Origin of the sequence: Paenibacillus sp. FSL L8-0644, from assembly GCF_038008165.1 — a bacterium.
Lineage (GTDB): Bacteria > Bacillota > Bacilli > Paenibacillales > Paenibacillaceae > Paenibacillus > Paenibacillus polymyxa_D.
This window is the reverse complement of sequence record NZ_JBBOYN010000001.1, coordinates 816,200-873,870: the sequence shown is the minus strand read 5'-3', so window position 1 is coordinate 873,870 and position 57,671 is coordinate 816,200. Positions and strand designations below refer to the sequence as shown.

Sequence of the window (57,671 nt, the reverse complement as noted above, 5' to 3'; positions counted from 1 at the left end):
CCCACCGCAGCCGAAATAGCAGCGAAAATAGCAGCAATTAACCACAGGATGGGGAATAGCTTGAAGATTACCTTCAGCCACTGTCCAAAGCTGATCCGGGCAATGGCCAATCCTGCTAGCAGAACTCCACCTGTCGGTGAAATGAGATTGGTTAACCCGTTACCAAACTGGTACGCTGTGACTACGGCTTCACGATTGATGCCTACAAGATCGCCAAGCGGTGCAAGTACAGGCATAGTTAGTGCTGCTTCCCCCGAAGAAGATGGGACCAGGAAAGTAATAATATTATGTGCAACCAACATAATGGTTGTGAACAAGTAATTTGGCAATCCTTCCAGGATGCCTGCGAGTGCATTCAATACGGTATCAATGATCATACCCTGCTCGGCGATGATCAGAATTCCGCGAGCGAGACCTATAATCACTGCAGCGTAGATGAATTCTCCACACCCTTTTACAAAATTCTCAGCTATCTCCTTCTGGCTCATTTTGGTGACTACCCCGACAAAAAGACCGAGTGCGAAGAAAAGGGCGCCGATTTCAGTCATATACCAGCCTTTGACCAAAATTCCCCAGACAATGGCTCCCAGCGTTACAATAAATCCACCTATAATTAATTTGTCCCGAAACGTGAAGACGACGTCCTCACCTGTATTTTCTTTTATAAATTGCTCGCGATTTATAATATCACTCTGAAAAACAATGGATTTCTCCGGATTTCTCTTAACCCGGTGCGCATACCACATCGTAAAGGCAATAGAAATCATAGTAAATACAAGCCATTCAATAAATCTCAGCCAGAGCTGAGGATTCCCCTCCACTCCCGCGATTCCCTGGGCAATCAATACTGAAAATGGATTCACAGTCGAACCAACATAGCCAATTTGCGTTCCCAGAAATAGAATGAGAATAGCAGTCATAGAATCGAAGCCTAGAGCAAACATTAACGGAATAAAAATCGCATACAGCGGGATAATTTCTTCGCTCATCCCAAAGGTAGAGCCTCCGAGACTGAATATAACCATGGCAATTGGAATAAGCAAAATCCCCTTATTCTTCAGTCGCCTGGCAAGAGCCGTCAGAGCACGATCGATGGCTCCCGTCTGCAGAATAATCCCGAAGGAGCCGCCTACAATAAGGACAAAAGAGACCACATCGGCAGCATTGATAATCCCTTCAATCGGGGCGCTAAGGATTTGGGGGATTCCCTGTCTTAAATCACCATTCTCACCCGTTTTGGGTACAGTGTGATAGGTTCCCGAAACGATTGCCGTTTTGATCACACCGTTCACTGTCACTTCATGACGCTCAAACTGTCCGCTGGGTACAATCCATGTCAACGCAGCGACCGTAATAATAATCAAAAATATTAAAGTATAACTATGGGGCAAGGATAATTTCCATTTCTTATTCTTGATGTTCATGTTTATCCCTCATTCCAAGAATGGTTATACGTAACCTTCCCTCCCATAATGGTCAATATCACTTGGGCATCCCTGATGTCCCCAGCGGATGCGTTAAGGAGGTCGCGATCAAAAACGGCGATGTCAGCATATTTTCCAGCCTCCAGCGTACCTGTAACTTCTTCCATATAACAATGTTTGGCTCCATTAATGGTCCATGCCCTTAAAACTTCGGATGGCGGCATCCCTTGGTCAGGATACCAGCCTCCTGCAGGCGAGCCATCCGGGAATAATCGGTGAGAGGCTGCATACAGTGAATCAGGGACACTAGTGATAAATAAAGGCAGATCAGTCCCAATGGTTATTGGCACGTTAGCCTCCAGCATGGATTTATAATTATAAAAGCGGTTTTCATTGTCTTTACCTACCACAGCAGACATATAAGCATCCTCGTAAGAAGGATTCAGTAGCAGGATTTGGGCGTAGACTTCGGCAAAAATTTCGTTCTCGCCCATTCTAATCAGATCATCTGGGTGAGGATACTCTAGATCACTGATCGAATGTCTAATAAGGTGATTACCTTGTTGTTCGCGGCATTTTTCAATCATCGATACTGCCTGGCGAATTGCAGCATCCCCTTCTGCAGTTAGGCAGCATTTGATACCTTGGCTGTCTGCTTCCAGAACTGAGGCTTCAATTTTTTCATAATCAACCGTTCTTAAATTCGTGACTTCAGGCATATCTGCGTAAGGCTCCAACATATCCCCTGTATGATCGGCTACAACGCCGTCAAGCATCAGCTTGTATCCTTGGAAACGAATAAGGTCTCCATTATAAAGTGCTTTATACTTGATACCGGTGCCAACATCCAACGGTTCAACAACGGGTTCAAGCGAAAAATGAAATCGGAGTGGCAGTTCTCCTGCTTCTTTCAATTCTTCTAGAATCGGCAGTAGCTCGCTATGTCGGTCAAAGCCAATATCCTTTATGGAAGTAACTCCTCGTGCAGCCAGCAGGCGGCAAAACTCCACAAACTCTTGTTTGACAAGGCTGCGATCCTGCATCATGGCTTGGAGTAGCAAAGCGCGTGCCTCAGCACTGCATTGATCCGGCAAAAATTGATATTTCTCCTGAGCCAGTCGGTTCATCCAGCAGTAGCTTTTATTTAGGTTAATGGCAATTACCGCCCGATCAGGGAACATCTCGTCCAACAACCTTTGTTCCGGCAGCTTGCCCCATCTTTCCTCGCTCCAACCGTAAGCGGTTACATCTTTCCCTGGCGGGAGATTGTTTGCCGCTTGCAGCATGGATTCCACTGCTTCTCCAATCGAGGCTGCATGAGTCAAATCCACGCCCCGATGCATCGACATATATCCGGTAAAAAATACATGATTGTCATGAACTCCTGGCATGATAAAAGCATCACCCAAATCACAGACAACCGTTTCAGTTCCTATCCAAGCTTGTGCTTCCTCGGGACGCCCCACTGCTGCAATACATTCTCCCCGCAGTGCAATAAACCCAGGCGAAGCTTCATTTTCTAAGCCATTAAAAATAGCATTTGACAGTAGAACCTTGTCCGCTAATGTGTCCTTCTTCCCTTGCACAGTTTCACCTCCTCATTATTTATCCGCTTCATAACATAACGTAATATAACGTTATAATATTGCTTCTGCTTCTCTCATCGAGTGGAAGCAGAAGCTGCGCCGTACCTGAATAACATTACGTAACAGGCAACGGATTTATATTGAGAATTGATAACGGTCCCCAATGATGTACTGCTTACCTACATGAACGGGGCTTCCATGCTGATCATAAATAATCGTATGCATGTAGAACAACGCCTGTCCGATGGCCGTCTCTAGCAGCTTTGCCTGGTATTCATCCGCCAAGGCGATTTGTAATATCGTTTCTCCCGGTTGGTTAGGATCGATGCTATATTTATGACGCAATAGCTCATATACAGAGCCCTCTAACTGCTCTTCCATTAGAAAAGAAAATCGGTCATAAGGGTAAAAATTATTCTCCAGCATGAGCGGTCGATCACCGGCGTATCTTTGGCGCTGAATATATAACACTTTTTCTCCTTGTGGCAGCTGCAACTGATGTGCAATTTCCTCATCTGCTTCTATGATTTCACGTTCTGTGACCACACTGTGTGAAGAGAGGCCGTTGGATTTGCAGGCAGCCGTAAAGCTGATGACATGTTCAATCTTCCGCCCAATTTTGGGTACATTGACAAAGGTTCCTTTTCCTTGACGTTTGGTCAGATAACCTTCATGAACCAATTCGGCAATCGCTTTTCTTACGGTAATTCGACTTACATTGTAGGTCTCGCTTAGCTCAGTTTCGGTCGGTATACGACTTCCCTGCGTATATGTTCCATTATGAATAGCAGTTTTGACCGCTTTTTGTAATTGAATATATAATGGCTCTGCTTGATCTGAATTCAACATAATGTACCCTCACTTGTCATATAACGTTATATTACTCCCACTTAGAGTATCAAATGTTACATATTCTTACAAGTGAAGATGTTTGAAAAAAGTTTATTAGTAACGGACGCCGTATCCGAATGAACCTTCTACCAGACAGCTCTGGGCGGCAACCCTCGATCCTTCTGCCATAGCGTCCTGAATATTATCCTTTTTCAAAAAACTCAGTAAAAAGGCGGTGATATAGGAGTCTCCTGCCCCCATCGTATCCACAGCGTCCACGGAATCAGGCGTTTGAAAATAGAACTTGGTACCATCATAGGCAATAGATCTATCTCCGCCGCGTGTGGCTACCAGAATTTGCCCCTCTTTTTTTCGATTGGAGCGGATATAGTTCTGTGTCTCTTCATCCGTCATATGGCTGCAAGAGAAGAATGCAAAATCGGCGTACGCAATATATCTCTCGACCTGTTCATCTACGAAATCATCTGAAAAGTCAAAAGAAAGAGGGATTCCCAGCGTCTCCAATTCAGGCAGCAAGTGCCCTGTATGACTGTACAAGCCCGTGTGAATAAGGTCGAACCCGCCAACATAGGCCTTGTCATCTTCACTCAGCTTCAGCGGGTGGAGACGTGTAACTCCTCCCTCATTGCTGCCCAGAAATACTCTGTCCCCGTCTTCCAGGGTTACACGTGCGCAGCCGTTCTCACCGCTGTGATATCTGCACCGTGAAATGTCGATTTCCAGCTCACGGAGAATGTGTTCTACATGCTGTGCTTCGTTATCATCCCCGAATACTCCAATAAAGGCTGCATCTACTCCCGCTTTTTTGGCAAACACACTGAAATTAAGCGCATTGCCGCCAGGATACATCATGCGCAGATGAACATATTTATCTACCACATTATCGCCAATGCCTAGAACTTTCATGATGGTTTCCTCCTGTTGGTAAGTGCGCTTAGTAAGCTACTTTGCCCATATAACGGCGAGTTTCCAGTGGGTGATTGCGTACATTTGCGAGTGCTTCACGATAAACACATACAATGCTATAAAATAAAACCGGGTTAAAGAACTCGACAACCTCGTCAGCAATGGTTCCGATTCCAAGCTCTTTCGCATCGATCACTTCTACTTTCTCGGCATATTGATTCAGGAAAGTCTGTGCCCGCTCATCCAATGCCCGTGTGCGTCCTTCGTTGATCATCAGAATAAATGGAGTTTCTTTATCCGTTACTTCAAACGGACCGTGGAAAAATTCACCGGAATGGATTGAAGCCGCATGAAGCCATTGCATTTCCATTAGAGAACAGATAGCAAATCCGTAGGCATGTCCATAAGAAGCTCCGCTGGTCAGGATATAGAAGAGATCTTCATTGCGGTATTTGTCAGCGAATACACTGGCACGCGGTTCGACTTGTATTTTGGCCCTGTTAATAATTCCATTGATTGCTCCCAAGCCGTTCTGGAAAGCTTGATAATGCACATAGCCTTCAGCGACTTGAAGCAGCTCAACAGTAAGCTCCAAAATAATAGCCATCGGGTTATTTTTGACATCGCTCTCATCTCCCCACTCGTAGAGGAATGAATAATCAGAATATTTGAGCAGTGTCGCTTCACTATTGTGGGTTAAGCCGATGGTGTAAGCGCCTTTCTCTTTGGCTGATTTAGTAGCCGCAACCGATTCCGGCGTGTTTCCTCCATGGGAACACACGATGACAACTGAGTTTTTACCTAATCGTTTTGGCAGCGCGTGCACAAACTCATTTGCTGTATACATGCCTGCTACCAGCTTCTTTGCTTCACTATCCAAGAAATATTTTGAGGGATACATATCGACTAATGAGCCCCCGCAAGCTACTAAATAAACCTCAGAAATCTCTCCACTTGATTGTTCATAAATCGTCTGAACCGTCTGTTGTACATTCATCATTTTTACCTCTCCTTTTTATATAACGTTATATAACGTATTGTTTATGGGATAAATATAAGCGCTTTCACCAAAAGTGTCAAGCCCATTTATTCAATGAACTTTTAATACTCTGCATTCAAAAAGCTCTAATCCTTTTGTCGAAGAATTAGAGCTCCTATTGGGATTTGATTTATTGAGTGTTTGGTCATAACGAGATTACACCTACAAAATACGCAAAAAATTGGTCTTACCCATGGGTTTGTCCGAATAAACTAAAGTAGACAAGTACATAACAGCCCATAAAAAATCAAGGAGGAAAACACCATTAATACATTTATCAGTTATATTTTTCTCGGTCTGTCACTTTCGGCCCCCATTGGGCCGATTAATGCTGCACAGTTGGATCGAGGTATTAAGAATGGATTTTGGCATGCTTGGTTTATCGGGCTTGGGGCAATAACCGCAGATATAATCTATATGCTGCTTGTCTATTTGGGAATGATCCACCTTCTCAATGCCCCGTTTGTTAAAGCTTTTTTATGGTTATTTGGTTTTTTCGTACTTGTGTATACAGGTGTTGAAAGCATCAAAAATGCAGGTGTGATTTCAGAATCTGAATTAAGGGGAAATGGCAATACCTTAACCAATTCATTTTTGGCAGGCTTCCTGATGTCATTATTTAATCCTCTCTCCATCCTTTTCTGGCTTGGCATTTACGGGTCCATACTGGCCAACGTCGCTAATACATATCCAGTACAACAGCTAATGATCTTTAGCGGAGCGATTGTATTAGGTGTGTTACTCTGGGACGTAACCATGGCAGCCGCTTCAAGTATTTTCCGGAGGTTTCTAAAAACCGGATTACTTAAAACCATCTCTTGGATGTCTGGATTATCTCTTATCGGTTTTGGTTTTTATTTTGGTGTACAGGCATTTCAATTACTTTTTTTACACTGACGATTAACTCCCTGACAAAGTTAACGAGATTCCTTGGCGTGCTTTCGGCGAACCCATTGTACAATGAGGTCACATATTGCAATGAACAAGACCAGAAGTAAGCTGATGTAAACCCCAGGACGGCTAAGCTTATGAAAAAAGGATCCGACCACAGCCATAGCTATCAACAATAATCCAACCCAGCGTTTAATGTTGCTAGATGTGCTCGATTTCAGTAACTTACCTGAAGACAGCAAAATAAAGCACCAGTTATACAACAGCATTAACCCTGCAGCTGTTGTAATATATTCATACACTTTTCCCGGCAGCAGCAACGACATTACGATGGCTGAGATTAATCCAACGGAGATCAAACTAAGTGCATACAGAGGATATTTGCCCTTCCACTTCCGTGAAAACAATGTGGGCGCATCTCCCTCCTGTGCAAGTGTAATCATCATAGATGTCTCTGCATATAGGGAGGCTGTCATTGTTGAGAACCCTGCAATAATAAGCACTCCATTAAATAAATGAGGTACAAAAACCAGATGATCGCTGCTCAGCGCAAGCACAAATGGACTTTCTTTCGGGTTAAAGGCACTTAAGGGTACCATAGACACAGCCAGACCAATCGAAAGCACATATACTACAACGAGCGTCATCAACATTACTTTTCCTGCTTTAGGTGCATCCTCCGGTTTTTGAAGCCGATTAGACATTATTCCGAGCACTTCAATACCTCCGTATGCATAAAAGGCAAAAATAAAAGATGACCATAATCCCATACCGCCGGTAGGAAAAAAGTCTTTGTAACTGATGGGGAACTTTGGATTATATTTTCCTCCTCCGATCCAGCCTGCCAAAAGAGCAACGGCCAAGACCAGAAACATAACAATAGCTGCCATTTTAATAATAGCCAATACATTTTCAACTCGATCAAAACCCTTGTTACCAAAAAAAACAATCACAAGTCCTAAAATCCCGAAGCCTGCCGCAAAAATCCACATCGGTACCTGAGGAAACCAGAAGCGTGAGAATATAGATAGCGCCGTTAGTTGGCTCCCATTGATAAGCAATTCTGAGAACCAATACACCCAGCCACTACCGAAGCCTGCCCAATTACCAAATGCTTTTTGGGCATAGGAACGGAAAGAGCCCTGTTCTGGATGATCTGCCGTCATGCGCGAAAGGGCGTCAAACACCACATACGTTCCCACCGCTGCCAAAAAGTATGCAATGAGTACGGCTGGGCCACCGATGGAAATCGCTAAGCCGGACCCGAGGAAATATCCTGTACCGATGGTACCTGCAACTCCTAACAAGCTTAGTTGCCACCATTTTAGTTTTTTTTCTTTTTGCATACGATCCGAAGACTTACCCATAAAAGAGAATCACCCTATTCCTGAATTTGAGACCGAGTTCTCTATTTTAAGATTGCCTATTTCACCATATTTCATGTGAAGCATGACTTGGCTTTATTTATGAATAAAGAAGCACCAGAACCCCGTTAAGGTTTACTGGTGCTTTGTAAATGTATAAAATTGTCCGAGGGGTTAAGTGAAACTCAAACGATCAAACTTTAGATAAAGAAAGGGCCTTATCGGCATTTTGAATATCCATTTGTATTTGCTGCTCCGGATCATAAGCGTTATAGTAACCGTTGTTCTTCATGTAATTAAAGATTTGTTCATGAAGATTAACCGCTTTGCTCAATTGGTCACAAAGAACATTGCGAACTTCCGAACTGGTTGACTCTGTCAGCGCAAGAGCATAGTTCTTAATTCCGCTTTTAGCTGAAATTAATAAATCAGAAGCAATCACCTGATCGTTCATGGGACTCGTTCCAGTCATATTCTCAACAAAAGAGTTCACGTTAATCCTCCTTTAAAATTACACAAGTAGATTTCTAAGCTGTTGAATATCTTGTGTACCACCGTTGACATCCTGCTGCAAAATGTTTTTTAAGTTTGTGTCTGACACTAAAGGAATCATGGTTTGGGCTTTTGTGAGACAAGTTGTTTTAAATGTAAGCAGCTCATGTAATTCCAATTTTTCGTGAACTCCTAATTTTTGCATGGTCAAGACCTCCTTTCTGAAATTGTTATTCCCTGCTATCGCTGCTATTTATGCAAATCCTGCAGAGTTTCAGTTCTGGCAAAAGCTCTAACTGAGTTTTTCTCACACAAAAAAAAGCTCCTTCAAAGCCACAATAATCCATGGTCTTATAGGAACTTTTCCTTAAAATGTGCTGGACAGTGAAGACTCAAATTTCTAATCATGATTTTTAGGATAAAATTAGGTATGGATGCTTCCAGAAAATCCATCCACATCGTCCTCGGGTTGAGGATCAGAGCTGACATTGTGCTCCTCCGTCGTATTAGTGTACGTTTGAGAGGAGCCATTTTTATAAGCTTCGCTCCAGTCTTCGTTGATCGTATGTGCTGGGATAATCCAGTCTTCCGGGCTATAACCTGGATTATGTACACCTATATTTCCTTGCAAACCGGGATATTCATCCGGTTTAGAGAAAAGAGTCCCTACCTCAATCATGCTTCCTTCATAGGCTTGGCAAATTTCCAATGCAGACAGTACATCTTGGTTCTCAATATGTACATTGAGACCTGTGTCACCGTTCGTGCTGGCAGAGTATCCAATTTCCTTTAATGTTTCACAGGCTTGAGCAGCTTGCTGCGGATCACGAAATTGAAAACGGAAAGAACCCGTATCCATGTGTTTCATCTCCTCTAAATTAGCTTATTTTGTTAATTTGTTCATTAGGTTAGGTATGTTCTTTTTTAATATAACCAACCAGAACAGTATTTTTACATTCAAATCCTTTATTTTTCAAAAATTTACTTTAATGCTTTGAAATTAAATAGTTAAAAAAGCAGCTACTGTGACAAATCGCATGTTTTCGCTATGTAAATCCCTTTATGCTAGTAACAAGGGTATGGTTGCCCGGTCATCCGAGCCGAGCGGTCAAAGGATGCCCAAATCCATACATAAAGGCGGAATGAAGATGATAGATTACCGAACATTGGTGACACAGCAATCCATGCATTTGTATAGCGTGTTTGCCAAGTCATTCAAAAGTGTAAACGAACATGCGGTTGCTGGCATCAAAACGGTGGGCTTCAACCCAACGGCCTTTGCCGTGATGGAAGTTTTATATCACAAGGGCGCGCAGCCAATCCAACAAATTGGAGCAAAGCTGCTTCTGCAAAGCGGAAATGTCACTTATGTTATTGACAAGCTGGAAAGTCGCGGTTATTTGCACCGTCACCCGTGCGACCAAGATCGTCGGATTATATATGCAGAATTGACGGACGAGGGACAACGTGTCATGGACGAAATTTATCCTGATTATACACGTCAGATTGAACGTGCCTTTAGCGGAATCAGTGAAACAGAAAGAGATCAACTCATCGGCTTGCTTAAAAAATTGGGTCGTAGCGCTGATAACCTGTCACCTTATCACAAATAGAATGTATAGTAATTTTAGCAAACAAACATTTGTGAAGAAATGAACAATCTTTAGCTGTGCTAAACGTAGATTAGATTTATACTAGAAAAGTCCACCCTTATATTCATGGGTGGACTTTTTATATACCTGAATAGAGCGAAATATGCCCAAGCTTACGAGCAACATAAGTATCTGCTATCGACTAAAATGTTTGACCACTACATTGTTAAACATAGCCGGACCGCCATCGGAAAAAAGAGTAATTTTCTGATCCTCTAATCGTGGAAATATTAAGGAGGAATAAGCTACTTCTCCATCATCTACAAACACTTCAATGCTGGTTTTATCGACGAGAATGTTTAGGTGGACCTTTTTCTTATTAGCATCAAAAGGCGCCTTGCTCTCTACATATTTCCCACTCTGATCCGGATGTCCGGTATTGGCTCTATTTACGTAGGAGTATTGCCCATCCACCGAAACACCGACATCCACATGGCGCTTGCCATCTGCTGACTCTCGAAGCCTCAGTCCCGCATTTTTGATCGTTGACCAAGATACATCCGCCTCTAACTGATAGGTATCGCCTGCTACCGGAAGCGAGTAAACACCGTCTACTTTGATCTGTCCAAATGATTTCGTAGAAGTTTGGAATCGTTCCAAAGTTTTTACTGGCTGTGAAACCAAGCGATACCCAGCATCTGCTGTATGCTTCAACCGAATTTGACGAACAATCGAATCCATTCCATTAAAGCCTTCCTTTAGGGTAGGCGTGTTATTGGCATAATCCCAATTATTCATCCAGGCCAGAGCATAACGGTGACTGTATTTATCTTTGTCTTTTCCTTCCTCGAACGTAACTGCACCATACCAGTCAAACCCATAATCCAGCCACTCAGGTTCACTGTGATCAGGGAGAAATGCTTCTCCATTAAAATCTCCCGTCCAGTAGGCATACGTGTTGGGTCCGCCTGTTGGTTTGCTATTGGCGCTCGCGCCCAAAACCCATTGATAGGTTCCATCATCTGCACGCATCTGGTAAAGGTCAGGACATTCCACAAGCCCGATATTTTCCGTTTGAAAGCCACTCGTAAACTGCCAATCCTTTAAATTTTTAGACTTATAAAAGCCAATCTTCGTTCCCTCTGCCATGACCATCATCCATTGATTACGCCCAGTATCCCGGATGATTTTGGGATCTCTGAAGTCCTTTGTACCGGGATTGGACATCACAGGCTTGTTGCGGTAAGAAGTAAACGTCTTGCCGTTATCCTTACTGTACCACAAAAATTGTTCCTGCTTTCCGCCATCTGCGGAGGGCTGTGTCACAATGGCTACCAGCGTCCCTTTTCCAAAACCTGCGGTATTCTTATCATCGATCACGACCGAACCGGACCAAGGATCTCCATTCCGGTTCGTATATTTGGGAATCGCCACCCCTTCATCTTTCCAATGAACCAGGTCGGTTGATGTGGCATGTCGCCATTCTGTACCGTTCTTTTTGGGATAGTCACGATTGTATAAATAGTAATAATGATATTTTCCATCGAAATAAATGGGCCGTTGGGGGTCATTCTTCCACTTATCCGGAACGGTAAAATGATAGGCTGACCGATAGGTCGGTGTTGTATGCTTACTTTGTTTAGCTTGACTTTTTGGAGTTGCAGCAGATTTTGGGGGTTCGGCTGTATCCTGTTGGTACATACTCCAACCCATAGCTATGAATATAGTTAAGCCTGTGATGATTACAACGGATCGTATCCAAATGCTCTTGGGAGTTTTTTTTTTCATTATGACGATCCTCCTTACCTCTCATTGCATCGTTATGTACCGCCCGATGGACGACAGATCGGGTTGCTACCAATCTACCGCCTTCGGACATACTGCATTACATATACCTACTTATTTCTTTCCATACTCATTTGGAGATTCTTTTTTGTCATTCGTTGGATCAATCGTGATTTGCCCTTGCTCCAAAATACCGTTTTTCACAACAGAGGTTTTCGAGCCTTTAATATTCAGCAGGAAGCTTGGTGCGAAAGTAGATTTGTGATCCGGGAAAAGCCCGCGATTGGTCATATAACTCGAAACGACTACGTTATTGCCTTTGCCTTGCGGGATAGCAAAATGGGCATACGTCCAGGTAATATCATCACGATCCAGATCCTGATGAAGAACGAGACCGGTTCCATTCAAGGGTTTATAAGGCCCTGTCAAGGAAGTAGAAACATAACCCAGCATGTAAATATCATCGTCACCGATCGCATCTACAGTCACCTTGGAACCTCTCGTACTCGTAAATAAATACCACAAACCGTTCATTTTGAACACATTTGCCCGTTCAATTTCATCTGTTACCAAATTGGAAGCAATCAAAGGAGGCATTACATTTTTCAACGTATAATCATCATTCAATTCAACGATGCCCAGTGCGCCGTTAGCCAGCTCAGCTCCCCTTTTCTTGGGACTTTGCAACAAATTTTGTTGCTCTTCCGTGAAGAATTTCTTATTGCCGCCATAATAAGCTGGGTTTTGAAGCGAATCTTCGCCTTGGTAGCCGGTTTCTGTTCCTGTGTTGGCTTCAAATATAATATATTTGTGGCCTTGATCCTCGACATAGTGAGGGTCTCTAAACGTATGGTTGTCCATATCTATTCCGACGCTTTGCTGTACATTTTGATAGGTTTTCCCATCTCCACCGTCATAGATCGATTTCAAATCCTCGACTCCATCTACTTTCAGTGTCTTGTCATCAGGCTGAGAGACATTAATTTGAGCCGTGCTCAAGGTTTGTTTGCCGTATAGTTGGTTACTTGGCTCAAAGGGCTGTCTGCTGGTATAAAATAAACGTACTTGTCCATCAGAGGTTAACGTAGCAGAACCGGACCATTCTTCTGACTGATTTTTTAGAATCGGATCGTTGGCAAGTAATTTATCATTGTCTTTAAATACTCTTCCGGCATTTTTCCAGCCGCTCAGCGAGGTATTACCCGCTTTTTGATAGAACAGATATATAAATGTATCCTCTGCTCTTTTAGGATCGCCTGCCAATCCAAAAACGATATTATACCCTTTGTAATTGGCTACTGTGCCATCGGCATTTTGTAACGGCCAAGAGTCCCAGACATCAAAATCAGTCAGCTTGCCTGAGCTGTCGCGACCAATAGCAGAAGGAATATTCTTAATTGTAGACGCATCGAAGGACGGAACCTCATATTTCTCTTTGCCTTGCTGTTTGAAAATATTCAGCATGTCATTACGCGTAATTTGCGTAAATGCATTGTCTGTTTTGAGATCAGATGCATCATTTTCCTCGGCAAAAGCCTGAACGCCGCCTCCTAACAGCAAGGTAGTTGCTACTGTTGCAGTGGCTGCTTTACTGAACCATTTGTTAAACTTCAAGTACTCCATCTCCCTTAATCTAATTATGCTTCTAGATTTGAAAACCAACTTTTTGGTTGGTAGGGCCATTTTATATGGTATGTCAAACGATTGATATAGACTGAAAAGCCCTATTATGTGAGATAAGAAAACAGGTTACTCTATGAATTTCATCCTCATATTTTCCTAGTAATTTTCTGAAAATCCCTTTTTTTTCATTCTTATTACATTCAGAAAAATTTGCTGCTTGATTTTTTTCCGTGTTTCATATTGCTAGCTTGGTTGCTTCATTCACATGCAAAATCATTCTAAAATAAATCATACAAAGCCCAATTTGTAAGCGGGTTCAAAAAAATAGTTCCTTAGTACCCTACAGCTCCATCCAGAAACAAATTTTTTGTTACAATTTCTTAAGACTTTTTTACTATTTTGTTACCTATACCATATGAATATATCGCAGTCTCAAGGGGATTTTTATTTCCTTTTTGTATGCTGGGAAATTTATTGGTCCTAAGCGAGGTGTTTTTTTGTTGAATCATTAGGAGGAGAGACCTTTGAATAAAGAGATAGCCCGGACTTTTATTCAAAGGTCCGGGCTATCTCTTTTATAATGAAAGATTTATATTATTTTTTATGCGTGTTCTCTTTGTGGTGTCTTTACGCGCTGATCTGCCTCTTCTTCCGTACCCGGCGGACGGTTCCGCAGTCCGAGCACGACAAACCAGCTAATCACTGCAATAACGACCATGATAACGAACAGGGAATGCAGACTGTTTTCCAGTACAGAACGAAGCAATCCGGCAACCTTGTCACTTAGACTCTGTGAAGCATGAGGTGCAAGCAGACCGTTAATATCCTCCTGCGTAACCCCTTGCTGTGTAAGCTGTCCTTCTGCTGTCTGGGCAGCAATGCGATAATTCAGCCATGAACCGAAGGCAGCAACCCCGATCGTTTGCCCCAACGTGCGCAGGAATGTATTCAAAGCTGTAGACGCGCCACGCAACTGGAACCCGACCGAGGACTGGGCAATAATCGTAAACACAGTTATCGAGAAACCGAATCCCAGTCCATACAACAATGTAGACAGGAAGAGCAGCCAGATTGGAGCCGTTTGGCCCATCAAGGTCATGACGAAGGCTCCCAATACAATCAGGGTCAGTCCAATCAATGAGGTTCGACGCGAGCCCAGCGTCAGCAAAATGCGTCCTCCGATCATAGAGCCAAATAGCCAGCCTATGGACATTGGAGCCAATGCGAGACCAGATGAAGCGGCATCCCCACCGTATACACCTTGAATCCATAGTGGAAGATAGCTAGTCAATCCGATCAGCAGGGTGCTGACTAACAGGGCTGCGGCACAGGAAAAAGCGATATCCCGTATCCGAAATAACTTTAGTGGCACCATCGGTTCCTGAGCGCGTTTTTCGATAACCAAAAACAGAATCAGGAACAAAATGGCTACGGCAGCCAAGGCCAGCAATTCAGGAGAAGCCCAACCGATATACTGTCCGCCCAGTGCCAATACGAGCAAGAGAGCCGTCATCCCGATGGTAAAGGTAACCGCTCCGGGTACGTCGATACGTGCGGTACGCTTGCTTACCTGTTCATGCAAGTAACGGGCGATGAAGAACATAGCCAGCAATCCAAAGGGAACGTTAAAGCCGAAAATCCACTCCCAACCAAAATAGGTGACCACATAACCGCCCAAGAGTGGCCCGATCAGGGAAGAAATTCCCCATACTGAGCTGATCATGCCTTGGACTTTGCCACGTTCCTCCATTTTGTATATATCACCGATGATGGTAAAGGTAACGGGAATGACACCACCCGCACCAATCCCCTGAATGGCCCGGTAGATAATAAGCTGCTCCATAGTACCAGCTATCATACAAAGTAAAGAGCCAAGTACAAACAACGAACAACCGATTAAAAAAATGGGTTTTCGTCCAAACAAATCGCTAAGCTTTCCGAAAATAGGTGTGGTCACAGCCATCGTCAGTAAATATGCCGTAAAAATCCAGCTGAGCAAATTCACGCTGCCCAGTTCACTAACAATCGTCGGTCCCGCTGGACCGATAACCGTTCCTTCAATTGCGGCCAAAAAAGTGGCCAATAGAACACCTGTCAGCACGAGTCCGCGCTTCATAGGTTTATCGTCTCCCAAGCAAATCACAAATCCTTTCCTTATAAAAACTGTGTTGTATCTGTGCAGTTTTCCCTCTCAGATGGATGATTACCCGCACTGTATAATCGTAAACAGGCGGCCTATATAGGCCGCCTGTTTTGTACGATGTATATATATTATTGTCTACATATCCTTAATTTTTGTCAACTGTAATCGTATGATCATTCCAGCTATTTTCCGTTTTATAGAGATACCCCTCTTCCATACGAAGAACATGGCTGGCAAAGCGTTCAGCTACCTGTATATCGTGGGTGATGATCAGGAATGCCGCGCCTTCGGTAGACTGCTCTGTGCACATACGGAGCAGAATATTCGCCCCTTCGTAATCCGTTCCTGCGGTAGGCTCATCCAGAATGTAGAGCTTTTTGGGCAAGATAAACTGTGCTGCAACGCTCAAGAGCCTTTTTTCGCCTCCACTTAGCAGATACGGGGAGGCATCCAGTCTGTGCTCCAGCCTGGCGGCAGCCAGCAAGTGATGCGCCCGTTCCACATATGCGGCGGGAACTGGCTCCCCGGTCCGTAAACCAAGCTTGGCGCGAACGCTGTACAAGCACTCTTCCCACACCGTTGCAGCTGCAAACTGATGCTCTGGCTGCTGGAACACATAGCCGATTTCGGTAGCCAGCTGGTGAATGGGCAGCTTCGCCATATCCTGCCCCTCCCACCACATGCACCCCTTCGGTGCAGGGAGTAGGCCCATGAGCAGCTTGCCGAGCGTGGTTTTACCCGAGCCGTTCTCGCCCAACAGCACGGCTCGTTCGCCAGGTGCAAGGGCAAGACTCACGCCCTTGAGCGCCGGGCGCTGGCTGCGGGGGTAGGTGAAGGGCAATCCCTTCACCTCCAGCAACGGCTGTCCAGCGCGGTCCGCCGCTGACCCGGGCTTCGCGCCCGGCTCACGCGGCACGTCTCCCCTCTCTGCGGAAGAGGGGAGCAGCCCCAAGGCGGCCAGCTGCGCACCATGTTCGCGCAGCAGCGTTTCGGGCGGACCCTGCAGCTGCACGGTCCCGCCCTTCAGGACGATGATGCGCTGCGCTGCCCGTGCGCCATCGTCTATGCGGCCGGACGCGGTAACTACCGTCCGGCCTTCGGCATGGAGCCGCCGACATAACAGGACGAAGTCGCAGACAGCCGGCGGGTCTAACTGCGCAGCTGCGTCGTCGAACACGACCAGCGGCGCTTCCAACGCCAGTACCGCAGCAATCGCGGTGCGTTGGCGCTGGCCTCCCGAGAGGCGCCGCACGAAGGAGTCGCGCTCGGGAGCTAGGCCGACGGCCTCCAGCGCAGCGGCAATGCGCTGCGCTATTTCTGCCGGAGGCACGCGCAGGTTCTCCGGCCCAAAAGCAATCTCGTCTTCGACGATTCCCTGCACCAGCTGGGCATCCGGGTCCTGAAGCACGACGCCGACAGTGGTGGCGACAGTAGCCAAATCAGCGGTATCGGGGTCCATCCCGTACACGGTCAACTCACCCGTTCGTTCGCCCTCGCCAGAACGGGATAACCCGCCATGAAGCAGCTGGCATAGCGTAGACTTTCCACTTCCGCTGGCTCCGACAATGGCTACATGCTCGCCCACCGCAATGTCCAGTGTCAGGCCATGTAACGCTGGCTCCACCTGATCATCATACCGATAGCCAAAATTCTTCAAGGATACGGCTATTTTACTGTTCGAATTATAATCGCTATGTTCATTCATAACTGAAATATCCTCGATCCCCATTGTTGAAGATATAACCACATGCATAGCCACCCACGGCTATGCACGTGAAGCGCGTCCTAGTTCAAACCGTTTTAACAGTCCCGTACGATTTAAGGCATCGCCCAGCACTTTCGTCAGCAGACCACACAGGACAATGCCGCTCAGGATACGAACGACCAGTGCAATCGTCAGCACCTTCCACCCCCAATGCATATAGCCAAACATATTGGCTGCCACAATAAACCACAGCGGAACCATAGCCCCACCCACTAGCATCAGCGAAACTGCGTTCCAGCGCCGATACCGCAACAAGGCAAATACCAACTCAGCCGCAATCATATAGCAGACAGCCGCCGCAATAATAGAAGCAATTCCATAGGCAGAGCCCATAAAAGACTGCACTACCGCACCAAAAGCATAAGCAATAACCGCCGTACCCGGCTTACGAATAATATAATAGGCCAACAAACCGTATATCATGTACAGACCGACAATAGTGGAAGTTGCGATAGGCCCTCCCAGACTGTTTAATGTTTTGTTAATGAGCGACAAATACACGGTCATGACGCCGTTCAACGTGGCCAGCATCGCCATGAGTACGATATCCAGCGTTGTAAACTTTGCAAACATACGAGATTCCTTCATATGTATTCTTGACTCCTCTCCCTATCTAATCTATAAGATTGCAGCTCTGATCCTTATACAAGCTGCTACTGTATAAATGTATTCATCTGCAGTCTTATTGTCAACCTAATTATATTTCATAGGTTGACAATAAGACTAAAAATAAGAGGCTTCACTTTATAAGCTCCACCCTAAAACAGCCGTAGCTACTACAGCAGTCACAGCACATAAGTTGCCTAAACGCCCATTCTTCAGTGTACGAAGATAAGTCCGTTCCGCATAAGCACCGAAACCTTTGCCCTCCATAGCCAGCGCCGTCTGCTGAACCCGTCTTACAGCATTCACCAACACGGCAGCCGCATACCCGCTCCACCATGATAACCGATGGCTCCACCCTCGTGGTGGTTCCTGTCCACGAACACGCCGTGCTGCCATAATGGTTCGCCCTTCTTCTTCCAATAAGGGGAGAAACGTCAGTGCCACTGAAATACCGAACGCAAACCGATAAGGAACACGCAAGCGCAGATTCAATGCCTGCACAAAATCTCGGGGATCGGTCGTCGAGAGATAGATATAAGACGCCAAAAACAACACAAAAATCCGCAACGTTAACGCCCCTGCGATGTCCAGTCCCTCTGCTGTAATGACAATGGGTCCCCATGAAGCCACGGGATGTCCTTCTCGAATCGCTAGGATAGACAATATAAAATATGGGATGCCTAACCCAATCAGGAATGACATAGCCCGAAGCTGGCGTGCTAAGAGCAAACGTGCGCCCAAGCCAGCCACAGCAATCAGTACAGCCAAGAGTGCTGCTTCCCGCAGCGTCGAATCCCAAGCCATCGACAGGAGGCTAAAACATCCCACCCATATTAGCTTACTTAACGGCCCTAGCCTATGCAGCGGCGATGAACCGCCGTTATACTGAAACAGCATTTCGTTGTGCCTCCAGTCTGAGCCATTCTTCATGCAGTAAAGAATACATTAGCATATCCTTAAAGCCTGTAGATGTATGCTGTACCTGCCGCAACAGTCCTTCCTGTGTCCAACCCATCGAGGACAGCAGAGCTTGCGAGCCTGTATTGCGCGGGTCCACCAGCGCTTCGATCCGATTCAACCGAATCGTGTTATACCCGAATGACAGCACCAAGCGTAGCGCCTCGGTCATGTAACCCTGTCGCCAATAAAGCTTCGCTATCTCATAACCAATCTCAGCTTTATAAGCTCCCTCCGTCTGCCAGTAATTAAAACCACAGCTTCCAATTAACTTTCCGCTCTCCTTCAACTCTATTCCCCAGCGCAACGCATCCTCCGTCTTCGCCAGCTCATTCAACAGCTCAATCATATCCTCTGCGTCCTCACGCCCTGACATACCAGAAAGGTTCATATAACGGTGAACCTCCGGGTCAGACCAGCAAGCGAACATCGTAGCCGCATCCCCGCTTTCCATCCTTCGCAGCCGAAGACGCGGACTCTCCAGCGGTGGTATATGCCCCTTACATGCATATGCACACATGTTCAATCATCCTTCCAGCATTTAAAATGACAATAAATATACGCTACATTTAAGCATACACCTTCAACAAACACAACCTTATTTAAAGCTGAGAAACTTATATATATAGAAGATGCCCTTCTGTTCCTAGGATTAGGAATTAGAAGGGCATCTTCTATTTTATAAGAGATTAAACCGTTTGAGAGCTTGTCTTCCGAATCAAAAGTATTGAGCATCTAAGCCCTTTAAGAAGAGACACGGGTAGTGGTGCGTGTCGTTTTCTTCACAACATCCTTGTACAGTACGTCCAGCATCGACTGAATTTCCTGTAATTCATCGATCCCTGCACCGGTAATGCTGTACATATCATCATGCGGTGTCAGAAAGTTTTCCTGCGTCAGGTTTTCAAGCTCCTGCTTGACCTCACGTTCTCCTACACGGTAACCGCGCTCTTCCAACACAGGTTGAATATCTCTTATCGTGAGATCGTTCTGATGTGCATAAGAAAGCATCTGTATACGGATAAACAAGTTCTGAACATCTGCATGCATAATTGTAACTCCTCTCTGGCCTAGGCCAACCATGTTACACTGTTTTTACCCATAGAGGATAAGCTGGAAACAGATGAGGGCAACCCTTGCTGAATTACTTTCGATATTGTTTGCCCCGCTAAAACGTATAGTTTTCCACTTGACTGAATATGCACAATCGTTATATCTTAAATTAATTAACCAATGGTAAAAGCGAATTGCATAATTACCTATTTTTGGCGATATATACAACACTTCATGTGAAAATTTAATGTTAGGAGCGTGAACTCTACATGTTTCAAACTATACCTTACGAAGGCACACGTCATGAACAATTCGAATCCGTTCTCGGACAACTCCGGGCACTGATTCATGATGAATCCAATACCATTGCTAATCTGGCAAATGCTTCAGCATTACTCGGTCACTTCCTTCCAAATATTAACTGGAGCGGTTTCTATCTTTATGATGGCACTGAGCTTGTACTTGGTCCTTTCCAGGGCTTGCCTGCATGTATACGGATTCCATTGGGACGTGGCGTATGCGGTACCGCAGCAGCAGAACAACGAACGCTTGTTATAGATGATGTACATGCGTTTCCAGGACATATTGCCTGTGACGCTGCTTCCAATAGTGAAATCGTTATTCCCCTTGTCAAGAATGGGGAGCTGATAGGAGTGCTGGACATTGACAGCCCACTTAAAGGTCGTTTTGATCACGAAGATCGTGTATTCCTAGAGGAATTTACGGCTATTCTGTTAGCCAGCCTATAACCAAAAACAGCGCATATATATCGTCTTCCTTCGCCACAATATAGGAGGGTCTGAAACCCAAAACTATCCGGCGAAGGAGATTGATGATCAATGTTCAACAACATGGCTCCACAACAACAACTTCATCAATGTGAACAAATTATTCAGCAATTGGCACAACAAACACAGCAAGGAACCGCCATGTATCAGCAGTTGCTGCAACAAGAGCAACAAAATGCATCCAGCCTTGAAAACCTGATGCAACGTGAACGTAATGCAGCTCAAATGATCCAAACCGCAATCCAGGACCACCAAAAAGCTATGCAACAATACCAACAAGTTATTCAACTGTGTAGTCAGCTGGAAAACACTATCCGCTCGAGCAGCCAAATGACTCAGCCTGGATTTGGCGATAACTATGCTTCCCGTAGTATGCAACCATCCACCTTTAGTGCAGGAAGCCACATGAATCACAGCTTTCCGCAGCATATGGGGTCGACCGGACAGCATTTTGCAGGCAGTGGTAACATGCAGCAGTTCGGAAACAGCAGTCAGCAAGGCATGAGAACAGTACCAAGCAGCATGTAAGCTGTTTTACACAAAAAAAGGGTGAACAGCAGGCCGTCAAATCGGCTTGTTGTTCACCTCTTTTTCATATCATTTAAGCCCTTTCATCAGCTGTTGCTAGTTTAATTCCCGTTCGGCCAGCACCTTCATTCCGTCTCGCAAATACTCAGCCAGCCCGGGGCGATAGCCTTCATACATTTTATTGAAATCCTCATGCTCGACATACAAGTCTCCCAGCCCGCTATAAATTTCTGCGGTAGGAGTATAAAATCGGCTTACCCATTGAAGATGACGGCGGATCAGCGCCTGTACTTCTTCACTGTTATGCTTCAATCCTTTATTCATGGCTTCAGCCAGCCGTCGATGAATCTGGTCAGCCTCTGCCTGTGAATCCAAATAATCCTCTTTGCTCCAGTTCTCCGTCGCCGTCTTGCTCTCCTGAATTGTTTTCTGAGCCTCTTGACCATAACGGTCTGTCAAATCATGTTCATACATTTCCTGCTTTTCCGGGTTAAACCCTTGGTACATTTGCTCTGGTTTCATTGCTTGTTCCCCTTTCAAATGAGCCACCGTTTCGTCGATGGTTTGTAGGAGAGTATGCAAGCGGAAGACTTTGGCCTCGACCTTGGCTCGATGCTCTTGCAAAACCTCGGCCTTTTGTTCCTTGGTTTGCTCCAGCATATTTCCAATTTCAGATAAAGGCAAATCCAGTTCCCTATATACCATGATTTGCTGAAGCCTCAACAGTTGTTCCTGTTCGTAATAGCGATATCCATTATTTCCAATATGATGCGGTTTCAGCAATCCTATTTCATCATAATAATGCAAGGTTCGTACGCTGATTCCCGACAGATTAGATACTTCCTTCACCGTATAAGCCATTCCGCTTCACCTCCCTTGCTTGACAGTCTACAGTCTCACGTGGCGTGAGAGTCAACGCCCCCACTTGCCCACCTTGGTACTACACTTTTACCCTATAAGCGCATTGTGAACCGCTCATTTACCAACCATTTTTCATACTTGCGACCTACAATCGGCATCTTTAGATAACTATGCAAAAAAAAGCCCACCAACGAGCATTTTCAAATATGCTGGGGGCTCCATATATTCGATTTGACTTAACCACTATTTACAGATCAAACGATACCTAAGAGAGGCTTTTTCCCATAACCACACGATCATAAAAAGCTATCTTTTGAATAATTTTCTCCAAATTGTGCTGCGTTTGTGCCACATGTTCCTCCACCTTCTTTTTGTGGGCTACAAGGAAATCTCTTCTCTCTTGGATTGTGGCTTCTCCTTTTACATTTAGCTCAAGGTATGCCTTAATTTCTTCAATGGTCATCCCTGTATCTTTCATAGCCATAAGGAACCTGATCCAATCGATTTGTTTTTCGGTATATACCCTTCTTCCCCCTTCATCCCGACCGACATCAGGTAATATGCCTTCTTTTTCATAATAACGAAGGGTAGATGCGGGCAATCCGCTCTTGATTTGAACTTCTTTAATGGAGTACATGGTTATTCCCCTCCTCATTCTTATATTTTCTCTTCAAGTCAGCTTTAACGATAAGTATAAGTTTTCATAGTAAAGAGTGCAAAATTAAGATTCCTACTACCTTACAGCAGCGAGGCAACCTTCTTATTGCCCGTCAGTCCGGACAGAAAATAGAACGTGGGCATTTGTGCCTCATAACCAAAATCGTCAACATGGCTGATAATATCGTCCACAATCTGGTCGGTCTGAAGACCTTCACGTGCTAATCGAGTTCATACCCGCACCGCCTTATATTGCATCCAATTCTACACACCAAACGCCACCTCATACAGCATGGGAATCGATTGCCACCACAGCTTGCTCCTTATCCGGTATTACTAAAAATTTTATTGCCAACTAGAATATTATTTATGAATATATATCGGTAATTCTTTATAATTACCCTCACACACCCCTCAATAAATAAACACATATTGGTAATTACTTGTATACTTTTCAACAGTTTACTAAATATATGCGATTGCTTCTCTAAGCCTATTCTTTTTTATCATAACTATTTAGTATTATAAGGATATAAAAAAAGGAGGTTATCATTTGAAAAGTACAGGTATGACACGTCCCCTAGATGCGTTAGGCCGTATCGTTATTCCCAAAGAAATGCGAATTTCCATGGATTATAATGTGGGTGATCCTGTTGAGATTTTTGCAGATGAGGAAACTGGTATTCTCGCCTTTCGAAAATATACTGGGGTGACGTGTAAAATGTGTGGTTCAACAGAACAATTAACTTATTTTAGAGACAGCTTTATTTGCGGGGAATGTATTGAGAGTTTAAAGAAGGGGGTAAATTTCAGCCCAGTCCTAAGACCAGCCAAATCAGCTTTATCCAACTCACAACGATCTAATAAAGAGTCCAAACGTCTGCGGCGATCGACACAACAGATGATCGAAAGTCTAAAAGAATTAATGCAAAAGCACCCCAATGCAGCACAGCACGAATATGCCAAAATACTTGAGGTTTCCCAAGCCCGTATATCCCAGCTCAAAAAAATGCTATAACCACAGCTTGATACCCTACATAGATATACACCAGTGATTTCATCATGTACAGCTACTTTTGAACCGTGATACGCAGCATCATAGCTAACCGACAAAATGCAAAAACGTCCATGCGAAAATTCCAAACCAGGTATAAAGACCCACTGAATGACTTACAAGCGAGAACGCCTATAGCAAAAGGCAGTGCTACATTTAATATTGGTTCCTGAATTAAAAAATGGCCTTCTTTAATTAGAGAAGGTCATTTCATTTATTTATTCATTTTTCTGTAGTAAAACATCCTATACTTTTTCTTTTCGTCAGTTTTTCGTCATTTCATTACATCTTCTCCTCATAAAAAAATAGTATTCGTTTTATAGATAGAGAAAGGATGTGTGAACCTAATATGAACAAACCTGCTCAAATTTTTTCTATTCTTATACTTTCCGTAAGTGTAAGTGTGTTTGCTGGTTGTGGAAAGCAGGAAACAACAGATACATCTACCAATGAAACAGTACCAACAACCTCAGAAACGGTAGTCAAAGAAGGAACAGATCAACCAGCCGCCCTGCAAAGCTTAGACGAGATCAAATGGAATGATGTTAAAGATCCTCTAATTGAAGATGCCATGATAACAAAACTCAAAGCAGTAATAGCTGCCTTCGTGTCAAAAGATTTGGAACAATTCCATGCTACGCTCGGTCCAGACGTTGGAACAGGTCACGATTACCTCTTCGATCATCCGGTGAAGTTTACTGGTATTGCTGGAGCTATAAAAGAAAATAATCGGACATTGATACCCGTTGTAGGGGAACGGCTGAATAATGAAGAAGGATATTCACCCGATATACGATATACCTTCTACTTTGAAAAAGATAAAGATGGCGCATGGCAAATTGTTTCAATTGATTAACTAAATTCTCTAAGATGCATTATCTCGATTTGTAGCAACATTGCCCATTCCAACGAGTACGTTTGCACATATGATGCCTTGTCAAAACATTCTTCTCATCGTTCGATGGGGCCGTTACAACCACATTTCGCGACCACTACTGAAGTGACATTCAATATTGGACCAACCAAAAGGCGTCGCCTGCAAATGCACGCGATGTCTTTTGGGTTAGCCACTGGCTCTGAACATAAATATTAGGATTTGCTAGCCATGTCTGCAATCTGGTTAAGCCACTCTTTACGCGTATCTTCATCAGATTGGGGTACCGACTCAAAAAATAGATGATACATGACATCAAGTCCACAATATTCAAATATGCCTTTGTCGGACGTCAAGCGAAGTGCTTGATCCATACCAATGCTGGCATATTCCGCACGTGATTTTCCCTGCGTATTGAGAATAATAGCCTTCTTTCCCTTGAGCAGTCCCATCTGCACTCCATTTACATATTTATAAGCAAATCCGTAGGAGAATACGCGGTCAATATACCCCTTCATAATAGCTGGCATCCCCGTCCACCAAATAGGATAAATAAAGGTGATTACCTCTGCCCATTGCAAATACTCCTGCTCCCGTACAACATCTTCTCCAATGTCTCCAATGACCTCGCTACTGCTAACCACAGGTTGAAAATTGATTGCATATAGATCACGAACAACCACATCATGTCCTTTTTGCTTTAGCCCCTCGACTGCTGTTGTCAAAATCGCATGATTAAAACTTCCCTCAGATGGATGTGCGTAAATAATAAGATGTTTCATTGTTGTTACCTCCATTTATCAATAAAATAAGTGATTGATCAATTACTATATTTCATACTATCCCAACCAACTGAATATGCATAAGCCAATAATCCCAATGAAGATACCATCGATGAACTTGAGTTGAATCCTACTCATGGATATCACCTCCTTTGCTTGTTAATTTAGTTAGTAATTGATCAATCACTAACTAATTTGGCCTTAGTATAGTATATTCCTTTTTACTATGCAAGGGCTTTTTGTTCAACTTTATATAAAAGATTGGTCCCCCATTTGATGTCCATTAGGGTGTGGTGTCAAACAATCACTTAATATGACTTTATAATGTCATGTTATTAGGTGTATGCTCCTAGAGAGGTGAAGCGTATGCCGCTAAGCAGACATTTCGAAATTGTTTATATGTTACTCCATAAGAAAAAAGTGACTGCTGATGAATTGGCAGAACATTTTGAGGTTTCCACACGAACCATTTATCGGGACATAGATGTCTTAAGCGCAGCTGGGATTCCCATCTACAGCAGTAGAGGCAAGGGTGGCGGAATATCATTGATGGAGGGTTATGTCTTTAACACCTCTTTACTGTCCGAGCAGGAACAAGATGATATCTTAATGGCCCTTCAGAGTGTGGCCACCGCTACCATTCCACAGGTAGAAGAAGTGCTGAACAAATTGAGTAGGCTTTTTAAAAAAGACATGGGTAACTGGATCGAGGTAGATTTTTCGCCATGGGGAAGCCAAAACAGTCAGAGACAGCTATTTACACTCATACGCAACGCAATAATTACAAACCATGTTATAAAGTTCCGCTATTATAACGTCGCCGGGGAACAGAGTTATCGTAGCGTCGAACCTGCCAAGCTATTGTTTAAAGATAAATCCTGGTATGTGGAAGGTTACTGTTTAAATACCGAAAGTCTCGTGTATTTAAGATTAGCCGAATGAAAGAGATTATAGTTTCCGAAATTAGTTATGAGCCAAGAACGGTCGTAGCATCTACAGATACAAAAATGAACAATTTGCTTGATACCATTGAAGTAACTCTTCACATTTCTGCTCAAGGTGCTTACCGCGTATACGATGAATTTGCCGAGAAAACAATTACTCAGAAGGAAGACGGCTCTTATACCGTCACGGCACAATTTCCCGTAGGCAATTGGCTGGACAGTTATCTGCTGTCCTTTGGTCCCCTCTTTATAAAGGTTAGCCCCGAACAAGTACGTACAAGAATATTGTCTCATTTAGAAACGATGAAAAGAAATTTAAATGATCCTCTATAATATGACACCATGTAGTCATATTATCACTGCTATGATGAGTTTGAAGTTATCGCTCACAACATACTCACCATAGGAGGTTGAAGAATCAATGAATCCACATAGACCCATGCCACCAGCAGTAGAAACTTACTTTACATCAGCGAACAAATCCCGGCTTGAAACATTTACTTCCGCTTTCGATAAAGATGCGTTGATCTTGGATAACCATCGCGAAATCAAAGGTATGGATGCCATAAAATCATGGTGTGAAGCAGAAATATTGGGGCCGAATGTCACCTTCGAGATCGTGGATACGGATGACACAATTAATACCGTCGTCGTAACTGCGAAAGTAGACGGAGACTTTGATAAATCGAATCTTCCCGATCCACTCCTACTCAAACATCAATTTCTAGTAAACAACAATAAAATTAAAGAACTGATTATTACACTCCCATAAAGTAATTAAAAGAGGATTTTGCAAAATCCTGAAAAAACAAGAAAGGGAAAACCGTATATGTCCGCTTATGTTGTTTTTATACGTGAACAGAGTACCGATCAAACTGAACTCCAACTCTATTCTCAGTTGGCACCGGCAGGTTTGGCGGGACATTCCGTCAAACCCCTAGCAATGTATGGCGCATACCTGGTCCTCGAAGGACCCGATATTGAAGGGTTGGCCATCCTGGAATTCCCCACTTTTGAGGAAGCACAAGCTTGGTACTTTAGTCCAGCCTATCAAAAAGCCCTAAAGCATCGACTGCGCGGAGGGCGGTACCGAGGTATCATTGTCGATAGTGTGTAAGGTTCGCAAAACAAGTGAACTCGGAGTGAAGATACCTAGAGGTAGTTCTCAACCACATTGTGAAAATCAGGAGGAATTATTCGCATGAGTTTTCAATTAGAAAACATTGTAAGTGAGTTTAAAGGTAAAAAGACCTTGGTCACAGGCGGTACCAAAGGAATGGGAGAGGCTATTGCTAAGAGACTTACGGCTGCAGGTGCTACTGTAATTACTACGGCTCGAACTACTCCAGTTAATTTAGAAAATCCGGATCTATTTATTCCAGCCGATATTAGTACGCCTGAAGGTGTAGATAAAGTGGTAACCAGCGTTCTTGAGCGCCTAGGCGGTGTAGATATTCTTGTCAACAATGTTGGAGGCTCGTCAGCCCCATCCGGGGGAGCCCTTATCTTGACAGACGAGCATTGGCAGCAAACTTTTAACGCCAATCTGTTTGCTGCTGTCCGTTTAGACCGTGGACTGCTGCCGGCTATGGTTGAAAAGGAAGCCGGTGTTATTATTCATATTTCATCCATTCAACGTCGCTTGCCGCTATATGATGCAACATTGGCTTATGCTGCAGCCAAAGCAGCTTTAACTACTTACAGCAAAGGGTTAGCCAAGCAGTTTTCGCCTCAAGGCATTCGTATTAATACAGTTGCGCCAGGCTTTATCGAAACGAAGGCAGCACAAAGTTTGATTGATCGGATTGCTGAGACGACAGGTGACCGAGAAAGTGCATTAAAGCAACTGATGGACTCGTTGGGAGGAATTCCAATTGGTCGTCCAGGACTACCAGAAGAAGTCGCTGAGCTTGTTGCTTTTCTGGTATCTGACCGGGCCGCTTCTATTACAGGAAGTGAATATAATATTGACGGCGGAACAGTACCAACGGTCTAAAACTCAAGCTAAATACGCTTTATCAATAAGCCCATAACCGTATTTGGAAGCAAATTAATTTTCCAATTTATAAGGGTGTGGGCTCTCTTTGATCCTAAACAGCTCTGCTAAAACCGTGGAGGCTTTGTAGCAGCCGATTTTGCTCCAATCGCAATTAGAGTTTGCCTAAGTTCATCCTGAGTTACCTTTGCCATTTCTTGTGCAGTAGGATATTTCGGTTTTACTGCGTTTCCATTCCTTCTCAATGCGGAACTTTTCAGAGCCTCGCGAACGTGATGTAATCGACTTGGGCAGGCTCTGCCGATTCGATCCGAAGTGCCCGGTTGATCTGTCCCCGGTGATATTGTCCATGTAAGAGGACCTGCAACAGGCTGTCCCGGACGGACGTTCGGAACGGAACCCCGCTCTGGTTCGCATAGTCGATCATCTCATCCAACTCGGATTCCTCGAGCCCTTCGATATAGACACGATATTGTTCGGCGTTTTCTTCGAACATCGTCCGGATCGCCGACAGGTCTTCAGCTTCCTCCCACAACGAATATTGCGCGCTGCCCTTGCCCTGCAATCGGGACAGCCAGACTCGTTCCGCGACCGCGACGTGCCGAACCAGCTTCAGAAGGTCCTTGTTCTTCGTCTCACTCTCCTCGAGCGCGTCCAAGATGCGTCCGTCCGCCCAGTACAGGTGGTCCATCATGCACTTGATCGTCTTCATTTCGGTTTCCCCCTCTTCATCTCATCGATTACTTGAACCTACTGTTAACCGTTAGTTTAATCATTTGAATGAACTAAAACAACCTTTTTTGGGGTGAATTCCTTGTTGCTGTAAACTTCCAAGGAGAAACGTGCATTTTCAAAGGGTTTAGTGGCTTGTCGCTCCCTTTTGGGAAGCACTCATGGGAGATTAAGCCTACTCTGGTTGCTGCAACATCCTCATTTTTACGTTTAGCCTTGAAAGATCTTTGATACTTTAATTTCATAACTCTTCTCAGGCACTGCCTTTTTTAAAAAATCATTTGGCTAGGTCTATTTTGTTATTGTCTTTTTGGGGCTACGACCATCCGCCATTATATTCCATTTTCAAATATTAATTAAAGAACATACGCGGGTAGCAGTAGTGATTTAAAGGAGCCTTATCTTAATCTAGCACTAAGAAAACACTTTATTTTCATCTGACAATCACGCAGAAGGTGCCAAAAAAGCCTATCTAATGAACAGACATACGCAAAACGTATTATCTATGTCCATCAGATAGGCTTTTATATAACTACTTACCGTTTAATAACGATCAGCTTTGTTTCCAGCATTTCTTCCATGGCATACTTTACGCCTTCGCGTCCGGTGCCACTTTGCTTCACACCACCATACGGCATATGGTCGACACGGAAGCTTGGAATGTCATTGATCACCACGCCGCCAACCTCAAGCTTGTCTGCTGCATCCAGCGCAGTCGTGATATTACGTGTGTAAATTCCCGCCTGCAGGCCATAGATCGAATCATTCACATGGTTTACGGCTTCATCTATAGAGCTAACAGAATGAATCAGCACAAGCGGGGCAAACACTTCACGACAGGACACCTTGGAAGTCGGGTCCACATTAAGCAAAACCGTCGGCTCCAAAATACCTCCCTTGGCTTGGCCACCCAGAGCGATTCTCGCACCTGCTTGAACCGCTTCTTCCAGCCATTCACGGACACGTTCGACATCCTTGGCTGAAATAAGCGCGGATACATCCGTGTCCGGCTCTAGCGGATCTCCCATTTTTAAACGTTGAGTTGCTTCTATAAACCGGGATACAAAGGTATCATACAGTTCATCGACAACGTAAATACGTTGAACTGATATGCACACCTGCCCTTGATTGGCAAAGGCTCCACTCACACAACGGTCGATGACCCCGTCCACATCCGTATCACGGTCGATAATAACGGCCGCGTTGGAACCCAGCTCCAGCGTCACCCGCTTCAAGCCAGCCTTGGAGCGAATTTCTGTACCGACCGCCGGGCTACCGGTAAAAGTGATATAGCTGACGCGCGGATCAGTGACAAGTACGTCGCCAATGGTTTTACCATCGCCGCTGATCACGTTAAGAGCGCCCGCAGGCAATCCAGCCTGCTCCAGCAGCTCCGCGATTAAGTAAGCCGACAACGGCGTCTGCTCCGCAGGCTTTAATACGACTGTATTGCCTGCTGCCAGCGCGGGACCCACTTTATGAGCGACCAGATTCATCGGGAAGTTAAATGGTGTAATAGCCCCTACTACTCCGACAGGTTCTTTGAGCGTGTAGGCCATACGGCCCTCGCCGCCCGGTGCGGCATCCAGCGGAATGGTTTCCCCGTGAATCCGTTTGGCTTCTTCAGCTGCGAACTTATAGGTTTGCACCGTCCGATCAACCTCCGCCAGCGCAGCTTTCCATGGTTTTGACGCTTCGCGTGCAATGATGCGCGCTGCATCCTCACGCCGCTCTTCCAGCAGGTCAGCCAGCTTCTCCAAAATGGCTGACCGCTGGTGCGCTGGCATGGCCCGCATCTCCGAGCGTGCATCAGAGGCCGCCTGAATAGCAGCCTTGGCATCTTTTGGCGTGGCCTCTGCCACCTCAGCAATGACCTCGCCGGAATACGGCGACTTCAACGTCGTATACGATGAAGCTGTTTTCCATTCTCCACCAATAAATAAATGCTGCTGCATGCTTTTTCCTCCTTTTCTCTATATTAACGTCTCTTTTACCATCTATTTTACCGTCAGCACCGGACAAGGTGCATGCTGAATCACATGATGGCTCACGCTGCCCAGTATCATTTCAGAAACAAGTCCTTTTCCCCGTGTTCCCATAATGATCAGATCCACCTTTTCCTGATCTGCAATTTCACAAATGATACTCGCCGGATTACCATGACCCGCCAACATACGGCAAGGGATGTCCGCGTCCTTTAAATAGTCGGATGCAGGTTCCAGGATATGACGACCTTCCTCTTCGATCCGCTCATCCACATCGACCCCAATCGGGGGCTCATTCATGGATAAAGCCGGGTTTACATGCAATACAGTCAGATGCGGGTTCCCCTGAAGCTGCTTAGACAACGTTTTGGCGGTCTCCAACGCCCTCATCGCGTGTTCCGAACCATCAATCGCGACCAGAATATGTTTGTATTCGCTCATACTCTTTTCCTCCTCAGAAGTTCGATCTTAGTGTGCATCCACCTGAATATCCTGCATATGTCGACGACGTCCGATCAGCACAACTACACCAATCAGGACCATCAATGCTCCAAAATAAAACGGGGTTTCTGCTGAGTACCACTCTGACAGCTTCCCTGCAAGCCACGGCGAAATGGCCCCGCCCAAAAACCGCATGAAGCTGTAGGCCGCAGATGCTGTCGAGCGCTCCACTGGAGCAGCCTGCATAACAGCGGTTGTAATCAATGTATTGTTAATCCCCAGGAAAATACCAGCTACAATGACGGCGACAATGACAGTCGTTGGCGAGCCAGCTACCGTCCCAATCGCCATAACACCTAAATCAATGGCAAATAGCGTCAGCATGATACTAATGGAAGATACCACGCTCAAGCGTGCTTGAATCTTTGGTGCTACAAACACCGAGGTAAAGGCTAGCATAATTCCCCAGCCAAAAAATACATAACCCAAACCATGCTCGTCCAGATGCATTACATATGGAGAATACGCCATCAACGTAAAAAATCCAAAGTTATATAACAACGCTACAATACCGAGCGTGAGTAAAGCTGGATAACTAAGCGCTTTGAACGGATCGGCAATGGAACCGCGTTTTTTGGGCTTTGGAATCGAAGGCAGCATAAACGTAATGAACAAAAATCCCACGACCATTAGTCCGGCTACACCGAAAAACGGACCACGCCAGGAAATGGAGCCTAACTCACCGCCCAGCAGCGGACCCACTGAAATCCCGAGGCCCAAGGCCGCTTCATACAAAATAATTGCTTTAGCTGTTCCAGAAGTAGACAGACCTACAATCGCAGATAACGCTGTTGCGATAAACAAAGCGTTCCCCAAGCCCCAGCCTGCCCGGTAGCCCACAATTCCGCCAACTGTATTGGCCGTGCCGCCAAGTCCGGCAAACACAATAATAAACAAAATCCCGGTTAGTAACGTCCATTTGACACCCAATCGACTAGATACGACGCCCGTAATCAGCATCGCAACGCCTGTTACCAGGTTATAGCTGGTGAACAGCAATGACACTTGGCTTTTCGTAGCATGAAGCTGATCGGCAATGGCCGGAAGAATCGGATCGACCAATCCCAGGCCCATAAATGAAATAACACAAGCAAAGGCGACCGCCCATACCGCTTTAGGTTGAGACAGCAAGCCTGAGCGTTCTTTTAGCTCTTCAGGTAATGCATGTTGTGAACTCATATTATGATGTTACCTCCACATCTGAATGTAAATGTTCTTGTTATGATGGGTTGTGATCAAGTTCCTCATCCAAAAGGGTTTTGCGTTCACGAACCCTGACCCGCAACTCCTCCAACTCAGTCTGGAGCAAACGGATGCTGTTGATTTTTCCCTCCATTAATTCCAACTGTTCGTTCAGTGTACCTTCCATATCCTCCAACATGGCCCGTCGCTCGTTCGGTTGCAAATGCTCCGTTCGCTCGCGATATTCCTCCCGCTGACCCTTGAGCATTTCCGCTGCGGACATGTAACGCTGAAGCTCTTGCAAGGAGAATCCAAGTACTTCCTTGGCACTCACTATTTTTTTTAGTAAATCCACATCCTCCTGCGTATACAGGCGCATATTTCCTTCACTGCGTTGCGGGGAGGGCAATAATCCGATCTCCTCATAATAACGAATAGTTCGCTTCGTCAGACCACTTTGCTTGGCGACCTCATCAATTTTATACGTAACCATGACACCCACCTTATGAAAAAGATTATATATAAATACTACGCCTATATAACGTTAACGTCAACGTAAACTTTGATATAAAAAGAAACCGCCTCTATTGGAGACGGTTCCTGTTTTGACTAGCACGGTCATAGACCCGAAGCATCGGCGCTCAAGCCCATGAATATAGCTTTAGATGAAAATGGTACGTGTGATGATAACCAGCAAAATGAAGAGTACCAGAATAACACCAGTGGAAGTAAACATGTTGTAGCCGCCACCACCGCAACCTCTTTCTACTTCACCCATCTTAAGTTCCTCCTCCCTCTGTCGATTACAACAAATCGCCCGAAATCAGATTCATGAGCTACGAATTAGATGACGAATGCTTTGGAAATAATAACGAGCAGAATGAAAAGTACCAGAATCGCTCCTGTAGATGTAAAAGCTCCATAACCAGCGCCTACTCCAGACATGGTGATTCCTCCCTTCATGGTTTACAAGAGCATCTTATGCTTATGCCATCATTCATGATAGGGACAAATGCCGCGCCTGCCGCCCAAATCTAGGTTTGGTATTGTATAGTCCTGTTATTCTTCGGACCCGAGCATGCCGTGATAGAGGAGGTTTCGTGCCTGCTTGGCAAGTACAGACGGACTTTCACGTCCAGGCAACAATTTCGTTAACGTCAGCCGTTCAATCAAGCCGATCACGCATTCTGCTATCAGTTCAGGGTCCAGTTCCTCACGGCACGAGCCCCATCGTTGCGCAGCCAGCAGATGCTTTTTGATATGCTCGGCCATTTCCGCCTTAATGCGCACCGAGTCTGCCGCCTGGTAAAATCCGACACGGGTGATCGCCGGATTGTTAGACAACACGCGAAAAATAGCCTCCAGAAACACTTGTCCCCGTTGCAAAATTTCAGCTTCGCTTTGATCCGGGCCTATCTTCATGCTTTGAACCGTTTCATTCACCAAAGTACGAAAGCTCTCCACAAGCTCATCATACATCTGTTCCTTGCTTTCAAAATGAATATAAAAATCCGGCTGCGTCAATCCTGCGCGTGCCGCGATCGAACTTACCTTTGTCTGATAAAACCCCGTCTGAGCGAACTCTTCAGCCCCTGCTTCCAGTAACAACCGTCGACTCTCCCGACTTCTGACTCCTGCTCCCATCACGGTCTTGCCCCCTTACGCCACAAATCTATCGTATTATAAAGTTCCTTTGCAGTAAGAACAACGGGCTTGAGGATGATATATACCTGTCCTTCAAAAGTCCTAATACGGAAGGACTGAAAGTTTCGGAAAATCAAGGGCATCTCCCTACAAGGTATAATTAACCAATCTGATGGCGAGCGAGCAGGATTTATTACGCTCAGTGATGAGGACAATATTTGCGCATCATCTCAATCGTCGTCAGATCATCATCCAGCCCCCGTTGTTGCAAGCCGTCGATAATTTGCTGACGTTCCTGATCTTTGACATTTTGACCGAATTTAAACTTGGCGGTCCAATCCTCCGGTACAATTTTGATCAGAGCGACCCCTTTCAAACGTGAAGCATACCGAGAATCGCTAGCATCAATCGTGTCATACCCGCCTTCCGGTTGCAGCTTACTCATAAAAATGGAAAAGGCCGATGCTTTTTCTTCCAAATCCACTACATGCTCCGCATGACCACGAACGGTAATGCTTTTAAAAAATGAAGTCGCCGGACATGCCATATGTTCATCCGTAAAATAAGATGGAATGAGCGCATATTCTTTGGCGGCTGAAAAAGTAACCCGATTATCCTCTTTCATCTGTTCCATCTTTTCTCCAGCACGGCTGCCATGAATATAAAAAACGCCATTTCCATAAGCGAAATTCAAGGGAACCACACGCGGAAAACCATCCTCGCTGTTCATGCCTAAAAATCCGAAACTGACCTCGCTTAGAAACTGCTCTATTTCCTCTAGTTCTGCCACCGCAAATTCTTTCCTTCTCATAGTGAACTCTCCTTCCATCTATTGACCAATGATACATTTCAGATTATGTTGAAAATGGATTCATAAAAAGACCCAATATGAACGAAAATGAGTGGCCCAATCGAAGGAGAAGAGTATGGATATTACGATTGCTTATCAGCGCGCGCTTCATAAATATCATTTAAAATATTTGGCATTGTATCATGCTCTTCGTGAGGGAATCCTCAATGGTTCCCTTGCCAGTGGTACGCGTCTGCCTTCCACTCGTGATCTGGCTGTGATGTATGGAATTTCGCGAGGGAGTGTTAAAGAAGCATACGATATGCTGCTGGCAGAAGGATATGTAGACTCGGCAGTAGGCAGAGGAACCTTTGTTATGCAACAGACAGCAGTGCTACCAAACCCATCTCAAATCAGCCAGCAGAATCAGAATCCACCCGTTGCCAAGCAAAAATCCCCTACGCTGTCAGCATGGGGACAACGAATCATGCAGATCGAGAGGGAACGAAACTTACAGTCGTCTCCTGTTTCAACTACAGATAGAGACCGTGCGCAACAGCCTTTGATTTCTTTTCAGGCAGGAGAAGTTGTATTAGAGGGCAATTCACAGATCGCATGGAAAAGCGCACTGACTGCCGCTGGAAAAGATCTGCAAAAGCCCTCGGCTGACGAGACCACTGCACCAGTGAGCGGTGATGAATGGCTACGTGAAGCGATTTGCCATCATGTTGGCAGAACACGCGGAATTACGGCCAGCCCGGATCAAGTCGTATTATGCAGTGGTTCCATGGAAGTAATCACGTTATTAAGTCAGTTACTTATTCATGAACAAGATCGAATTGTATTGGAGAATCCTTGTTATTCCGGCATCTACCGTGCAGTTACTGCCTCAGGCGGACAGATACTCGCTGCCGAAATGGATCAACACGGAATTGTCCCACAGGATTGGGATTCCAACTTGCTGTTTGTTACACCTGGACGACAGTTTCCAACCGGTGCAGTGTTGCCATTAACACGCCGTCAACATATTTTGCAATGGGCAGCATCCAAGGGAGCGTGGATCATTGAGGACGATTATGACAGTGAATTCCGCTGGGCAGGACGACCCATTGAACCGTTAAAAGCACTGGATCGCGCAGAATGTGTCATCTATGTCGGTTCCTTTTCCAAAAGCATGTTCAGCAGCCTTCGACTCGGGTTTGCAATCCTGCCCGTTGAATTAGCCCAAGCGCTGACAGCTGCCAAACGACTATACGATCCCCTGCCGCCTGCCCGCTTGGAACAGCGCGCACTGGCACGTTTTATGATGCGCGGCGACTTCGTTCGCCATGTGCGTCGGATGACTCGCATATACAGATCACGCTACGACGTGTTCCAGCGGGAAATACAGCAGTTGAATGAACTGTTTCACTGGCATCAGAACAATTGCGGACTACATGCCTATGCCATCTGGAAGCATGATTCTGCCCAGTATCATCATTTGATGCAGACAGCACGATTTTACGGAGTCACATGGCGTGATGCCGCTGATTACCAACTGACACCGGGACCTCCATCAGCTTGCTTTATCTTTGCTCACTTAACGGAGCAGCAAATTATCGAAGGTGTTAAGCGCCTGCGCCAGGCATGGGACAGTATCAAACATGAGTATCACGGAGCAAAGCTGAGGCTTTAAAAAGGTACTCCATTCGCGCTTTGTATATAGCAAATTAGACTAACGATAAAGAAGAATTGCCCTTTCCATTCCCTTACTTTTTCATATGATGCTAGTAACTTAAAAGAATTGGAGTGAGAGAAATGGCAATTAGTCCGCTTTGTAGACAGTTTGCAGCTATATTAAAAGCAACACCTCAAATCATCAACGGAGTTTGTACTGCATCTACAGTCAGAAATAACATCAAGCCGATCATTTTAGGGAAAAGGGCCAGATCCTTTCTTGCAATACCCCAAGCTTTTTCTTTCGAAAGTATTGGCCGTAACGGAAAAGGATTATGTCTTGGTGAAACCGTGATTTTGACCGCAGAAATTAATCCGTTTATTTCTCGACTTCGTAAACATGATGTCAAAGTGACTGCACTGCACAATCACTGGCTATTCGATAACCCCAATCTCTGGTACATCCACTTCGAAAAAGTAGAAAAACCGCTTGTTTTCGCCACAGAGGTGCGTGACGCGCTTAATGTCTTGACAACGAAGCCTGTACGGCCGGTTATTAAGAAAAAGTAAGCTATCAATAAATGCAAAGATCCGCTTTGGCGGGTCTTTTTGTGTTATGGGCGGAACATAGGACAAAACAGATTAATATTCTACATTAGCCCATTTATCTAAAAGGAGAGCTTTATGAAAAACAAATTAATCTTTGATTATATTGTCGTAGGAACAGGTCCTGCAGGTGCTGTAATAGCGAAAACCCTTACGGATGATAAGCAAACATCGGTTCTTGTGCTGGAAGCAGGGGAAAATAACGATAAAGACAAACCAATAAGGGACTCTACCTTTGCCCTGGAGCTGGAGGAACAATTTTTCCCCGAATACTTTTGGCAAGGGGAAGGCATTCCACAAAATGGAGTAGACGATCGGTCATTCGAATGGACCACAGGACGGCTGCTAGGCGGTGGCTCTTCAATTAACGGCGAGCAGTATGTACGGCCTACTTCGGCTGTATTTAGAGAATGGGAAAGGCTTTTAGGCCCATTATGGTCACCTAGAAGAGCCATTCGCCGATTCAAAAAACTAGAAAAATATAATGGAGAAACGAATAATCCAAGGGTTCACGGATATAGCGGACGGATTGATATCAGGCAAGCTCCTGTAAATCCCACGTCTATGGCGCAAAAACTAACCTTGGCCATTGAACGTGCGACAGGGTTTCCGGAAATCCTCGATTATAACGATCCTAAAACTCCCCTTGGTCCCTTTACCCGATGGCAGTTGTTCCAAAAACCAAATGGACACAGGGAAAGCTCTTCAACCGCTTTTCTCTCGCCAGGCATCATGACTTCTTCCGGACAGGGCGTAAACGGCCGGAAGTTGAGGGTTTTCTTTAAATCAACAACTTTGCGCGTTCTTTTTACTAATAAGCGCGCTGTAGGAGTGGAATTCCTCCGTGAAGGAATATGTACACGAGCTTATGCGCGGAAGAAGGTTATCGTCTCAGCAGGCATTAACAGCGCCCAGTTATTAATGCTATCCGGAATCGGACCTGAAAAATCGCTTAAAGACAAAGGGATTCATGTAGTATTTAATAATCCCAATGTAGGCAAACGCCTGCGTAACCATACTCTGAACTTTGCCTCCTTCTCAACCAATCCCAAGGATCGCGCACTGCCTTCTAATGATCCAAGTGCTCTATATACGGGTGGAGCCTTCTTGCCTGATCCCAATGGAACGGAGGACCATCGTCGGGCGGTTCAAATGCTAGGTATAGGTTCGGAAGGCATGCTTACCTTAGGTTTGATTTACTTACGCCCTGCAAGCCGGGGATCGATCAAACTGCAAAACAACGACCCTCTGAAAATCGTGCTTGCAGATGAAGGCTTTCTCTCGAATCCCGAGGACATGGAAGCGGTGAAAAACATATATAAAAATTATGTCAAAAACATAGCGGCAGAGCTGACGGCCATTGATCCATCATATCAGCTCGTTTCTCCTACGCTTGACGTTATTGACAACGACTCTAACCTGGAGGAGTTTATCAAGCAAAATTTTGGCCATAATCATCACCAGCAAGGCTCTCTTCGCATGGCCCCATTAAATAGAGGAGGCGTCGTGGATCGCAGAGGTAACGTGCATGGAGTCAAAAATTTAATCGTTGCCGATGCTTCCATCATCCCCTTCACGGTCGATGGTAACACATCCGCTGCTGCATACCTGATAGGATATACCATAGCACGACAATTAAAGCTGCTGGATAAAAATATACGCGCTCGAAAGTTAAGACGGCAACGATATGAAGAATATGAAGAGTAGCCTGAGACTCGTTCGTCATTTGCGGCGGATGACTCGAATATATCCCCTTATTTAATTACTAGCCCCAAAAGGCCCACAAAGGATGAAGCCTGATGCGGTGAGATGATGCAGCCATTCAAGTCTTCTATCTCTACTTGTAATCCATCAAATTCGCAATCACTGAGATCAATTCCCTTGAGCTTGGACCCCGACAGGGTGGCTTGATCCAGATTGCAACGGGCAAAAGAGGTTTTTTGTAGTGTTAAATGATACAGATCTGCACTTATCAAAGAACAATCCTCAAAACCAACTTGCTTGAAATTAGCAAAACGGAACATCGAATAATCCCCTAAACAATCCGAAAAACGAACGTTTTGGAACCTGCTTCTCGAAAAATCCGTTCCGAGCAATTTGCAGTTTCTGAACTCTACCCGATGGATAAAGGAACCTGAAAAATTAACATTCGATAGATCGCATTTATCAAAAATAACGTCTGTCCATTCACTTTCCGGCAATGACGATTCCATGATCGTTACATTTTTAAAAGTCATCTTCTCTAATGAAACCTTAACCGCTTCCATATTGTCCAAAATGATATCCTCTACAGACCCTATACTGAGTTCGTCTTTGGATCGTATGGAGCGCATTTCTTCATTTAATACGGGTAAATCCGCAGGAATCTTTGGCAACTCCATTTTATTTTTCATTATATCTCTACCTCCACGATTGAGAGCCCTCTAGGATATCTATATGAATCTATTTTCTATCAATTCTCATACATAGGGTAGCAAAAGTATTTCTCACACATATATTAACGTAGTGAGCACGCTCACGAACCTTTGTTAGGAGGTTGATAACATGGCAGTACAGCTATCTAATCAAGTGTTCTCCATCTCTGTCGGAGATTACGGGGATCTCTCTTCCTTGCGACTGGTAGGGGACACTTTTAATACCAACTATGTTATGAACAGCTCCAACGCACCTAAACAGAATACGTCGGATCATCAATGGCTGGGTGAACTCATGTTCACCTATCGTCTCGGCAACGGAGCGTGGACTCGGGCATGGACAAGCAATTCTACTGATGCGCGCCAGATCACCTCTTCTGGAAACAGTGTCCAGGTAGCCTATCAGAATTCATCAAACCATCAGGGAATACGTAATTTCATTTTACATGAAACTTATTCGTTGGTTAACGATTATTTGCACTGGCAAATGAAAGTAACGAACAGCTCTAATCAAACGCTGGAGATCGGAGATTGGGGACTGCCACTTCCGTTTAACGAGTATTGGTCCGGTGGCAATAATGAACAAATTTATGAAACCAGAGTACTCTCACACTCCTTTGTAGGCCATAATAGTTCCTTTATTACCGCCGGACGACCTAGCGGCATCGGACCGTATGTACTACTAATCCCTGATGCCTCAACGGGGGCTGGTCTCGAATATCAGGACCATTGGAGAACTGAGGAGCATCCCGGCAGCACATGGGCTATGGAGCAAGGGGGCTGGTCCGAAGGACTGAATGTGTTCTATATCCACTCCAATGTCATCAAGAGCACCAACCGTGGCTATCTTGGAAGCACCAGTCTGTCGCTGGCTCCTGGTGAAAGCAAAACGTATGCTTTTAAATTTTACAAGGTAGCGGACGAGCAGGCCGTAAAGGACAGGCTGTACAGTGAGGGACATGTGGATGTGACCGTGGTTCCGGGTATGATCTTCCCAACCAATCTCAAGGCTAAATTCGATCTGCATACCAGCAAATCCATTACCTCTGTCACCGCGCAATATCCGTCGGAAACGACCATCAGCTATCTGGAAACAGCCCCTACAAACCATAAAATATATGAACTTACACTGGGACGACTGGGACATAACAATATTACGGTTAACTATGGTAACGGCGAAAAAACCGTTCTCCAGTTCTATGCCATCGAGCCAATCGAAGCTGCACTTCAGCGTCACTCTACCTTCATGGTCAACAGCACCCAATGGAACGTGCCGGGCGACCTGAGGGACAAGGTCTTTGATGACTGGATGATGCAGTACAAGGCCAAACGCAACAGCTTTGCTGGCTACTGGGGCTGGGGTGACGATTGGGGGCTAACTCACGGTCAGTTTCTGGCGGAGAAAAACGTTCAGAAGCCCGTGGCATCTGAGATCAAGGCAGTCGATGATTATTTGGAAGTGGCCATCTGGACGAATTTGATGGAAGGCCATCATACCGATTATCTGGTTCCTGATTTCCTGATGCCGCAGCCTAATACGACACCAACGTACCGGGGCTATGCCTATCCGCACATTTATAATACGTTTTTTAGCATGTATAAACTTGCCAAGCTGTATCCCAACCTGATCAGCTATCGCAATAGCAAAAACACATATTTGCTACGTGCTTATCATATTTTTAAAGCGTTGTATGAAGGCCCTGTTGCCTATAACTGGAACACGGGACTCATGGGTGAGCTGACTACACCTGATATCATTAAAGCGCTTCAGGAAGAAGGCTTGACCACCGAGGCTAACGACCTGAATGCCAAAATGGCTACCAAGTACAACAATTTCAAAAATACCACCTATCCTTATGGCTCTGAGTATAACTATGACAATACAGGCGAAGAAGCCGTATATACGCTCGCCAAAATGAACAACAACACGACCATGATGAGTAAAATCAACGCCAAAACGCGTGCTGCACGCGGTCATATGCCTGTCTGGTACTATTACGCCGACCCGGTCACTATCACCGGAGAGAATTGGTGGAACTTCCAGTACACCACTTCACTGGCCGGCTATGCGATGGATGACTGGACACGTCGGTATTCGTCCAAGCCCGAAGTGGACCAGCGCCTATCCTATGCCGCCAAGCTGGCGAACATCGGGGCGATTAACTCGGGACAGATCAGCTCTGATCCTGCCAATATCGGGGCGGTATCGTGGACATATCAGGCGGGCAAAGGCAATTATGGCGCACTCGGTCTGGACGGCGGCCCTCTCTTTAACGGATGGCGCGGCATGTCCGGGGAAGCCGATCTAGGGCTGTTTGGAGCCATTAAAATCCTAAGCTCGGATGTTGCTGTCGATCCCATATTCGGTTTGTTCGGTTACGGATGTGACGTTACAGAAAGCAATAACAGCTATACAGTTACTCCAAAAGACGGCGTATTCCAACGTCTGCATCTGATCACCCAGAAGCTGAGTCTGGAGTTGAACCGGGATCAATATAGCTTGGCCATCGTGTCCAAGTCCAAGAGCAACATGCGCCTGACACTGAAAAATATGACCCCAGGCACGACTCATACTACCGTTATGAGCTTGACCGGACTCGCGGCAGGTACGTATGACGTGCTCGTAGACGGCACAAAAACCGGATCAGTCACGGCTGCTAACAGCTCTGCGATCACGGTCAGACTGAATATCGGTACGGCAGCCAACTATGATATCCGTATTCAGTCGAGTACAGGTAATCCGTCTCCCGCTGGAGACATTATAGCCCATTATGAATTTGGCGAAACGGCCGGATCTACCGCAGTCGATTCGTCAGGTTATGGACAGCAGGCCAGTGTAAATGGAGGCGCGTGGGGAGCCGGACGGAAAGGCAATGCCCTGCGCCTTAACGGTACAGACGCCTATGCCAGCCTGCCCGGCGGTATCGTTAGCAGCCTCAATGACTTTACGATTGCCGCGTGGGTACGGGTGAACACGCATAACGGCTGGGCACGCCTGTTTGATTTTGGAGCAGGCACGGATCGGTATATGTTTTTGACACCTAAGGCCGAGGGAACTGGTATGCGCTTCGCTATCACTATCTCGGGGAACGGAAAGGAACAACAGTTGAATGCGCCGGAGCTGGCAACAGGGGTTTGGAAGCATGTCGCCGTGACTTTGTCAGGCAATACTGGAATGATGTATGTGGACGGTGTAGAGGCGACGCGTAACACGAACATGACGCTGAATCCTTCCAGCCTTGGACTGACAGACCGGAACTATATTGGAAAATCCCAGTTTGATGATCCCTATCTGAACGGCGCAGTAGATGAACTGATCATTTACAACAGAGCCCTGACCGCTCAGGAAATCCGGGGCTTGGCCTCGGCAAGTAGCATCATTACAGCCCCTGATGTGGGAGTCCAAGCATATGCTGAGGGGGCAGATTAGAATGCATTATGCATTCATTTCATGCCATTAACGTTTTAGATTGTGAATGATTTGTACCGTGAATCATCTGTGTCGTGAATCATTTGCGTCGTAAATGATTGGGATCGTGAATTACTTCTGCTGGTGCTTCTCATTGCCTCCACCCCGGATTTCTTATATTAATTCTGTAATCAGGGGTGAAATCCGGGGAGGTGATGCTTCCGAAGTGAGCCGCCCTATGGAAAGCATTTAAATTGACGCCTTACCGGGACGATCAGCGGCAATTTTTCCATCGGGAGGGCGTTTAGCTCCGTCTAATGCGTGTCGTTCTTGGTCTTAAGCGAGCCAGTTCCTCACTGGTGAGTTGTCTAGTATAGGAGCGAGGGGAAGATCCTGTATCTACCCTCAGCACCCTGCCTGCCCCGTTGGGGCGGGCTACCCGTGTGTTGAATACCTGCATGGCCCACTGCACTGGAAAGGCTATGGATAAGCGACCATCTGCCGTGCCTGCATAATTAACCGCAGCTGCATAATTATCAGACTGTCTGAGCCATACAGAGCCAGAATCCCCGGGTAGTGATACAGGAGTCGTACCTCTAATAACCGTCTGATCTTCGAAGGTCAGTAAGCCCAACTCTCCACCATAATTGATTTGCAGGTCCGTATAGACGGACTCTACCGTGCCATTGACCCGCCCGGTCGTACGCCCTACCTTCTTCAACCTATCCCCTATGCGATAAGCGGTCACATGACCCGGAATCGCTCCTACTGTGGCATAACGCGGATTGAGCAGGTTGTTACGGGTCGGAAGCGAAAGCGCCCCATCAATCAGGTTCGTTCCGGTGGGATTCAAGCGTACGTAACGATATAGCCGTCCTATACGATCCTGAGCAACCGTCCCCCCATCGGCTCCGCCTGGCTGAATTGTAGCCTCCCGATTGTCTGTATTGGAGGGATTGAGGACATGGTTGTTGCTAAAAAGATAACGTGTAGCCGGCGCTCCAGTTGGGGCAACGATGAGTCCGGTTGTACCGGAGCCTTCAATCGTCCCGACACTGTAGCCGGCGATGACCGGGCGTATGCGCATTCTGTAGTCCGTAGCATTGGCTCTGATCTTTCCAGTCTTTACAATTCGGACTGGAACGTTCGTTTTCTTTCCTAATGCGGTGGCCGACAGGAGTCCAGTAGAGGCCGACGCTAAACGGTCCGTGTACACAATGACAGCGGCTCCCTTTTTGGGATGGGCAGGGTCCCTGTATCCTACGCCAATGCCGTGGACACCGGACATTTTTAAGACTCGCTTGGCCATCCGCTTTTTTACTTGAAGCGCGGCCGAGAAGGTAGCCAACATAATCATCTCCTTTTACATTCAGATGAAATATTGTATGGCTAAGGCCGCTTCGCGTTCCATTTGATCTTACGATCGCTATATTGAAAGGCATATGAAAACATACCATAAAATGGTACACTTATTTCCGAAATTGACATCTTATCATTTGATTCTGATGTTCAAGGAGGTACTTTATGTTTTCAATCATGTTGACATACAGCATACAAGCAATTGCAATTTTACTAATTATCTTTGAATTGTTGAGAAAAAACAGAAAAAAAGTAGGCTGGGGATCACTTTCACTGCTGTTATCTCTTCTTGGCATGGCTGTTTCTTTTGAATTTGGCGATTACATATTGGGAGACCAGTTGCTTTCCTTTTTTGGATTGTCCGCATGGTCCAATCCTGTCGATAATACTAGGTTTCACTACACCATTTATCTATCCAGTATTTTTTTTATTCCCAGTTTAATCATTGGATATAAAAATCCTAAAGAGTTTGGAGCTACAATCGGAAAACGGGTTTCTAGTATATATCTAACTTTGATCATCATTTCGCTTTTATTTTTTATTATAAGTATTTTCTCGAAGTAACGTTGGATGTGCGTCGTTCCAAAACAAAAGCCTTTCTCAGCGGAGGGTTTCTGTTTTATCACATTAATTCCGAACATTCCTGGGTGGGTAATTAGATTAAGGAGCTGATATTATCTATAATTCATTTACCTCAACATTTTTTGCTGCGTTAACTGCAATCACCCTCATAACGCTGCCAAAATTAGAAGCTAGGGTGAGTAAGAGAACAATGTTGAAAGTGAGAATTTCCATAATAACAACAGTTCTGCTGATCGGAGTCGTGTTGTATATCATTGACCCTCAGTGGTGGATCATTGTAGCCTTTGCAATTTTGTTTGTAACCCTTCCTATCTTTTTATTGAAACGTTGGCGCGAAAAAAGCTGAATCAGAGAAAAAGCCTTCCTTATTGATAGGAAGGCTTTCCACCTTATCCCTTAACCGCTCCCTCCGCGATTCCTTCCATAATGAATTTCTGAAAGAATGCATAGATCAGGATAACCGGGATGGAGGTCAGCACGAGTGCGGCCAGAATAAGCGACCATTCCTTGTTGTACTCTCCAAACAGCATATTGGTCGAGAGAATCAGGGTGTAATGGTTCACATCCGTCAACATCAACAATGGAAGTAAAAAGTCATTCCAAATCCACAAGAAATCCAAAATCGCGATAGTAACTGTAATCGGCAGCAGCAAAGGAAATATAATGCGAAAGAACGTCTGAAACTCATTACAACCGTCCATTTGTGCGGATTCTTCCAGCTCACGCGGGATGGATTTGACAAATCCATGATACAAAAAGATCGCCATATTCACACCCAAGCCGATATAGATCAGGGCCAAGCCGTACGTACTGCCCTGAACGGACAAATCTTTTGCCATTCGTGTAAGCGGTATCATAATGGAGTGAAACGGCACCAGCATCGATGCGACAAATAGGAAGAAAATCGCACTGCTCAGTTTCCCCTGTGTACGAGACAGCTTGTAGCCTGCCAGCGCCGAACAGATCACAATGCCACCAATGCCGATAAAAGAAATAATCGTGGAATTCAGAGCGCTGTTCAGCAAATGAGTCTGATGAAAAGCCTGACTGTAATTTTCAAAATGAAGCTTTGTTGGCAGCGCTGTAAAGGATGCAAACATCTCACCCTGTGTTTTAAACGAATTAATTACCGCCATGTAGATCGGGAAGAAGGACACGACTGCGCCCACGCACAAAATCAGCGTAATCAGCAAGGAATTGGCTTTCTTCAACCTCATGCCTCCACCTCCCTCTTCTTCATGACACGCAGTTGAATCAGGGTGAAAATGAGAACAATCGCGAACAAAATAACAGATTTGGCACTCGCATAACCATAACGGAAGTTGTTGGAGAACGCCTCCTCATAAATGTTCATTGTAATCACCTGTGTACTGCGCCCCGGCCCCCCGCCAGTCAGTCCGTATACGACCTCATACACCTTGAAGGCACCATTCAGCGTCAGGAAGAAACAGATCGTAATCGCATGAGTAATCATCGGCATCGTCACACTTCGCAATGTCTGAAATGCGTTCGCCCCGTCAATAATCGCAGCTTCCTTCAAGCTTTGTGGTACACCTTGAAGCGCAGCCAGATAGATGATCATCATATAACCGACGCCATTCCAGAGCGACACGATAATAATAGCGAAGAAAGATACTTTCGGATCGCCCAGCCACGATTGGCCCAAAAAGGCGATAGCCGTCTTTTCGGCGATCTGTGGCAGCACGGAGGAAAAAACGAATGTCCACATAAATGCGCTAATAATGGTACTGATCATATTGGGCATAAAAAATATCGTCCGGAAAAATCCTTTGGTACGTGTACGCGACTCAATCAACACTGCCAGTGCCAGCGCCAGTACATTTTGCAGCACAATCATGACGAATACGTATTTAAGGGTAAACCAAAGGGAATTGAGAAAATCGGGGTCTTCTTTCAACGATTCCACAAAGTTCCCCAAGCCGATAAAGCTGTAATTGGGATTCAATCCGTTCCAGTCTGTAAAGCTGTAGTACATGCCGCTGATCGTTGGAATGAGCAGGAAGATGGCATAAAAGATCAGCGCCGGGGCTGTAAACGCCAGTAGCATGACGTATTTTTTATAGATTTTAAAAGGCATGGAGTCTCTCCCTCCTGGTGTAATTCTGTAGGTTACCGTTACTTGTTCACTTTGTTATACGATTTCCATGCCTTATCCAGCGCCTTAATGACATCATCCTGCGAGAGCTGACCCGCATAATAGGATTGTAGCGATTTGCCTGCCTCGTCCTTGACCGCTTGCGGGATCGATGGATCTTGGTACGACTTGCCTGCTTTTACGTATTCGGTAGCATCATTAACCCAAGGATAGCTTTTAAACGTATGCACTTTGGAGATCGGGTTAAATTTCAATGCTTCATAGAACGCACTGGAATCCTTGTCATCCAGCACATAGTTAACAAAATCGAGCGCAACCTCCTTATTCTTGCTTGTAGAGGATACAGCCAGCGAAGTCGAAGTGGACAAATTGATCAATGTCGCATTCGGATCGTCATTGATCGGCAGCGGAGCTACCCCAAAATCCATCTTCGGATCCGATTTTAAAATCGTTTCTGCAAACCACGGTCCCTGAATCCACATCGCCGCTTTACCCGAGGCAAACGCAGCCGATCCATCATCCCCACCGATTTCCAGCGCCTTGTCCGTACCGTTGCTATTCACCAGATCAATAATATCGAACATGCTCTTCATTTCGGAAAAAGAGCCTTTATCCTGATTCATCCGGTCGATAAAATCCTTATTCTGTGTGTTCATCATCGCACCCGCTGTCAGCGGCACGAACAGCTGTGGAATCCAGGATTCCTTGTAGGACAACAGGAACGGTTTCACATTATTCGCTTTCAGCTTCTCGACCACTGCCTTCATTTCGGTTAACGTTCCCGGCGGCTGCAAATCCAAATCCTTAAATATCTTTTTATTGTACAAGTAGCCCCATGAGATCGTCTCCAAAGGAACCGCTACGACCTTTCCGTCTTTGGTTGTCACCGAAGGCTTCACACTATCCATCAATTTGTTAACAAAAGGCTGACCGGACAAATCCTCCAAATAGCCCGCTTTATAAAACGGAGGGATTTCATTCACCGCGTGCAATGCAAATACGTCCGGCGCATCGTTGGATGCGAGTCTTGTCTTCAAAATTTGTGCAGCGTTGTCCGCAGGCGGCATCTCCAGTTGAACCGTAACGTCGATATTTTTATCTTTCTTCTCTTTCGCTACGAACGCATTAATGTATTTATCGTAGTGCTCCTTCAAACGGGGCTGAGCAATAAACATTTTGAGATTCACCATTTTGCCGTCTCCACCGGAACCGCTGCTGTCACTGCCTGAAGAATTCGCTCCACACCCGGCCAATAACGTGCCAACCAGCATTGTGCTCAATACACCTTTCCACATTTTCATAAAAAATGACCTCCCCTATTTTGAAAATAACTGCTACCCACCGACAAATCAGTTGTTATTCAAAGCAGCTATGCCGCCGGTCTTCAACCTCTATTCAGCTCTGTGCGAACTTCCTAAAGGCCAAATTCCTTTGTACAACTTGTTTTGTATACGCTTTCATTATAGAATAGGAGGTCACTTCTGCCATTGGACACCCTTAGCTTATTGGATTGGACTTTTTTAAACTTCCTTCCTCATTTCACCGGGTGCCATGCCAAAATGCTTTTTAAATACCCGATAGAAATAAGACACATCCTCATATCCTGCCATCTCCGCAACTGCTTTAATTGAAACCTGTTTATTGACCAGCCATTCTCGCGCCTTTTCCATTCTTCGCGCTACAATATAGTCCGTTACATTTTGACCATACTCCTGCTTAAATACCTTGCTCATATACTCCTTGCTCACAAAAAAGTTTTTCGCCAACTGCTCCAGTGTAATCGGCCCAGCAAAGTGACTGTCGATATATCGCCGTACCTCTTCTAAATTCAGCTTGTTTTTGTATTTCCGCTGCCGAATGAGCTGATCCAGTTCCTGAACATAGCACGACGATACGAATTCCAGCGCATGTTCTACAGAGGATACGGCATCCTGCGACAGTAGAAATCCTGCCTTTGCCGTAGAAGTATCCAGCCCGTTATCCGCTGCCAGCTCTTTCAGCAGGGAAAGAAGCTCCTGCACCAGCCTGCCCAGCATAGGTGGACTCGGCGCTCCATAACTCTCCAGCTCCTGCATAACCTGTCTGCAAGTTAGGTTCACCCCGTCACAGTTCAACTCATTAAAATAAAGACGCAGCAGTTGCTTATACCGGGTCAGCTTGTGAAAAAACTCATAATCCAGCTCCGTCGCTTCTTGCTGCTGTTCAGCAGCCTTGACCTCCAGATCGTTTTTGCATTTGAGCAACACTGCATTCAGCTCGGCAGGATTGACTGGCTTTAACAAATAATCGACGGCCTTGTAACGGATGGCATGTTTGGCATACGCAAAGTCATCATATCCGCTCACGACAATGATTTTTACATCAGGACAATGGTTATTTAGCGCTTGCAGCAGCTCCACTCCGTCCGCACCCGGCATGTGCATATCCGTAATCACAATATGGGGAGCTAACTCCCCGACTAGTCTGAACGCCTCGTCTCCGTCCTCAGCCTCACCCACTACCAACATTCCGAGTTTTTCCCATGTGCCAAATGTCTTCAGAATATCGCGATTCCACGGCTCATCGTCCACAATTAATACTCTGATCATACTTTTCCCTCCTCTGCTGAGATGAATGGAATGCGGATGGTAACACGTGTACCAACACCCTGCTCACTATCTATCATCACTCCGTAGTGCACTCCAAAATTCATCCGTATGCGTGAAGACACATTGCTCAATCCGATATGACTACCCTGCGCCCAGATCGGTTCCTCCGACGCGTTTTCCAGCTTTGCCCGTACTTTTTCCAGCTTGTCCGGGGTCATGCCGTTTCCATTATCGCAAACCGTAATACACACATCTTCTCTCATAATCTCCACTCGAATTCCCATTAGCCATGCCCCTGCCTTACGGTCAAGACCGTGCTGAAACGCGTTTTCTAACAATGGCTGAAGCGATAGCTTAGGCAGACGAATATCCATCGCCTGTTCTTCCGTCTCCACCTGAAACACTAATCTTTGGGGAAATCGACGTTGTTGGATGCGCATATAATGCCCTACATGGTCGAGCTCTGCGCGTAAAGAGGCCAAATCCTGAGGCTCCCGTACCACGTAACGGAACATCTCACTCAGCGACCGAATAACTTCATAGGTGTCCTCCGGCTTTTGAGAAAATACCATACTCCCGATCATTTGCAGTGTATTTTGCAGAAAATGTGGATGAATCTGTGCCTGGAGCGCTTTCAATTCAGCCGTCTTTTTTTGCAAATTGATACTGTATTCTGTCTGGATATGCTCGCGGATTCGGCCTGCCATCCCATGCAGACTTCTTTCCAGCAGTCCTATCTCATCCGGACGTGTACTTGGCTGTCCAACCGGCCCTTTGATCATATCCAGCTCCTGTACGGAACGTGCCAAATGAACAATCGGACGTGCAGTCCGCCATGCGATGAAAACGGCAATGCAGATGGAAACCAGGATTGAAATCACGCCGACGATGATACCATACAGCATGGTTGAAAAGGCGCTGTGGTTAATGGAGGAAGTGGGTACGATTTTGACCAGCTTCAGCCCAACTACATCCAGATCATTATAGAACACATAATGTTCAGCAGTTTGAATCATCCCGGGGCCCGGCTTAACGTCACGCAGAGCTGTCAGCACTCCTGCAGGAGGAGGCGACTGAAGAGCCTGTGCTGGATACATAACCCTGCCATCTGCATCTGTAATCAACACTTGATGCTGATCCCCTCGTCCCAGCAGGCCCAGCGTCTGATCGAATTGAGACCACAATACATCCAAAGAAATAGCTCCCGTCTGCTTTTGGTCTTCAAAACGCCGAATACTGCGCGTCAGAGTAAAGCGTTCCGGGTCAGTAGAGCTTGGGCGAATCAAATAATCCTTATTCGCTTGCCACATCTCGGCATACTGTGGGGGAATACCGCTCACCGTCGTAATTTCATTTTGCATGCTATTGAAGGTAAACAAGGTTTGCGATTGCTTCGAATAAAGCTGGATGCCGATCACATGACTTCCGGCCGAATAATACACATTCGCCATCGTATTCAGCATTTTTCGCTGGGCATTAAATTGGCTTGAAAGATTGTCAGGCTCGCGCTCATTCAAATAATCGCTCAGATCAGGACTGATCTGAATGCTGTAAATCAGATGATTCAGACGATCTAGCTGATCGCTGATATAGATCCCCGTCCATTTCATATTGGACATGTTCGTCTCTACCACTTCCGTTTCCATGGAAGCTCTGCTTTTCTCCGCAGCCAGCACCGTGACAGCAATGACCGGCAGCACAGACAAAACAACCATCGTCAAGATCAGCTTGAGCTGAATGCTACGTCGATACGGGGCCGTCAGCGCCCGGAACCAGCGAACTGCTCGGGTTGGCATAGCGATGCACTCCTCTTTCAGCCATATGCGAAAACGCCCCGCAATTCGCAGGGGCGCTTCATGTACCGGATACTCCCGGGGAAAACCTATATGATATTATTCGTAAGTTGGTTTCAGCTCATTATTCATCATTTACGCTTCTTCGATAATTATAACACCCCAAGGCTCTAATGGAAGCGTTTCTCCTTGGGTAACCGCATGCTCCCCAATCAGCTCCTTGCCGTCTCCATGCGGATAGACCACCGAGCCTGCTTGTTCAGAATAGTTAAAATAGTACCGGATTGTCCGTCCTAGCTCATTCGTGCCGGATTTAACAATGATCGGATAAGACGTTTCCTGATCCAGTCCCCATACTCCTGCCTTTTTGGCTACAGAGCTGAATAGTTCGCGGATGACCGCCGGGCTGACGATACAGCCGATATAGGTCGCTGTTCCCTGACCATAGCGGTTTTGCGTAATTGCTGCATATTTGCCCCAATGCGGGTGATCGTAATAGGCCAATACTTCGGCGGTCGTCGGGGTAATCAGCTCCATCCACGTATCTACCTGATTGTCCTCTGGTGCCACCCCAAAAGGATTATTCTTAAGCGTCACTTTCTTCGGCTCCACGAACAAGCTGTAATGAATGCCGCAGGCTTCGCTAATCACGCCCGGCTGTCGGGACGTTCTCACCTGCACATGCTCGTTGGTAAATCCGCTTCGGAATGTGTATACTACATGACCACCTTTTTCCACATATCGGTTCAGCTTCTCCAGTAGTGCATCTGGGGCAGAATAGAGAACCGGGACGATCAAGAGATCATAGTCGTCAAACGATTCTGTACCTGGATGAACAATATCTGTCCCGATATTCAGTTTATACAACTCGTCATACAAACGACGTACGATGTCATTGTAATTCAACGGACTACTCATATTAAATTTAAACCAGTCAATTGACGTCAATGCTTCGTTGCTGACCAGAATCGCCGTTTTATTTTTCTTTTTCAAGTTGACCAAATGCGGAGACAATCTTGCAAAATCCTTCCCTATGGTCTGTGCTTCCTCATACACTGGATTCGGCTCAAAATCATGGCTCAGCAGACCCTTCCAGTAGGTTTCGAAGGAATTATGGATGGAATGCCAGTGCCAGTATGCCACCATATTGGCCCCTGAAGCCAGATGGCTGAACGCTTGCAGACGCAATTGCCCCGGATAGGGAACCCAGTGGGTAAAAGCCTGCGCTTCCGTTTCTAGCACTAGATAGTTGTTATTTTTCGTCGAACGTGCCACATCGCCACCGAAGGAAATTTCAATACCAGTCAGGTCATCCTGTGATGGATGGTAAATATCCACCCCAGTCACATCAAAGGCTTGCGATGCCGCAAAGTGATCCACGTCTGGCTGAACACCAAAGGAATGACCTCTCCATTCAAAATCAAAGTTTTGCGTAATAAATTGGTCCTCCCGCTTATATTCCTTCACCAGCGCGACCTGCCATGCCAGAAAGTCCGTCACCAGCTTGCGCTGGAATTGGGAAAAGGCTGCGCCCAAACTTCCATTAATCGTTCCGACCACTGAAGGAAAGTCCTCCCAGCTATTGATGCGATTACTCCAATAGTCCAGACCAAATTTGCGGTTTAGCTCCTCCAGCGATTCGAACCGCTCTCGCAGATACTTTACAAATTGCAATTGCACATTAGGCCCACTCGTGTTGTAATGCTTGGTCTCATTATCCGTCTGAAAGCCAATGACCGCCGGATGCTGACTCACCCGTCCGATCAGCTTGCGTATGATTCGCTCGGCATGAAACAGGTACACCGGGTTCGTAATGTCCATAATCTGGCGAGCACCATATTTGCCCGGCCCTTGAGGCGTTGTCGCCAATACATCAGGATGCTCCTTCACCAGCCACGTGGGTACGGCATAGGTGGGCGTCCCCACAATGGCTTCAATGCCCGCCTTATGCATGGCGTCCAGCACCCGATCCACAGAAGTAAAATCAAACACGCCATTTTGCGGTTCATGCGTACTCCAGGTGGATTCCGCAATCCGCACCACGTTGATGCCCGCATCCTTCATCATTTGGATATCCTGGTCCAAACGGTCATATGGCATATATTCATCATAATAGGCAACACCGTACAGTAGCTTTTTCATCAAGTCGTCCTCCAATTAGGTTCATCAGGATTTTGCAAAATTCGATTCCAGCCACTCCGAAGATCGGAGCACTAAGTGCATTCCATATACGGGCTAGTACAAATAGAGTACTGATAATTGAAACAGATATGTCAACATAATCCGCATCACTTTCAAAATGTCTATATATAAGCACTTTCTTTTATATAAAAGCTTATACAATAGTATTTGTAAGCGCTCTTTTATTATAGTTAAATGTTAGATACAATGAGATTGTCTAAGCGGTGTAAAATTTGCCCTAATCGAAGGTGATCTGATGATATTAAATCCTGATGTTGATCCATCTCTATTTCATGATTGCCAATGGCTGCCCATTATTGACTGGAATGTGAAATTTTTTGGCGCCCATATTCACCGGGTCCAAGCGGATTGGTGCATGCCGGAGGAATCTCATATCGGTTTTGAAATTGCACTCATTTTAGAAGGTCGTCAGGAAACGATTATGGAAAATAACGTATATTCGGTTGGAGAAGGTGATATTTTAATCATTCCGCCGGGTTTTAAACATGTGAGTCAGTGTGTTTCCCCAAACGGCATGTACTATTTTAGCTCTCATTTTAATGTCGATGATCCATTATTCCGTCAGGAAATGATTAAAAGCAATCAGCTCTTTTTTCCGGCGGGTACTGAAACGAATGCCAAGCTGCAAAAGGTTGTCCATAGCTGGATTGGCATGGTGCGGGAAAGCGGAGAATATACGACAGCAGACCGTTTTCGCATGCAGATTGCCTTATTTGAGCTATTCGGGATATTCTCGCAAATGATATCTACCAGTTTGGAGCCCAGAATTGCGCCTTCATCCGTTCAATATGCCAAGGCCATCATGGAAGCTATTCAATCGAGGTTTAAGCCTTATCGGGAAGATGAATCTGGCGAGCAAGCGTTCCGACTTGAAGATGTGGCGGCTTCTCTCGGGATCAGTCCTGGCTATGCCCAGGAAGTATTCCGCAAGGTATACGGCTATTCACCACGTCACTATCTATCGGAGACCAAGTTGCATGAAGCTAAGGTGTTGATCCAGCAGCCCAATCTACCACTCAACAAGGTAGCTTCCCTGCTCGGATACTCCAGTCTGGCTCATTTCAGCAGACAGTTCAAGCGCTGGACAGGCACCAGCCCACTTAAATACCGCCAAACGTTAAAACCGATTACTAATGAACAAAGGATTAAGATATAAGGACGGATAGCAAAGGCTCCACCGTGTTATTCAACCCAAAAAAAGAGCGTGACACCGAATATTGCGGCTGTCGCGCTCTTTTGTCTCTATTTTCTACAAGCTGTACCGTTGCCTTAATGATCTAAAATCTTCACCAAGCTCTCATCATTCGGATCACAGCCTAATATCCCCTATATGCTGGTGCACCACATACATCATCCCCATCAGGAATACGGCCAAAGCCAAGTAACCGATGCCGAATTTCCAGCGCGATGATGCGGGTACTTCGTAATACTTATCATTTTCAAACGGAATATAATCAATCCCACACAGCAATCTGAGCTGGTACGCATCCGGCGTCGGTATATGTTCCACACCGTTCAGCCATACATCCTGGACAAGACACTGCTGTGGCAGCAGAAGTGTCTGCTCCACATCCAGACTTTCCATATACACCGTCACATATTGCTGCCCCTCTAAATCCGAGTAGGTATTAAAAGATAATCTGCGCGTGTGCTCCGGTCCAGGCAGCGGATATCCTTGTTCATACAGATGCTGTACGTTCACCAGTGGCTTTTGCAAAAAGGATTGGACCTTAGCCTCTTCTTTATTGCGTTTAACATATTTTTTGTACAAATCGTAGGCAAAGAACGCCCATATCAAGAAAAATAAAAAGGATTTTAAATATACTACGACTACAATTCCACCCAATAGACCCACCAGCCACAGCCAACGCGTCACTGCCGTGGAAATCCGTCCTCCGTCGAGCGGATGAATCGGCAGCAGGTTGATCAGGTTCAGGAAAAAGCCGACATACGAGAGCGCATACAACAGGGGACTGTCTGTTGCATAGGCTCCTGCGTATACTGCCATAGCCCCAATCGTCCCCAGTAACGGGCCGCCCATGGCCACATAAGCCTCTGTCTGCGCATCCAAAGGTTGACGTTTCATGGTGATCAGCGCACCGAGAAAAGGAATAAATAATGGTGCTGATACGGGAAGCCCCTTGCGCTTGGCGGCCAATACATGTCCCAGCTCATGTACAAACAACAGCAACACGAAGCCGACCGCAAATCCCCACGGGTAAATGATCGCATATGTGCTAATCGTTATCGCCATAGATATCAGCGCACCGCCAAATTTACTGAATTTTAAAAGGGCAAGTAACGACTTGCCTTTCAGAAGAAGCAATGCTACTGCACTACCAAGGTACCATTTGGATGAGCCGGATTTGGAATCGGTCTTTTTCTCTTCATTTTGCAAAAGTATCCGTCTCCTTTCTCTAACACTTCCATTGTATCCTGCTATGTGCAGCTTGTAAAAACTTCTCTACCTTCATTACTGTACAGCGTCTGTACGTTTCATCAATTCAACATACTGAATTAACTCTGCCTTTTGTTGCTCTAAAGTATGAATTCTGTTCGTTAACCCGACAAAAAAAGCTTCAATTTGGTCTCTGATAGCATTGGCCGAATGCCCAGTCCATTCATGCAGACGCCCATATAATACACGTGCCGCTTGTTCATCTGTGCGAAGTTTGGCGAGTAGCCAGGTCAGCTCCTTTTCGGCAAGCAATAGCTCTTCCAGTTCGACCCGTAATTGTCCGTTCAAATTACTGGCCACCTCCTATGTATTCATTTTTCTATATCGTTAGTACCTTGTTATTAGCGTTATTAGCTAATATCTGCCTGGATAAACTGCTCTATTTTGTACTCGAGATTGTAAAGAAATTCATTAGTCGTCCGTAAATGCCACTGACTAAATTCCATCATGGAGGAGTCAAGCTGTGTTACAATCGGCTGCAACCGCCGACTCTGACTACTGTGCAAATAGCGTGAAAGCCTGGCTCTGACACGTTGGAAATCTGCATCACATTGTTGCGCATTCGCCTTCCATTTTTCAGCTACAGCGAGTAGATGCTCCGGCATGACTTGAATCGTACCTGCTGAAGCAGATGTTGCCGCCGTTACCAGCGCTGCCTTTTGGAATTGAGTTAAGGTCTGTCCTAATTGATGTATCCAGCCGTCCACCGTTTCCATTAGGTTAAAGTCAGATGGAATACGCGGAGATTCCGCGATTCGTTCGCCTGTTACAGGATCATATAGCGGGTTGGATACATAGCCATTCTTATCAAACTTATAATGATTGAGTGAGTGATAGGAAGGCCCACCCAACGTGTTGTCCACTCTCTCTTTTAGTCCTAAGCCTTCATTAGCTGTTTGATAATTATTGTCAATATGGTAGGAAGCTCCTACGTGAAGATCGTACCCTCCCCCAATAAAGCTAGCTATCATATCACTGGGATGCAGAAAATTCGTAATTTGATGGTCAAACTCACCATTTTCTGCTTTCTCTCTGTACTCCGGTGTCAGACTGGAAATGACTGAAGGCGCACAGAATGTAACCGCATTTAAC

The 57,671-nt window shown here is 45.6% G+C and carries 56 protein-coding genes (2 of these 56 running past the window's edge); 17 read left to right on the top strand and 39 right to left on the bottom strand.

Annotated features, from left to right (window positions below):
- The 5 genes from NSS94_RS03990 to NSS94_RS03970 form a co-directional block, all read right to left on the bottom strand.
- A protein-coding gene (locus NSS94_RS03990; RefSeq protein WP_340931307.1) for a YfcC family protein crosses the window boundary here: on the bottom strand, window positions 1–1,424 show its 5' portion. Its footprint begins 7 nt before the window's first position; 1,424 of the gene's 1,431 nt are visible here — the first part of the coding sequence; the start codon lies at window positions 1,422–1,424; its stop codon lies beyond the left edge, outside the window.
- A 2-nt stretch (window positions 1,425–1,426) separates the two neighbouring features.
- Window positions 1,427–3,010, bottom strand: coding sequence for an amidohydrolase (locus NSS94_RS03985; RefSeq protein ID WP_341038714.1), 1,584 nt, complete (start codon window positions 3,008–3,010; stop codon window positions 1,427–1,429).
- Between the two features lie 135 nt (window positions 3,011–3,145).
- A complete protein-coding gene (locus tag NSS94_RS03980) occupies window positions 3,146–3,859 on the bottom strand; it encodes a GntR family transcriptional regulator (RefSeq protein WP_029515807.1) in 714 nt (237 codons plus the stop codon).
- Between the two features lie 96 nt (window positions 3,860–3,955).
- Complete coding sequence (locus NSS94_RS03975) at window positions 3,956–4,768, bottom strand: fructoselysine 6-kinase (protein WP_165148393.1); 813 nt, start codon at window positions 4,766–4,768, stop codon at window positions 3,956–3,958.
- A 28-nt stretch (window positions 4,769–4,796) separates the two neighbouring features.
- Window positions 4,797–5,768: an SIS domain-containing protein gene (locus NSS94_RS03970; protein WP_318627583.1), complete on the bottom strand. Its 972-nt coding sequence runs from the start codon at window positions 5,766–5,768 to the stop codon at window positions 4,797–4,799.
- 303 nt (window positions 5,769–6,071) lie between these two features.
- On the opposite strand from NSS94_RS03970, the gene NSS94_RS03965 reads away from it, so the two are divergent.
- Window positions 6,072–6,704 carry a LysE family transporter gene (locus tag NSS94_RS03965; protein WP_029515810.1) on the top strand — a complete coding sequence of 211 codons (633 nt, stop codon included), beginning with the start codon at window positions 6,072–6,074 and terminating at the stop codon, window positions 6,702–6,704.
- A 20-nt stretch (window positions 6,705–6,724) separates the two neighbouring features.
- Here the strand turns inward: NSS94_RS03965 and NSS94_RS03960 are convergent, their stop codons facing one another.
- The 4 genes from NSS94_RS03960 to NSS94_RS03945 all read right to left on the bottom strand — a co-directional run bounded on the left by NSS94_RS03960 (window position 6,725) and on the right by NSS94_RS03945 (window position 9,413).
- Complete coding sequence (locus NSS94_RS03960) at window positions 6,725–8,065, bottom strand: amino acid permease (protein WP_029515811.1); 1,341 nt, start codon at window positions 8,063–8,065, stop codon at window positions 6,725–6,727.
- Window positions 8,066–8,255: 190 nt separating this feature from the next.
- Window positions 8,256–8,555 (bottom strand): spore coat protein, encoded by a 300-nt coding sequence (locus tag NSS94_RS03955; protein ID WP_165148387.1) that lies wholly within the window; start codon window positions 8,553–8,555, stop codon window positions 8,256–8,258.
- A gap of 18 nt (window positions 8,556–8,573) precedes the next feature.
- A complete protein-coding gene (locus NSS94_RS03950) occupies window positions 8,574–8,759 on the bottom strand; it encodes a hypothetical protein (protein ID WP_029515813.1) in 186 nt (61 codons plus the stop codon).
- Window positions 8,760–8,978: 219 nt separating this feature from the next.
- Window positions 8,979–9,413, bottom strand: coding sequence for a hypothetical protein (locus NSS94_RS03945; RefSeq protein WP_029515814.1), 435 nt, complete (start codon window positions 9,411–9,413; stop codon window positions 8,979–8,981).
- A gap of 289 nt (window positions 9,414–9,702) precedes the next feature.
- On the opposite strand from NSS94_RS03945, the gene NSS94_RS03940 reads away from it, so the two are divergent.
- Window positions 9,703–10,167 (top strand): MarR family winged helix-turn-helix transcriptional regulator, encoded by a 465-nt coding sequence (locus NSS94_RS03940; protein WP_013369372.1) that lies wholly within the window; start codon window positions 9,703–9,705, stop codon window positions 10,165–10,167.
- A 174-nt stretch (window positions 10,168–10,341) separates the two neighbouring features.
- On the opposite strand, the gene NSS94_RS03935 is transcribed toward NSS94_RS03940, so the two are convergent.
- The 8 genes from NSS94_RS03935 to NSS94_RS03900 all read right to left on the bottom strand — a co-directional run bounded on the left by NSS94_RS03935 (window position 10,342) and on the right by NSS94_RS03900 (window position 20,075).
- On the bottom strand, window positions 10,342–11,934 hold the full coding sequence (locus NSS94_RS03935; RefSeq protein WP_029515815.1) for a glycoside hydrolase family 32 protein: 1,593 nt from the start codon (window positions 11,932–11,934) through the stop codon (window positions 10,342–10,344).
- A gap of 111 nt (window positions 11,935–12,045) precedes the next feature.
- Entirely contained in the window at window positions 12,046–13,545 is a 1,500-nt protein-coding gene (locus NSS94_RS03930; RefSeq protein ID WP_341038710.1) for a glycoside hydrolase family 68 protein, read from the bottom strand.
- A gap of 610 nt (window positions 13,546–14,155) precedes the next feature.
- Window positions 14,156–15,670, bottom strand: a complete 1,515-nt coding sequence (locus tag NSS94_RS03925; protein ID WP_029515817.1) for an MDR family MFS transporter — start codon at window positions 15,668–15,670, stop codon at window positions 14,156–14,158.
- 172 nt (window positions 15,671–15,842) lie between these two features.
- Complete coding sequence (locus NSS94_RS03920) at window positions 15,843–17,402, bottom strand: ABC transporter ATP-binding protein (protein ID WP_341040386.1); 1,560 nt, start codon at window positions 17,400–17,402, stop codon at window positions 15,843–15,845.
- Between the two features lie 60 nt (window positions 17,403–17,462).
- Window positions 17,463–18,050, bottom strand: coding sequence for an ECF transporter S component (locus tag NSS94_RS03915; RefSeq protein ID WP_029515820.1), 588 nt, complete (start codon window positions 18,048–18,050; stop codon window positions 17,463–17,465).
- Between the two features lie 156 nt (window positions 18,051–18,206).
- Window positions 18,207–18,965, bottom strand: coding sequence for an energy-coupling factor transporter transmembrane component T family protein (locus tag NSS94_RS03910; RefSeq protein ID WP_341038708.1), 759 nt, complete (start codon window positions 18,963–18,965; stop codon window positions 18,207–18,209).
- Complete coding sequence (locus NSS94_RS03905) at window positions 18,949–19,545, bottom strand: GNAT family N-acetyltransferase (protein WP_341038707.1); 597 nt, start codon at window positions 19,543–19,545, stop codon at window positions 18,949–18,951. The genes NSS94_RS03910 and NSS94_RS03905 overlap by 17 nt, the downstream gene beginning before the upstream one ends.
- Window positions 19,546–19,769: 224 nt before the next feature.
- On the bottom strand, window positions 19,770–20,075 hold the full coding sequence (locus NSS94_RS03900; RefSeq protein ID WP_322251867.1) for a hypothetical protein: 306 nt from the start codon (window positions 20,073–20,075) through the stop codon (window positions 19,770–19,772).
- Between the two features lie 272 nt (window positions 20,076–20,347).
- Here NSS94_RS03900 and NSS94_RS03895 point away from each other — a divergent pair, with 272 nt between their 5' ends.
- Window positions 20,348–20,827 (top strand): GAF domain-containing protein, encoded by a 480-nt coding sequence (locus NSS94_RS03895; protein ID WP_029515824.1) that lies wholly within the window; start codon window positions 20,348–20,350, stop codon window positions 20,825–20,827.
- 90 nt (window positions 20,828–20,917) lie between these two features.
- On the top strand, window positions 20,918–21,394 hold the full coding sequence (locus NSS94_RS03890; RefSeq protein WP_029515825.1) for a hypothetical protein: 477 nt from the start codon (window positions 20,918–20,920) through the stop codon (window positions 21,392–21,394).
- A 96-nt stretch (window positions 21,395–21,490) separates the two neighbouring features.
- Here the strand turns inward: NSS94_RS03890 and NSS94_RS03885 are convergent, their stop codons facing one another.
- Window positions 21,491–22,255 carry a MerR family transcriptional regulator gene (locus tag NSS94_RS03885; protein ID WP_165148360.1) on the bottom strand — a complete coding sequence of 255 codons (765 nt, stop codon included), beginning with the start codon at window positions 22,253–22,255 and terminating at the stop codon, window positions 21,491–21,493.
- A 265-nt stretch (window positions 22,256–22,520) separates the two neighbouring features.
- Window positions 22,521–22,892 (bottom strand): MerR family transcriptional regulator, encoded by a 372-nt coding sequence (locus NSS94_RS03880; RefSeq protein ID WP_029515827.1) that lies wholly within the window; start codon window positions 22,890–22,892, stop codon window positions 22,521–22,523.
- Between the two features lie 573 nt (window positions 22,893–23,465).
- Here NSS94_RS03880 and NSS94_RS03875 point away from each other — a divergent pair.
- Both NSS94_RS03875 and NSS94_RS03870 read left to right on the top strand, forming a co-directional pair.
- Window positions 23,466–23,930 carry an AbrB/MazE/SpoVT family DNA-binding domain-containing protein gene (locus NSS94_RS03875; RefSeq protein WP_029515828.1) on the top strand — a complete coding sequence of 155 codons (465 nt, stop codon included), beginning with the start codon at window positions 23,466–23,468 and terminating at the stop codon, window positions 23,928–23,930.
- A 385-nt stretch (window positions 23,931–24,315) separates the two neighbouring features.
- Window positions 24,316–24,822 (top strand): hypothetical protein, encoded by a 507-nt coding sequence (locus NSS94_RS03870; RefSeq protein ID WP_165148357.1) that lies wholly within the window; start codon window positions 24,316–24,318, stop codon window positions 24,820–24,822.
- A gap of 233 nt (window positions 24,823–25,055) precedes the next feature.
- On the opposite strand, the gene NSS94_RS03865 is transcribed toward NSS94_RS03870, so the two are convergent.
- A complete protein-coding gene (locus tag NSS94_RS03865) occupies window positions 25,056–25,622 on the bottom strand; it encodes an NAD(P)H-dependent oxidoreductase (RefSeq protein ID WP_341038705.1) in 567 nt (188 codons plus the stop codon).
- 366 nt (window positions 25,623–25,988) lie between these two features.
- Here NSS94_RS03865 and NSS94_RS03860 point away from each other — a divergent pair, with 366 nt between their 5' ends.
- From NSS94_RS03860 to NSS94_RS03840, 5 genes are all read left to right on the top strand, one after another.
- Entirely contained in the window at window positions 25,989–26,564 is a 576-nt protein-coding gene (locus NSS94_RS03860) for a helix-turn-helix transcriptional regulator (RefSeq protein WP_341038703.1), read from the top strand.
- Window positions 26,561–26,899 carry a helix-turn-helix transcriptional regulator gene (locus tag NSS94_RS03855; RefSeq protein ID WP_341038700.1) on the top strand — a complete coding sequence of 113 codons (339 nt, stop codon included), beginning with the start codon at window positions 26,561–26,563 and terminating at the stop codon, window positions 26,897–26,899. Before NSS94_RS03860 ends, NSS94_RS03855 begins: the two co-directional genes overlap by 4 nt.
- An 88-nt stretch (window positions 26,900–26,987) precedes the next feature.
- A complete protein-coding gene (locus NSS94_RS03850; protein ID WP_341038699.1) occupies window positions 26,988–27,338 on the top strand; it encodes a nuclear transport factor 2 family protein in 351 nt (116 codons plus the stop codon).
- 18 nt (window positions 27,339–27,356) lie between these two features.
- Window positions 27,357–27,683 (top strand): DUF1330 domain-containing protein, encoded by a 327-nt coding sequence (locus tag NSS94_RS03845; RefSeq protein WP_238437996.1) that lies wholly within the window; start codon window positions 27,357–27,359, stop codon window positions 27,681–27,683.
- Between the two features lie 84 nt (window positions 27,684–27,767).
- Window positions 27,768–28,562, top strand: coding sequence for an SDR family oxidoreductase (locus tag NSS94_RS03840; RefSeq protein WP_341038698.1), 795 nt, complete (start codon window positions 27,768–27,770; stop codon window positions 28,560–28,562).
- Between the two features lie 256 nt (window positions 28,563–28,818).
- Here NSS94_RS03840 and NSS94_RS03835 read toward each other — a convergent pair whose 3' ends face one another.
- The 8 genes from NSS94_RS03835 to NSS94_RS03800 all read right to left on the bottom strand — a co-directional run bounded on the left by NSS94_RS03835 (window position 28,819) and on the right by NSS94_RS03800 (window position 35,417).
- The gene (locus NSS94_RS03835; RefSeq protein WP_029515829.1) at window positions 28,819–29,274 is read right to left on the bottom strand and encodes a DinB family protein; all 456 of its coding nucleotides are present in this window, start codon (window positions 29,272–29,274) and stop codon (window positions 28,819–28,821) included.
- A 556-nt stretch (window positions 29,275–29,830) separates the two neighbouring features.
- Window positions 29,831–31,249: an aldehyde dehydrogenase family protein gene (locus tag NSS94_RS03830; RefSeq protein ID WP_341038696.1), complete on the bottom strand. Its 1,419-nt coding sequence runs from the start codon at window positions 31,247–31,249 to the stop codon at window positions 29,831–29,833.
- Window positions 31,250–31,291: 42 nt separating this feature from the next.
- Complete coding sequence (locus tag NSS94_RS03825; RefSeq protein ID WP_039270609.1) at window positions 31,292–31,720, bottom strand: universal stress protein; 429 nt, start codon at window positions 31,718–31,720, stop codon at window positions 31,292–31,294.
- Window positions 31,721–31,747: 27 nt separating this feature from the next.
- Window positions 31,748–32,959 (bottom strand): MFS transporter, encoded by a 1,212-nt coding sequence (locus tag NSS94_RS03820; RefSeq protein ID WP_029515832.1) that lies wholly within the window; start codon window positions 32,957–32,959, stop codon window positions 31,748–31,750.
- Between the two features lie 40 nt (window positions 32,960–32,999).
- Window positions 33,000–33,455: a MerR family transcriptional regulator gene (locus NSS94_RS03815; RefSeq protein WP_069010957.1), complete on the bottom strand. Its 456-nt coding sequence runs from the start codon at window positions 33,453–33,455 to the stop codon at window positions 33,000–33,002.
- Between the two features lie 350 nt (window positions 33,456–33,805).
- Window positions 33,806–33,907 carry a hypothetical protein gene (locus NSS94_RS03810; protein ID WP_014599460.1) on the bottom strand — a complete coding sequence of 34 codons (102 nt, stop codon included), beginning with the start codon at window positions 33,905–33,907 and terminating at the stop codon, window positions 33,806–33,808.
- A 114-nt stretch (window positions 33,908–34,021) separates the two neighbouring features.
- Window positions 34,022–34,606 carry a TetR/AcrR family transcriptional regulator gene (locus NSS94_RS03805; RefSeq protein WP_069010956.1) on the bottom strand — a complete coding sequence of 195 codons (585 nt, stop codon included), beginning with the start codon at window positions 34,604–34,606 and terminating at the stop codon, window positions 34,022–34,024.
- Window positions 34,607–34,805: 199 nt separating this feature from the next.
- The gene (locus NSS94_RS03800) at window positions 34,806–35,417 is read right to left on the bottom strand and encodes a pyridoxamine 5'-phosphate oxidase family protein (protein WP_069010955.1); all 612 of its coding nucleotides are present in this window, start codon (window positions 35,415–35,417) and stop codon (window positions 34,806–34,808) included.
- A gap of 115 nt (window positions 35,418–35,532) precedes the next feature.
- Between NSS94_RS03800 and pdxR the strand changes: the two genes are divergently transcribed.
- The 3 genes from pdxR (at window position 35,533) to NSS94_RS03785 (ending at window position 39,365) form a co-directional block, all read left to right on the top strand.
- Window positions 35,533–37,071 carry a MocR-like pyridoxine biosynthesis transcription factor PdxR gene (pdxR, locus tag NSS94_RS03795; RefSeq protein ID WP_341038694.1) on the top strand — a complete coding sequence of 513 codons (1,539 nt, stop codon included), beginning with the start codon at window positions 35,533–35,535 and terminating at the stop codon, window positions 37,069–37,071.
- A 122-nt stretch (window positions 37,072–37,193) separates the two neighbouring features.
- Complete coding sequence (locus NSS94_RS03790; RefSeq protein WP_341038692.1) at window positions 37,194–37,622, top strand: DUF1259 domain-containing protein; 429 nt, start codon at window positions 37,194–37,196, stop codon at window positions 37,620–37,622.
- Between the two features lie 114 nt (window positions 37,623–37,736).
- Window positions 37,737–39,365: a GMC family oxidoreductase gene (locus tag NSS94_RS03785; protein ID WP_341038691.1), complete on the top strand. Its 1,629-nt coding sequence runs from the start codon at window positions 37,737–37,739 to the stop codon at window positions 39,363–39,365.
- A 47-nt stretch (window positions 39,366–39,412) separates the two neighbouring features.
- Here the strand turns inward: NSS94_RS03785 and NSS94_RS03780 are convergent, their stop codons facing one another.
- Entirely contained in the window at window positions 39,413–40,051 is a 639-nt protein-coding gene (locus NSS94_RS03780; RefSeq protein WP_029515839.1) for a pentapeptide repeat-containing protein, read from the bottom strand.
- A 151-nt stretch (window positions 40,052–40,202) separates the two neighbouring features.
- Here NSS94_RS03780 and NSS94_RS03775 point away from each other — a divergent pair, with 151 nt between their 5' ends.
- Entirely contained in the window at window positions 40,203–43,502 is a 3,300-nt protein-coding gene (locus NSS94_RS03775; protein WP_341038689.1) for a DUF5695 domain-containing protein, read from the top strand.
- 283 nt (window positions 43,503–43,785) lie between these two features.
- Here the strand turns inward: NSS94_RS03775 and NSS94_RS03770 are convergent, their stop codons facing one another.
- Complete coding sequence (locus tag NSS94_RS03770) at window positions 43,786–44,832, bottom strand: hypothetical protein (RefSeq protein WP_318627591.1); 1,047 nt, start codon at window positions 44,830–44,832, stop codon at window positions 43,786–43,788.
- A gap of 173 nt (window positions 44,833–45,005) precedes the next feature.
- Here NSS94_RS03770 and NSS94_RS03765 point away from each other — a divergent pair, with 173 nt between their 5' ends.
- Entirely contained in the window at window positions 45,006–45,404 is a 399-nt protein-coding gene (locus NSS94_RS03765; protein WP_029515842.1) for a hypothetical protein, read from the top strand.
- A 407-nt stretch (window positions 45,405–45,811) separates the two neighbouring features.
- On the opposite strand, the gene NSS94_RS03760 is transcribed toward NSS94_RS03765, so the two are convergent.
- The 6 genes from NSS94_RS03760 to NSS94_RS03735 all read right to left on the bottom strand — a co-directional run bounded on the left by NSS94_RS03760 (window position 45,812) and on the right by NSS94_RS03735 (window position 54,061).
- A complete protein-coding gene (locus NSS94_RS03760; RefSeq protein WP_029515843.1) occupies window positions 45,812–46,639 on the bottom strand; it encodes a carbohydrate ABC transporter permease in 828 nt (275 codons plus the stop codon).
- Window positions 46,636–47,520, bottom strand: coding sequence for a carbohydrate ABC transporter permease (locus NSS94_RS03755; protein ID WP_029515844.1), 885 nt, complete (start codon window positions 47,518–47,520; stop codon window positions 46,636–46,638). Before NSS94_RS03755 ends, NSS94_RS03760 begins: the two co-directional genes overlap by 4 nt.
- A 38-nt stretch (window positions 47,521–47,558) precedes the next feature.
- Window positions 47,559–48,839: an ABC transporter substrate-binding protein gene (locus tag NSS94_RS03750; RefSeq protein WP_341038687.1), complete on the bottom strand. Its 1,281-nt coding sequence runs from the start codon at window positions 48,837–48,839 to the stop codon at window positions 47,559–47,561.
- Between the two features lie 219 nt (window positions 48,840–49,058).
- Complete coding sequence (locus NSS94_RS03745) at window positions 49,059–50,126, bottom strand: response regulator transcription factor (protein ID WP_341038686.1); 1,068 nt, start codon at window positions 50,124–50,126, stop codon at window positions 49,059–49,061.
- Entirely contained in the window at window positions 50,123–51,922 is a 1,800-nt protein-coding gene (locus tag NSS94_RS03740) for a sensor histidine kinase (RefSeq protein ID WP_340931293.1), read from the bottom strand. Before NSS94_RS03740 ends, NSS94_RS03745 begins: the two co-directional genes overlap by 4 nt.
- Before the next feature lie 132 nt (window positions 51,923–52,054).
- On the bottom strand, window positions 52,055–54,061 hold the full coding sequence (locus NSS94_RS03735; RefSeq protein WP_165148306.1) for a beta-galactosidase: 2,007 nt from the start codon (window positions 54,059–54,061) through the stop codon (window positions 52,055–52,057).
- A 295-nt stretch (window positions 54,062–54,356) separates the two neighbouring features.
- On the opposite strand from NSS94_RS03735, the gene NSS94_RS03730 reads away from it, so the two are divergent.
- Window positions 54,357–55,277: an AraC family transcriptional regulator gene (locus NSS94_RS03730; protein ID WP_209949407.1), complete on the top strand. Its 921-nt coding sequence runs from the start codon at window positions 54,357–54,359 to the stop codon at window positions 55,275–55,277.
- A gap of 153 nt (window positions 55,278–55,430) precedes the next feature.
- Here NSS94_RS03730 and NSS94_RS03725 read toward each other — a convergent pair whose 3' ends face one another.
- From NSS94_RS03725 to NSS94_RS03715, 3 genes are all read right to left on the bottom strand, one after another.
- Window positions 55,431–56,519, bottom strand: a complete 1,089-nt coding sequence (locus tag NSS94_RS03725) for a site-2 protease family protein (RefSeq protein WP_341038685.1) — start codon at window positions 56,517–56,519, stop codon at window positions 55,431–55,433.
- Between the two features lie 75 nt (window positions 56,520–56,594).
- On the bottom strand, window positions 56,595–56,867 hold the full coding sequence (locus tag NSS94_RS03720; protein ID WP_029515851.1) for a hypothetical protein: 273 nt from the start codon (window positions 56,865–56,867) through the stop codon (window positions 56,595–56,597).
- A 62-nt stretch (window positions 56,868–56,929) separates the two neighbouring features.
- Window positions 56,930–57,671, bottom strand: partial view of a lipase family protein gene (locus NSS94_RS03715; protein WP_341038684.1) — the 3' portion only. Its footprint extends 536 nt past the window's final position; 742 of the gene's 1,278 nt are visible here — the last part of the coding sequence; the start codon falls outside the window, past its right edge; it ends in the stop codon at window positions 56,930–56,932.

What these genes read in the sequence shown, in the direction of transcription:
- NSS94_RS03800 (WP_069010955.1), bottom strand. Translation starts at nt 35,417, where the DNA reads ATGAGAAGGAAAGAATTTGCGGTGGCAGAACTAGAGGAAATAGAGCAG.
- NSS94_RS03970 (WP_318627583.1), bottom strand. Translation starts at nt 5,768, where the DNA reads ATGATGAATGTACAACAGACGGTTCAGACGATTTATGAACAATCAAGT.
- NSS94_RS03945 (WP_029515814.1), bottom strand. Translation starts at nt 9,413, where the DNA reads ATGGATACGGGTTCTTTCCGTTTTCAATTTCGTGATCCGCAGCAAGCT.
- NSS94_RS03730 (WP_209949407.1), top strand. Translation starts at nt 54,357, where the DNA reads ATGATATTAAATCCTGATGTTGATCCATCTCTATTTCATGATTGCCAA.
- NSS94_RS03820 (WP_029515832.1), bottom strand. Translation starts at nt 32,959, where the DNA reads ATGAGTTCACAACATGCATTACCTGAAGAGCTAAAAGAACGCTCAGGC.
- NSS94_RS03765 (WP_029515842.1), top strand. Translation starts at nt 45,006, where the DNA reads ATGTTTTCAATCATGTTGACATACAGCATACAAGCAATTGCAATTTTA.
- NSS94_RS03920 (WP_341040386.1), bottom strand. Translation starts at nt 17,402, where the DNA reads ATGAATGAACATAGCGATTATAATTCGAACAGTAAAATAGCCGTATCC.
- NSS94_RS03860 (WP_341038703.1), top strand. Translation starts at nt 25,989, where the DNA reads ATGCCGCTAAGCAGACATTTCGAAATTGTTTATATGTTACTCCATAAG.
- NSS94_RS03735 (WP_165148306.1), bottom strand. Translation starts at nt 54,061, where the DNA reads ATGAAAAAGCTACTGTACGGTGTTGCCTATTATGATGAATATATGCCA.
- NSS94_RS03805 (WP_069010956.1), bottom strand. Translation starts at nt 34,606, where the DNA reads ATGGGAGCAGGAGTCAGAAGTCGGGAGAGTCGACGGTTGTTACTGGAA.
- NSS94_RS03910 (WP_341038708.1), bottom strand. Translation starts at nt 18,965, where the DNA reads ATGCTGTTTCAGTATAACGGCGGTTCATCGCCGCTGCATAGGCTAGGG.
- NSS94_RS03940 (WP_013369372.1), top strand. Translation starts at nt 9,703, where the DNA reads ATGATAGATTACCGAACATTGGTGACACAGCAATCCATGCATTTGTAT.
- NSS94_RS03900 (WP_322251867.1), bottom strand. Translation starts at nt 20,075, where the DNA reads ATGCATGCAGATGTTCAGAACTTGTTTATCCGTATACAGATGCTTTCT.
- NSS94_RS03980 (WP_029515807.1), bottom strand. Translation starts at nt 3,859, where the DNA reads ATGTTGAATTCAGATCAAGCAGAGCCATTATATATTCAATTACAAAAA.
- NSS94_RS03835 (WP_029515829.1), bottom strand. Translation starts at nt 29,274, where the DNA reads ATGAAGACGATCAAGTGCATGATGGACCACCTGTACTGGGCGGACGGA.
- NSS94_RS03810 (WP_014599460.1), bottom strand. Translation starts at nt 33,907, where the DNA reads ATGTCTGGAGTAGGCGCTGGTTATGGAGCTTTTACATCTACAGGAGCG.
- NSS94_RS03925 (WP_029515817.1), bottom strand. Translation starts at nt 15,670, where the DNA reads ATGAAGCGCGGACTCGTGCTGACAGGTGTTCTATTGGCCACTTTTTTG.
- NSS94_RS03890 (WP_029515825.1), top strand. Translation starts at nt 20,918, where the DNA reads ATGTTCAACAACATGGCTCCACAACAACAACTTCATCAATGTGAACAA.
- NSS94_RS03745 (WP_341038686.1), bottom strand. Translation starts at nt 50,126, where the DNA reads ATGATCAGAGTATTAATTGTGGACGATGAGCCGTGGAATCGCGATATT.
- NSS94_RS03780 (WP_029515839.1), bottom strand. Translation starts at nt 40,051, where the DNA reads ATGAAAAATAAAATGGAGTTGCCAAAGATTCCTGCGGATTTACCCGTA.
- NSS94_RS03935 (WP_029515815.1), bottom strand. Translation starts at nt 11,934, where the DNA reads ATGAAAAAAAAAACTCCCAAGAGCATTTGGATACGATCCGTTGTAATC.
- NSS94_RS03880 (WP_029515827.1), bottom strand. Translation starts at nt 22,892, where the DNA reads ATGTACTCCATTAAAGAAGTTCAAATCAAGAGCGGATTGCCCGCATCT.
- NSS94_RS03850 (WP_341038699.1), top strand. Translation starts at nt 26,988, where the DNA reads ATGAATCCACATAGACCCATGCCACCAGCAGTAGAAACTTACTTTACA.
- NSS94_RS03830 (WP_341038696.1), bottom strand. Translation starts at nt 31,249, where the DNA reads ATGCAGCAGCATTTATTTATTGGTGGAGAATGGAAAACAGCTTCATCG.
- NSS94_RS03870 (WP_165148357.1), top strand. Translation starts at nt 24,316, where the DNA reads ATGAACAAACCTGCTCAAATTTTTTCTATTCTTATACTTTCCGTAAGT.
- NSS94_RS03825 (WP_039270609.1), bottom strand. Translation starts at nt 31,720, where the DNA reads ATGAGCGAATACAAACATATTCTGGTCGCGATTGATGGTTCGGAACAC.
- NSS94_RS03895 (WP_029515824.1), top strand. Translation starts at nt 20,348, where the DNA reads ATGTTTCAAACTATACCTTACGAAGGCACACGTCATGAACAATTCGAA.
- NSS94_RS03760 (WP_029515843.1), bottom strand. Translation starts at nt 46,639, where the DNA reads ATGAGGTTGAAGAAAGCCAATTCCTTGCTGATTACGCTGATTTTGTGC.
- NSS94_RS03840 (WP_341038698.1), top strand. Translation starts at nt 27,768, where the DNA reads ATGAGTTTTCAATTAGAAAACATTGTAAGTGAGTTTAAAGGTAAAAAG.
- NSS94_RS03740 (WP_340931293.1), bottom strand. Translation starts at nt 51,922, where the DNA reads ATGCCAACCCGAGCAGTTCGCTGGTTCCGGGCGCTGACGGCCCCGTAT.
- NSS94_RS03950 (WP_029515813.1), bottom strand. Translation starts at nt 8,759, where the DNA reads ATGCAAAAATTAGGAGTTCACGAAAAATTGGAATTACATGAGCTGCTT.
- NSS94_RS03755 (WP_029515844.1), bottom strand. Translation starts at nt 47,520, where the DNA reads ATGCCTTTTAAAATCTATAAAAAATACGTCATGCTACTGGCGTTTACA.
- NSS94_RS03915 (WP_029515820.1), bottom strand. Translation starts at nt 18,050, where the DNA reads ATGAAGGAATCTCGTATGTTTGCAAAGTTTACAACGCTGGATATCGTA.
- NSS94_RS03750 (WP_341038687.1), bottom strand. Translation starts at nt 48,839, where the DNA reads ATGAAAATGTGGAAAGGTGTATTGAGCACAATGCTGGTTGGCACGTTA.
- NSS94_RS03855 (WP_341038700.1), top strand. Translation starts at nt 26,561, where the DNA reads ATGAAAGAGATTATAGTTTCCGAAATTAGTTATGAGCCAAGAACGGTC.
- NSS94_RS03770 (WP_318627591.1), bottom strand. Translation starts at nt 44,832, where the DNA reads ATGTTGGCTACCTTCTCGGCCGCGCTTCAAGTAAAAAAGCGGATGGCC.
- NSS94_RS03790 (WP_341038692.1), top strand. Translation starts at nt 37,194, where the DNA reads ATGGCAATTAGTCCGCTTTGTAGACAGTTTGCAGCTATATTAAAAGCA.
- NSS94_RS03905 (WP_341038707.1), bottom strand. Translation starts at nt 19,545, where the DNA reads ATGTGTGCATATGCATGTAAGGGGCATATACCACCGCTGGAGAGTCCG.
- NSS94_RS03815 (WP_069010957.1), bottom strand. Translation starts at nt 33,455, where the DNA reads ATGGTTACGTATAAAATTGATGAGGTCGCCAAGCAAAGTGGTCTGACG.
- NSS94_RS03885 (WP_165148360.1), bottom strand. Translation starts at nt 22,255, where the DNA reads ATGGCTTATACGGTGAAGGAAGTATCTAATCTGTCGGGAATCAGCGTA.
- NSS94_RS03960 (WP_029515811.1), bottom strand. Translation starts at nt 8,065, where the DNA reads ATGGGTAAGTCTTCGGATCGTATGCAAAAAGAAAAAAAACTAAAATGG.
- NSS94_RS03865 (WP_341038705.1), bottom strand. Translation starts at nt 25,622, where the DNA reads ATGAAACATCTTATTATTTACGCACATCCATCTGAGGGAAGTTTTAAT.
- pdxR (WP_341038694.1), top strand. Translation starts at nt 35,533, where the DNA reads ATGGATATTACGATTGCTTATCAGCGCGCGCTTCATAAATATCATTTA.
- NSS94_RS03785 (WP_341038691.1), top strand. Translation starts at nt 37,737, where the DNA reads ATGAAAAACAAATTAATCTTTGATTATATTGTCGTAGGAACAGGTCCT.
- NSS94_RS03775 (WP_341038689.1), top strand. Translation starts at nt 40,203, where the DNA reads ATGGCAGTACAGCTATCTAATCAAGTGTTCTCCATCTCTGTCGGAGAT.
- NSS94_RS03975 (WP_165148393.1), bottom strand. Translation starts at nt 4,768, where the DNA reads ATGAAAGTTCTAGGCATTGGCGATAATGTGGTAGATAAATATGTTCAT.